Source organism: Rhodoferax sp. (genome assembly GCF_018063565.1).
In the GTDB taxonomy this organism is placed as follows: domain Bacteria; phylum Pseudomonadota; class Gammaproteobacteria; order Burkholderiales; family Burkholderiaceae_C; genus Rhodoferax.
This window is the reverse complement of the sequence record NZ_JAGPBB010000003.1, coordinates 1-57,671: the sequence shown is the minus strand read 5'-3', so window position 1 is coordinate 57,671 and position 57,671 is coordinate 1. Positions and strand designations below refer to the sequence as shown.

Below are 57,671 nucleotides of genomic sequence, written 5' to 3'. Positions count from 1 at the left end.
GGTGGCTCCGCCCAAGAGCGGCAAAACCGTGATGATGCAACATATTGCCCACGCCATCTCAGCCAACTATCCCAACAGCCACATGATGGTGCTGCTGGTGGATGAGCGACCCGAAGAAGTGACTGAAATGCAGCGCACCGTCAAAGGTGAAGTCATTGCCTCGACGTTTGACGAGCCAGCGGCACGCCACGTGCATGTGGCCGAAATGGTGATCGAGCGTGCCAAGCGCCTGGTGGAGCTGAAAAAAGACGTGGTGATCCTGCTGGACTCCATCACCCGACTGGCGCGCGCCTACAACAATGTGGTGCCATCCAGCGGTAAGGTGCTGACCGGCGGTGTTGACGCGAATGCCTTGCAACGCCCCAAGCGCTTTCTTGGCGCGGCACGCAACGTGGAGGAAGGTGGCTCACTCACCATCATCGCCACCGCCCTGGTGGACACCGGCAGTCGCATGGATGAAGTGATTTTTGAAGAGTTCAAAGGCACCGGCAACTCCGAGATTCACCTGGACCGACGTTTGTACGAGAAACGCGTGTTCCCGTCGATCCAGCTCAACCGCAGCGGCACCCGCCGTGAAGAGCTGCTGTTGCAGCCCGAAATCTTGCAGAAAACCCGCATCCTGCGCCAGTTCCTCTACAACATGGACGAGATCGAATCCATGGAGATGGTGTTGAAACAAATGAAAGCCACCAAAACCAACAGCGAGTTCTTCGAGCTGATGCGTCGCGGCGGTTAATCTATAATCTCGCGTTTTTCGCGCTAAGTACGACTGGCTTTGAATTGCACCGGGGTTGGTGCAAGGGCCGACGCGGCTGGCACAACTGAAAGTAATCGAAATGAAAAAAGGCATCCATCCCAACTACCGTGAAATCTGTTTCCAGGACTTGTCCAATGGCTTCAAGTTTGTGACGCGTTCCTGCGCCTCCACCAAGGAGATGATCAAGATGGAAGACGGTCGCGATCTGCCGCTGTACAAGCTCGACACCTCCAGCGAATCGCACCCCTTCTACACCGGTACCCAAAAATCGGTCGACAACATGGGCGGGCGCGTGGAGAAGTTCCGCAACCGTTTCGGCAAGACCGCTGCCAAGTAAACACTGGCCCCAGTCGTCGCCGCACAAGGCAGCCGGGTCATACCGCGCTGCCTTTTTCTTTGTCACCGACGCGCGTTGCCCCACCCCATCGTGAACCAGCCCACCCCTGCCATCGTTGCCCAAGGCGCCGTCATGCGTTTGCCAAGGCTGGCCTTGTGGCTGTTTTGCCTGGCTTATGTGCTGCCGGGTTTTGTCGGCCGGGGGCCCTGGAAGAACGCCGACATCAGCAGTTTTGGCTACATGCTGGCCCTGGCTCAGGGTACCACCGACTGGTGGCAACCAGTGATGGGTGGGTTGTTGCCCGAGGTTTCGGCACTTTTGCCCTATTGGCTGGGCGCCTGGGCCATCATGCTGGCACCCGCTGGCATAGCGCCTGACCTGGCGGCACGGATACCGTTCATGCTGTTGCTGATGCTGGCCTTGATGGCCACCTGGTACGGCACCTATTACCTGGCGCGCAGCCCTTTGGCACAACCGCTTGCGTTTGCTTTTGGTGGCGAGGCGGAACCCACCGACTACGCCCGGGCACTGGCGGATGGTGGCGTGCTGGCCATGATCGCCAGCTTGGGGTTGGCGCAACTGGCGCACGAGACCACTCCCGCGCTGGCGCAGCTTTGTTTTGCCGCCCTGTTGTTCTACGCGGCCGCAGCCCTGCCATACCGGCCCATTGCTCCCGGCCTGGGAGCTGCCGTGGGTCTGATGGGTCTGACCCTCTCCGGCGCACCCACGCTGGCCTTGTTGCTGGGTTTGGGATGCGCGGGCATTTACTGGCTGGAATTGGGTCCCAACGACGCCTTGCGACAACATCGCCAGCTGCGGGCAAGCGGGGTGCTTGCCATGACACTGGGCTGCGCCCTGCTGGCAACTTACCTGCACCTGTGGCATTGGAGCGTGGCTTGGCCAACGTGGCTGGATTGGCCCCGTTTGGGGCGCTTGTTCCTCTGGTTCACGTGGCCTGCCTGGCCACTGGCGTGCTGGACGGTGTGGCGCTGGCGGCATCAATTGCGTGGGTCCCGGCTCACCAGCCGACACCTTTGGATTCCCCTGTGGTTTGTGGTTGTGGCCAGTGTGGCCACATTGCTGACCACGGCTGCAGATCGCTCCCTGCTGCTGGCCTTGCCGGCGCTGGCTGCCCTGGCGGCCTTCGCCCTGCCCACTCTGAGCCGCAGCGTCGGGGCACTGATTGACTGGTTCACGCTGATCTTTTTCAGTGGTTGCGCCATCATCATCTGGGTCGTTTGGTTGTCCATGCAGACTGGCATACCGGCAAAGCCGGCGCTCAATGTGGCTCGACTGGCCCCGGGGTTCAGCCACAGTTTTGTTTTATCTTCATTTCTAATAGCACTTACGGCTACTGCCGTATGGGCTTGGCTGGTTTTTTGGCGTGCAGGCAGGCACCGTGCCGCGATCTGGAAAAGTGTGGTCTTGCCAGCCGGGGGGGCGGCCCTGTGCTGGCTGTTGCTCATGACCTTGTGGTTGCCGCTGCTGGACTTTGCACGCAGCTACCTGCCCCTGGTGGCACAAACGACCGTTCTGATGCCGCAGAAACCCGCCTGTGTGTCCACGCTGGGCTTGAGCCGCGGCCAGATGGCGGCGTATACCTATCATGGTGGACTGACGCTCAAACCGATCGTCCAGCAAGCGGAGTGCCGTTGGTTGCTGGGTGATTCGGAGGTACTGAATTACCTGGCAGCGTCATCCGAACCATGGGAATTGCGTGGCACCGTCCGGCATCGGGGTGACGCCAGGGAAAAACTGCTCCTCTACGAGCGCCGAGACTAGGCCTCCCTGCCTCAGGACACCACCACGCGTTCGAACGCCGAGTACAACACGTCGCTCCAGGACTCGACCTCAGCCGCATCAATTTGCAAAAACGACATGCAATCAGCACCAAAATGGCGCCATTCGCGCTGATCTGCGACACCTTCATGGCGCGACACAAGGTGGTCGGCAATGGCGGCGACGGCGACCAGTTGACGCACCGGCAGTTCGAATGTGGTGTCAGACAGGACGGCGAAATCGTGATGCAAGCGAACCGCGTGGCCAACAACCGCTGGCAAACGCCAGGTTCTGGCGACGATCGCACCAACCACCGCGTGATCGGTTCGATGGGCTGCGTTCTCAGTCTGGGTAAAGGTACGGTCCTGCCGCGCCATGGCTTCAGCCAGCGTGCCACGATAACCTTTGACCCCTTGCAACATGACGGGTATGCCCACATGCAGAAACAGGCCACAAGTCCTGGCCACCTCAACGTCCACGCCATACATCTGGGCCGCAATATGCGCCATCGCCAACGACCGGCGGTTGGACGACTCCCAAAAGTGCTCAATCAGGGTAGGATCGAGCGCAATCGCATTGCGCAGCAAAAATCCGGTCAACACCGCAGCGGTTGGCCGCACACCCAACATCGAAACCGCCTGCCCGACCGAACTGACCGGCTCGCGGCGCGCATAAAGTGAGCTGTTGCCAATCCGAATCAGTGCCGCGGCCATCGCCACATCACTGCCGGCGATCGCGGCGACCACCAAAGGGTCGGGGTCGGCCTGATTCAATTCCACCTGAAGTTGCGCAAGCAGCTGCGGACAGGGTGGAATCACAATGTCCCTGACCGGCCCGGAATCGCGAGCGGCGTCAAGCTCGCGATTGATCTGTTGGGTTTTCATCCAAATCTCTTTCAGTTCTGTCCGCTGGTCACCGCAAGACCTGCGGGTTTGCAGGCACGAGTATGCCCCAGAAGCAGCGCGAGATCTGGCCGGAAGGCAAGCTTGAGCAGCAAACACCTGGCGTAGAGCCAAGTGCAGTGGCCCTTGCATCAGCCAGGCATGGGCACCAGAAAGTCCCGACTGATACAGGCACCCAGGTCATTGATCCGGTCCAGAAACTGGGTCAGATAGGCGTGCAAACCGGTCGCCAGAATCTCGTCAATGCGTCCGTATTGCAATTCGGCACGCAGTTTGCCGGCCCGGCGGTGGGTCTCAACCGACTGGTCATTGGCCACCATGCGCAGGTTGCTCACCACCTCATTGAGGCTGGCATGCAGGCTGCGTGGCATGTCTGAACGCAATATCAGCAGTTCAGCCACCCGCTCCGGGCGAATCACGTCGCGATAAACCTTGCGATACACCTCAAACCCACTGACGCTGCGCAAGATGGCGCTCCAGTGGTAAAAGTCATACTCCTGATCTTTTTCGTTGGCCGTGCCATAAAAGTCACTCTCAACAGCGTGGAACTTGACATCCACCAGCCGTGCGGTGTTGTCTGCCCGCTCCAGAAAGGTGCCCAAACGCATGAAATGCAAGGCCTCATCCATCAACATGGTGCCCACGGTTACCCCGCGCGACAGATGCGAGCGAAACTTGACCCACTCAAAAAACTGCGCGGGATCCTGCTCAAACTCACCGTTTTTGATCATGCGCTTGACCTCCAGCCAGGTCTGGTTCTGCGTTTCCCAGACTTCGGTGGTCAGCGTGCCCCGCACGGCTCGGGCATTTTCTCGGGCAGCACCCAGACACGACAGGATGGACGATGGATTGCTTTCGTCCTTCACCATGAAGTCCATCACCTCCTTGGCACGGATGTCACCGTGTTTGTCCCGGTAACTGAGCAACAGTTCGCTGATGGAAAGCAGACCCTGCCAGCCAGCAAGCGCCACCGCCTCCGACTGTGGCAAAAGCGAGGTCTGGTAGTTGACATCGAGCAGTCGGGCCGTATTTTCGGCACGCTCGGTGTAACGGTTCATCCAGAAAAGGTGATCGGCGGTTCTTGACAACATACGCGCTTTCAGAAAACAAAATGGGGCAACCGGTGTCGTTTCAGTCAACTGGACTGCTGCTGCGCCTGGCGCGCCGGTACAGCAGCTTCAGTTGGCGCGGCATCGTCTTCGAGAATCCAGGTATCTTTGGTGCCACCGCCCTGTGAGGAGTTGACCACCAGCGAGCCGTCCTTGAGCGCGACCCGGGTCAGCCCTCCGGGCACCATTTGCACCGTTTTGGCCGACAACACATAAGGCCGCAGGTCAATATGGCGTGGCGCAATACCACTTTCGACAAAGGTCGGACAGCTTGACAAACTCAGGGTCGGCTGCGCAATGTAGCCGCTGGGATTGGCCAGCAGTGCCTTGCGGAAATCTTCAATCTCGGCCGCTGTGGCAGCGGGGCCAACCAACATGCCATACCCCCCCGCACCATGCACCTCTTTGACAACCAGATCCTTCAGGTTGGCCAGCGTGTAGGCCAAATCGTCTTTCTTGCGGCACATGAAGGTGGGGACATTGTTGAGAATCGGTTTCTCACCAAGGTAAAACTCAATCATCTGCGGCACATAGGGATAAATGGACTTGTCGTCGGCAATGCCGGTGCCAACCGCGTTGCTGATGGTGACATTACCCGCCCGATACGCGTCCATCAGGCCGGCACAACCCAATGTCGAAGTGGGTCGAAACACCGTCGGGTCGAGAAAATCGTCATCCACGCGCCGGTAAATCACGTCCACCCGTTTCGGCCCGCGGGTTGTTCGCATGTAGACAAAGTTGTCCTTGACCATCAAATCCTGGCCTTCCACCAGTTCCACGCCCATTTGCTGCGCCAAAAAGGCATGCTCGAAATAGGCGCTGTTGTACATTCCGGGTGTCAGCACCACCACCGTCGGTTCGGCGGTGGTGGCCGGGCTGCTGGCCCGCAAAGTCTCCAGCAGCAAGTCGGGGTAATGGGCGATGGGCGCGACCCGATGGGCCGAAAACAGGTCTGGAAACAGCCGCATCATCATCTTGCGGTCTTCCAGCATGTAACTCACGCCGCTGGGCACGCGCAGGTTGTCCTCCAGCACGTAATACTCTCCCTCACCAGCGGCATTGGGTGCCCGCACGATGTCAATCCCTGAAATATTCGAGTAGGTCTGATTGGGAATTGCCACCCCCACCATCTCGGGACGGAACTGCGCGTTGTTTTCGATCTGTTCACGCGGCACGATGCCCGCCTGAATGATCTCCTGCTCATGGTAGATGTCAAAAATAAAGCGGTTCAGCGCCGTCACCCGCTGCTCCAGTCCACGCGCCATGCTGGTCCATTCGTGCGCTGGAATGATGCGCGGGATCAGATCAAACGGAATCAGCCGCTCGGTTCCGGCACCCTCTTCGTCCTTTTCGCCATAAACCGCAAAGGTGATGCCCACCCGCCGAAAGATCATCTCGGCTTCTTCGCGTCGTTTGGCCATCATGTCGCCAGGCTGTCGGGCCAACCACGCATCATAGATTTTGTAATGATCGCGAATTTGCGCACCCTTGCTGAAGAACTCATAGGGCAGGCGGGTGTACATCTCGTCAAATTTCTGCATGAATCGTTTCTCCTGCACCAAGCTTAGCAAGTTTCAGGCCTATCCCGACAACATTAATGCGGGCTTTGACAACAATTCATGACAATGGGTGTTTCGCCCAATCCGGCATGGACCACCCTGGATCAGCCCGATCTGCGGCCAACCTTGGACCAGACTGAAAACGCGCATCCGTCCAGTCGAATGGGCTGGTACGCTATTTTCTTCGCGCGCCTCCTGCCACCGGATGGGACGCACGACGCGACCCAAGCAACGCGATGGCCACAGATCGCGTCGCACATTGGCGCCATCCGGAGGCACCGACTTGGTGCAACGAAAAGGCATGAGAGTCGTCGCACCGTGTGGGTGCATGGCGTGGCTGTTTGTCGCTTAGCAGGGACTACCAGCACAAGGCCAATCAACAATGCCCTAATTCGGGACACGGTGGTGCCAGTACCGGGGTGACTGCTGACGCTGACAGGTCGATAAGGGGTCGGACCCAGAGCGCCACATCACCGCACCGCAATGAGGCGTATCGAGCACCAAAATACCCCGCTCACGGTAACGGGCCAGCACCAGCGGATCAGGATGCCCGAAGCGATTGCGATACCCTGCCTGCACAACTGCCACGCGCGGACTGACCGCATCCAGAAACTGCGCACTGCTCGATGTCTTGCTGCCATGATGGGGAACCACCAGCAGATCGGCCTTGACAAGGTTGGTGGCTGCCAGGCCAGCCTCCTGCGCTACTTCAATATCGCCTGTCAGCAAGGCCGCAGACTCCCCATTTGAAACATGCAGCACACAACTCGCGGCGTTGGTATTGCGCTGCGGCTGGAGCATCTCGGGAGGCGGATGAAGCACCCGAAAGTCGACACCGTCCCAACGCCAATGCTGGCCTGCCCGGCACAAAACTCCGGACTCTGCGGCATCGGCAAATGAGCTCAACAACGTGGTACCGGATTGCATGGCGAGTACAGCTGGCGCGCCACCCACATGGTCGCTGTCGCGATGGCTGAGGAGCAGCGTATCGAGTTGCACACCCAACGCGCGCAGCATGGGTGCCAGCACCCGCTGGCCCGCATCGCTGCCCTCACCGTATCGCGGTCCGGCATCAAACATCAATGCGTGCCCGGATGTTCGTACCAACACGGCACTGCCCTGCCCCACGTCTGCCGCCAACACATCGAATTCACCCCATGCCGGCACCGGCATCTGCCACCACACCACTGGCAACACCATGGGCAAACCCAACACGCGCAGCGACCAGGGCAAGCGCATGGCCATCACAAAACCACCGAGCAATGCCACCACAGCAGCCCACAGCGGTGCTTGTGCCACCGACCACACCGCCCATGGCAGACCCGCCAACCATGCCAGCACCAGCATCATCCAAGACACGGCGATGGCCGTCATTTCCCACAAGCCAGGCAGCAGCACACCCAGCATTGCGGCCGGCGTCACCAGCAGTGTGATCCAAGGGATGGCCAAAGCATTGGCGGGTATACCCACCAAAGACACCTGCCCGAACAACAGCAGCGACAACGGTGTGAGTGCCAGCGTGATCACCCACTGCTCCATAAAAAAAGTATAAAAATGACCTCCAGCCCAATTTTCATGACGTTTCAAAGCTTCGTAATCAGTAGCGAACAGGATGCCAACTGCGACAAAACTGAGCCAGAAACCTGCTTGCAGCATCGCCCACGGATCAAGCACCACCACGGCAGCACACGCCAGCAGCCAAACTGAAGGCCATGGCCAGCGCGTCCCACTGAGCCGCAACAGACCCACGCAGGCCAGCATCAAAATGGTGCGCTGTGCCGGCACACCAAAACCACTGAACAGGGCATAGAACAGGGCCAGCCCGACGCCACCCAGCAGCGCGGCGTGCACAGCCGGCAAGCGCAGGCAGAGCCAGCTTGAGCGTCGCCACAGCCAACCCACCACACGTGCTGCCAGCCAGGCAAACATGGTGATGTGCAAACCTGAAATGCTGACCAGGTGAGCCACCCCGGTCGCACGAAACACAAGCCAGTCATCACGATCGATGGCGCGCTGGTCGCCTACCACCAAGGCCGCTATCAAACCACTGCTTTGCGGATCGGGCAACCGTTCCATGATGCGCTGGCGCACCTGTTCACGCCAGCGCGCCATCGGATAACCAACGCCGGTCGCCAACCGGACAGGGAGTGGGTCGCTGGCACCATTGCGCACGTAGCCAGTGGCTTGCACACCTTGCTCCCACTGCCAAAGCTCATAGTCAAAACCATAAGGGTTGACGCTGCCATGCACCGCCTTGAGCCGCACACTGAACTGCCATCGCTCACCGGCCCGCGGTGCCGCTGGCAGGCGCGGGCTTGCCAGCACCCCCGCGCCAGACTCCTCAGATGAAGGCGCCTGCGAACCGTACCAGGTCAAATCGATCAAGGCAGGCAAGGTGACGGCTTGGCCCGCCCTGATGGCGCTGTCTGGTGCAAATCTGAAGCGCTCACCCAACGCAAACGCCTGTGGCATCGCAGCCACGGTGCCGGTCAACCGCAGGTCAAGTCCCTCCAAGGCAGGTGACAGGGTCCGGCTCTCGAAATGGCTGGCACGCATGCCCGTGGTGGCAAAAGCCAACAGGGCAAACGCAGCCAGCCAACACCAACGGCTCGCGGAGTGGTGCGCCAAGCTATTCAAGTAAATAGCATTGAAACCAAACAAAAGAGGCGCTGATGCCGCGAAAGCCGCATAGATCCAAATCGACCACAAAGCCGTCTGATGCAATTGGACAGCACTGCCCAGCAAAATACCCCACAGCGCCGCTGTCATCCCAGCCGACTGCGAACGGTTCATCGGAGGGTGATGGGGCCAGGGCATACGTGGATGCTAACGGCATGTGACGGCTCATCGCCTTTTTGATGCACATCAAAGCCAGTGACCACGGTTTGATTACGATGAACCTTTTGGTACAAAGCACTGAGGAAATTTCGTCATGTCCAAGACTTTGAACCGTTGGCAACGCATGGGATTGGGCGCCAAGCTGGCGCTCAGCAACCTCTTGCTGGTGGCGACGGTAATGACGCTGGGCGTTCTGTCCATCACCTACGCAGTCTCGCTGACCATGCAACTACGCGCGACACAAGAGGTCTCGGACAAGACCAAAATGCTGGTGGAAATGATCGCCAGCAGCGAGCGTGACCTGCGCAAACGCAGCCAGGACTTGTCAAACGCCTTTCGCACCAGTCTGAACGGTAGGTTTGAGCTGCTACCCGCCCCGATCGACATCAAAGGGCGCCCGACGCCAACACTGCGAATGGATGGCAAAGCCTTGAACCTCGACTTCACACAGGTTGATCGTTTCACGGCGATGACGGGCGCGGTTGCCACGGTGTTTGCCAGGACGGGAGACGACTTTGTTCGCATCACCACCTCCCTGAAAAACGATCAGGGTGAACGTGCCATTGGAACCCTGCTCGAGCGGACCCATCCGGGCTATCAGGCAACGCTGGCGGGACACGGTTTTGTCGGCCTGGCGACCCTCTTTGGCCGACAGTACATGACCCAGTATGAACCCATCCGTGACACCTTGGGCCATGTGGTGGGGCTGAGCTTCATTGGGCTGGATTTCTCTGATTACCTGAGCGCGCTGAAAGCCACACTTCGTCAATTGAAAGTCGGCCAGACCGGTTTCTTCTACATCGTGGACGCGCGTCCCGGTGAAACACTGGGACAGTTGCTGGTGCATCCGACTGCCGAGGGCAGCAATCTGCTGGCCACCCAGGACGCCAATGGACGCGAGTTTGTACGCGACATGCTTCAGCAGAAGGAAGGCAGTCTGCGCTACCCCTGGGTGGATCCCGGCAACGCGCCAGGAACCGCGCGCGACAAGGTGCTGGCGTTTGCCCACCTGAAAACCTGGGATTGGGTACTCGCAGGTGGGACCTATCTGGACGAATACACCACCGAAGTGCCGTTATTGCGCAACACCTTTGCGATGGCGGCGCTGATCACGGTGCTGCTGATCAGCGGTGCCTGGTTGCTGATGATCCGCAACATGGTCGTGCGCCCGTTGAGCCAGGTGAGCGCGGCGGCCGACAAGATCGCTGCGGGTGATCTGAGCACTGCACTGCAAGCGAAACAACTGGATGAAATTGGGCACCTGACGATGGCCATGGGCAATATGCAGGATGTGCTGTGCCGATTCCAGCAAGCCCAGACCGATATGGCAGCGGCACACGATGCTGGCACCATCGACCATCGCATGCCTGCCAGTCAGTTGCCTGGCGTCTATGGCACCATGGCACAGAGCATCAATGCACTGGTTCATTCCCACATTGAACTGAAAAATCGCATTGTCGACGTGGTCACCGGATACGCGGAGGGCCAGCTCGATGTTGCCATCGAACGTTTGCCCGGTCAAAAGGCGCGTATCAGCGAAGCGGTTGACAAAGTCCAGCAGACGCTGCGGCACGCCAGTACGGCCGCCCGGTACAACGCCCGTGTCAAGGCAGCGCTGGACAACGTCAGCTTGCCCGTCCGGATTGCCAATGACGAGGGCACTGTCATCTACGCCAACTACGCATTGCAAACCGTGCTACGACAGAACGCAGCAGGTTTTCGGGCCACCATACCTGGTTTTGACCCGGAACGGGTGGTGGGTGCGAGCATCGGTATGTTTTATGCCGATCCACAGGCTGCGGTGACAAGGCTGCACCAACTCACTGCTGTAGCGCATACCCGCATGAAACTCGGAGGAAGGATCTACGACGTCACCACAACTCCCGTCATCACGCCTGAAGGCGCACGATTGGGTACGGTTGGGCAATGGCAGGACGTCACTGAACAGCTCGCGGCAGAAGACGAGATTGGTGTGGTGGTGCACGCGGCAGCGCAAGGCGACCTCAGTCCGCGCTTGAGTTTGCAGGGCAAGAGTGGTTTTTTTGCCACCTTGTCAGCGGGCATGAACAAACTGCTCGACACCAGTGAAGACGCGATCGGCGATGTGGCGCAGGCGCTAGCCACCTTTGCCAGGGGCAACCTGAGCTATCGCATCACCCATGCCTACGACGGAATATTCGGCAAGGTCCGTGAGAGTACCAACCTCACCGCAGAAAACCTGACACGGGTGATTGACGAGGTGCGTGATGCCGCCAACGCCCTCAGCGATGCCGCTCTTCAGGTCAGTACAACGGCACAGACGCTTTCAATCGCCGCCAGTGAGCAAGCGCAAAGCGTTGAGCAATCAACCGCCCGCATCAACCTGATGTCCACCAGCATCAGCCAGAACAGCGAAAACGCCCATGTCACTGACGGCATGGCCACCAAAACCAGCAAAGAAGCAGCAGATGGGGGCAGCGCCGTCAGCCAGACGGTCTCGGCAATGAAACAAATCGCCGCCAAGATCGGAATCGTGGACGACATCGCCTATCAAACCAACCTTCTGGCACTCAACGCCGCGATTGAAGCAGCCCGCGCCGGCGAACATGGCAAGGGTTTTGCCGTGGTGGCGGCGGAAGTGCGAAAACTTGCCGAGCGTAGCCAGGAGGCCGCGAAAGAAATTGGTGAACTTGCGGCCAGCAGTGTCAACACAGCCGAACGTGCCGGGCATCTGCTCGACCAGATCGTGCCCAGCATTCAGAAAACATCCATGCTGGTTCAGGAGATCGCCACTACATCCAGTGAACAGAGCCAGTCCATCACACAGATCGGGGCCTCCATGGGCCAGCTTTCACGTGCCACCCAACAGAACGCTTCCGCGTCCGAGGAGTTGGCGGCGACCAGCGAGGAGCTGTCCGCCCAGGCCGAACAACTCCAGCAATCGGTTGCCTTTTTCAACACCGGTGGTTCAACGCCCGTGCAAGCGGATGCCCGCAGGCCGATGCTACGGTAGCAGACTCTCGAGCTGCCGCATCAATTCGTCGCGCATTTGGCGCAACTGCGGCAGTTGCTGCAAAGCGGCATGGGACTGATGATGCTGGTGCATGGCGCACAGATGCTTGCCAAAGTCGTGAATTGACTCGTGCTGCAGGATCAGCCGCCGCAACGCCAGTGGGTCGGCGCCTTGTTGCATCGCCTTGCCACCAAGCCATTGACCGACATGACATTGCGCGCTGTCCATTTGCGCCTGGTTTTCACCGTTGCCTTGAAGATAAGCCTCCAGCGCCTGTACCCAAGCCCGGTGTTCAGCACCGGCAAATAGCAACGGCATGTCCTGCCGAGACACCACTGCCACATCGCGCCAGAGCGGATCCGCTTGCCAAAGGCCTGCCCAACCCGGCAGGTCCTGGGCTGGCATGGGTCGAGCAATGCCATAGCCCTGCGCCAGCTCGCAACCAAGGCGCAGCAGCATCAAGCCATGCTGAGCGGTCTCCACACCTTCTGCGATCACCTGGCGATGGAACGATGCCGACATATCCAGCACCCCCACCAGGATCGACAAATCGTCCGGATCATCGAGCATGTCGCGCACAAAACTGCGGTCAATCTTGAGTTGCGACACGGGCAGGCGTTTGAGGTAGGTCAGGGACGAGTAACCGGTGCCAAAATCGTCGAGCGAATAATTCACCCCGATAGCCCGACTCTGGAGCATGACGCTGGTCACCCGCGCCATATCTTCGAGCGCACTGGTCTCCAGTACCTCGATCATCAGGTCGGAAGGTGCCACTTGCGGATGGCGGGCCAAGCTGGCGCGCAGGTCGTCAACAAAGCCCGCCTGCTGCAACTGCCGTGCTCCCACGTTGACACTCACTGGCATGGCCAGCCCCCCCGCCTTCCACGCACTGACTTGCGCCAGTGCGGTGTCAATCACCCAGCGGCCAACATCGACCGCAAGAGGCTGGTCCTCCATCAGCGGCAGAAACTCGGCGGGTGCCAGCAGGCCACGGTCAGGGTGTTGCCAGCGGATCAGCGCCTCAACCCCCACCACGGCACCGGTGCGCATGTTGACCTTGGGCTGGTAATACAGCACGAACTCGCCGCGATCAAGGGCCTGGCGCATGCGCTGCAAGCTTTCGAACTGGCCGCGCAAACTGTGGTCGTGCTCGGCGTCAAAAAAATGAAAACGATTCTTGCCGGCCTGCTTGGCCTGGTACATGGCCTGGTCTGCCTGTCGCAACAGTTGCTCGGCATCCACATCCTGGCTCTGCGGGTAGGTGGCAACCCCGATGCTGACCGAAATGCGCAACTCTCGACCCAGCAAGGTGACCGGGCTGTCCACCGCGGCCAGCAGCCGCCGCAACAGCGTCACCCCGTCGGGCGGCCCCTGGGCGCCAAGCAAAACCGCGACAAACTCGTCCCCCCCCAGGCGCGCCAGCGTATCACCCTCACGCAAGGCCTGTTTCATGCGTGCTGCCAGTACCAGCAACAACTGATCACCCACTTCATGGCCATAACTGTCGTTGACAAACTTGAAACCATCCAGATCCAGGTAAGCCACCGCCAGTTGCTCCCCGCGGCGGCTGACTTGCAACATACCCTGACGCAAGCGGTCTGCAAACAAGACCCGGTTGGGGAGTCCGGTCAAGGCATCAAAATGGGCCAACCGTTCCAGTTGCTCCTGATGCTGCCGTTCCGAGGTCACGTCCAGGTAGAGCATCACAAAACCACCCAGTGGCAAGGGTGTACCCAGCACCTCAACCGTTTGGCCATTGGCCAGCACCCGCTCAAACCGGTGCGGAACCGGCAGACGCACCTGTTGCAAACGGTCTTGTACCGTCTGTTCAACGTCGCCCACACCAAAGTCACCGCGCTGCGCGATGTAGTGCAGCACATCTTCGAACTTCAAGCCGTCAGAGTTGAGCAGGTTGTCGGGCAAGGCCATCATGTTCTGGTAACGCGCATTGAATGCAGTGATCCGCATTGCGGCATCCACCACCAGAACGCCGCCAGGAAAGTTCTCCAGAATGGCCGACAGTTGGTCATTCTGGCTGTGCAGGCGGGACTCGACGCTGCGCAGCGCAGCCACTTGCTGATTCAGTTCCTGAGCACGTGCAGCGAGCTCTTGCTGATTGCCGCGCAAGGTATTGCGCATACCGGCCTGACTGCACGCCAATTCAGCAATCTCCAGCACCGGGCTGTCGGTATCGACCGTGTCCTGAAAGTCCAGTTGTCCCATTCGCCGGCTCGCACTGGCCAGCGCTTCCAGAGGCTTGGACAGGCGCAAAGTGCCCACACGGATCATCCACAGTGTCAACACCATCACCAACAACAGCGCCAGACCCAAAGCCAGTACGACCGGCTGCCAGGCGGGCACAAAATCGGCACGCGGCGCAAGCACCATCACCCAAAGGCGCTGCTCACCGAGCAAGTGAGGCCGGACGCTGAGCAGCCAGGGTGCCCCTCCGGTGCTATAGGACAACACCTCGCCCAGCGGCCGGTTTTGCCCACGCCAGTGAGCCAGACCATCGGTCACGGCCGCCACGCCCAGTTCTGGCACCGGTTTGAGCACACCTTTGAGCCAGTCTGCATGATCGACCGGATGCGGCGGTGCCGGCAGTGCCAGCACTCTTTCGTCGTCGGTGAACACCAAGGCCAGCCCGTTGACGCCCACACTGGCACCCACTGTGACCTTGGAGAGGTCGCGCAGCTTCAGATCAAATCCCAGCACAAAATCCTGACCATCGTGCAAACGCAATCGCCGCGACGCAGTGATGCCGGCGTCACCGGTGGTGAAGAACGTGTAGGGTGCCGTCCAAAAGACACTGTTCTGTCCCGACTGCGCCATGGCCCCCTTGAACCAGGGCCGCTGCCGCGGATCGTAGGCTTGCTCTGACCAACTGCGCTGCATCGTACCGTCGGCACCCTGCTCCATCAGCCAATGCTTGCTCAAACCCCAACGCGGAATGTCGGTCATGCGGTTACGCCACTGATTGCGGTCCTGCTTCAACAGCAGCCAGCCCTGACCATCAGAGCTACCCGCAACTACCGATGTCAGTTGCCCGATCTCCTGCAAAATCGGTTTGAACTGTGCGTTGAACGCTTCGGGCGAGTTCAGGTCCGGCGCGCGCCCGGCGATCCAGGCTTCGCTCATCATCAGCATGCGCGCCGGGGGCTGGAAGGTCGAGCTCAGTCCGCTGTCGACCTGCACGATGGCACTGTCAAATTGTGCCCGGGCAATCTGACTGGCCATGGGCAGCATACCAAACAGTGTGAAACAGGATGACACCAGCAGCGCGGTCACCAGCGTCAGTGCCAGCGCATGGCGCTCGAGCAGCAGTCGCAGTGGTTGCAGCGGTTTGCCCTGGTTTTGCATGGTCAACTCACTGCATCCAGCAGGGGGCGCCCCGGCACTTGGGCCGACCAGTCGATCGGGTCCTGTTGCAGCACCATGTCGATATCGAGCCCCAGCACTTCCGCGACCGCCCCCGGAAACGTCACCGTCATCATGTTCTGCGTGAAGCCGGCCTGACGCGCCCTCGAGCGCCAGGCGGCCAAATGCACCACACCGGCCAAGGGCTCATAAATGTCGTTGTCAAATGGCGCCGTCAAGTACTGCAGGGCATCCACAATCACCTGCGGGAAATGCCACTGACGCACCAGCCAGGCACTGGCCTGGCTATAGCAGAAACCAAAGGCCTGGCGTTCCAGACGCTCGCGTTTGAGCTCCAGCGCCCCCACTTCGGCGTCAAGCGCCACCACCTGTGGCATCGCGGTGCGCATGGCCAGCGTGCCGACGGCGTGGACCAATCCGGCGGTAAACGCAGCCTGCTGATTCTGCCGCACCAGTCCCGCCAGAGATCGGGCCATTTTGGCGCAATCGCGGCTATAGGCCCAGAACTGCGCCATCGCCAAACCGGAAACCAGGCGAGGCGAGGTGAAGCCCGCAGCCGAGGTCACCATCGCCTGCACCTGACCGAGACGCAGCACCGCCAACGCCTCACTGACACCATGGACTTGGCCACTCAGGCTGAAAAAACCTGCATTGGCCGCCTGCAGCACCCGGGTGGTCAGCGCCGGATCAGTGCTGATAAATTGCACGACACGCCGCAAATCCGGTTGTGGACGCGCCAATTCGGCCAGCAACAGCGCCAACACGCGCGGTGCGCTGGGGATGACAAAACGAGGCGACAGGACTTCGGCAAGTTCCATGCTTACGATCCGAGTCCCTTCAATTTGGCAAATGCACTCGACATGGCTGTCGATTGTGGCGCAAGTCCACCCGCCCTGCCGACGCCGTGCGCACGATCGGCATGACGTTGCGCGGCCGATGCCCCCTGAAAGTGGTTTTCGCCCACACGATCGGGCCGGCTGGACGAGCCGAGCCTCATGGTCAGCGCGATGCGCTTGCGTGCCGCATCGACCTCAAGCACCTGTACTTTGACGATATCGCCGGTCTTGACCACTTCACGCGCATCGCTGACAAACTTGTGTGCCAACTGGCTGACGTGGATCAGGCCATCCTGGTGCACGCCCAGATCGACAAAGGCACCAAACGCCGCCACATTGCTGACTGTCCCCTCCAGCACCATGCCCTGCTGCAGGTCACGGATGTCGTCCACGCCTTCATTGAATCGCGCCACCCGGAAATCGGGGCGCGGATCACGTCCCGGTTTTTCCAGTTCTCCCAGAATATCCCTGACCGTCATCACACCAAACTGTTCACTGACGTAGGTCTCGGGTCGAAGCGTTTTCAGCCAATCGGCGCGACCCATCAGTTCGGCCACCGATTTGCCTGTTTGGCTCATGATGGCCTGCACCACCGGGTAAGTCTCGGGGTGCACAGCCGTCATGTCGAGCGGATTGTCACCCCCGCGAATGCGCAGAAAACCGGCACATTGCTCAAAAGTCTTGGCACCCAGCCCGCTCACCTGGAGCAGTTGGGCACGGTTGGCAAACGCACCGTGGCACTCGCGCCAGCGCACCACCGAACGTGCCACCATGCCAGACATGCCTGACACCCGTGACAACAAGGGCACGCTGGCTGTGTTCAAGTCGACACCCACCGCATTCACACAGTCCTCAACCACAGCGTCCAGTGTTCTGGCCAGATCAGACTGATTGACATCGTGCTGGTACTGGCCGACACCAATCGATTTGGGGTCGATCTTGACCAGTTCGGCCAGCGGGTCTTGCAGCCGCCGGGCAATGCTGGCCGCACCGCGCAGACTGACATCCACCTCGGGCATTTCCTGGCTGGCGTACTCACTGGCCGAATACACCGACGCTCCAGCCTCGCTGACAACCACCTTTTCAATAGCTTTAAATCCTTTGCTGCTATGCGCTTCAGGGTGATTTGACATCAACTTAATGAGATCAGCGGCGAGCCGGTCGGTGTCGCGGCTCCCGGTACCGTTGCCTATGGCAATCAACGTCACACCATGGCGCTGGCACAGTTGCCGCATTTGTTGCAGCGCACCATCCCAATCCCGGCGGGGCTCGTACGGGTACACCGTTGTCGTCTCGACCAGCTTGCCGGTGGCATCCACCACCGCCACTTTGACGCCGGTGCGGATGCCAGGGTCCAGCCCCAGCACCACCCTGGGACCGGCGGGGGCTGCCAGCAACAGGTCACGCAGGTTGTCGGCAAACACCTTCACCGCTACCGCCTCGGCAGCTTCACGCAAACGGGTGAACAAGTCACGCTCGGTCGACAGGCTCAGCTTGACGCGCCAGGTCCAGGCCACACATCTGCGGATCAGTTCGTCGCCAGCCCGACCCTGATGCTGCCAACCTAAATGCAGCGCAATGCGCCCTTCAGCCAGCGATACCGTGGGTTGCACTTTCTTGGGTCCAGTGCCTGCATCCTGTGATTCTTGCGATGAAGTCGAATTTGTCGTCAACGGTCGGGGGGCCATGGTGGTCGATACGGGCTCCGGCAACACCAGGCGCGCCTCCAGTATCTCCAGCCCACGGCCGCGAAAGACCGCCAGCGCCCGATGGGAGGGTACACGACCTATGGGCTCCTCATAGTCAAAATAGTCTCGAAACTTGGCAACCTCAGGCTGGTTCGGATCCCTCCCTTCCATCAGCCGGCTCCTGAAGAGGCCGTCCGTCCACAGCCACTGGCGCATCTCTCTCAGCAGTGAGGCGTCTTCGGCCCAGCGCTCACTCAGGATATCGCGCACCCCGTCCAGTACTGCTAGCACTGTGGTGAAGTCGTCACCTGCTTGAGTCTTGTCGAGCTTGACAAACGCCCGCGCAGTCACCGCCGGATCCTGCGCTGGATCCGCCAGCAGGGCATCGGCCAGTGGTTCAAGACCCGCCTCACGCGCAATCTGCCCTTTGGTGCGCCGTTTTGTTTTGAACGGCAGGTACAGGTCTTCCAGTTCCTGCTTGGTCGATGCGGCCAGCAAAGCCGCCAGCAGAGCAGGGTTCATCTTGCCCTGCTCTTCAATACTCCTGATGACACTGGTCTGGCGGTCCCGCAGTTCTCGCAGATAAGCCAGTCGCGCTTCAAGCCCACGCAACTGGATATCGTCAAGCCCGCCAGTGGCTTCTTTGCGGTAACGTGCGATGAATGGCACCGTGGCCCCACCATCCAGGAGTTCGACCGCGACGGCAACCTGCCTGGCATGGACCGAGAGTTCGTGTGCAATTTGTTCGATGATTTTGAGCATGGATCAGCAACAGACCAGCCGCAAGGCCGGTGCTTGAAAAAGCAAAGCCGCCGAGTGTGCCACAGGCGACAGGGAGCGCAGTGCTGATTCTGGCGTCCTTGACGGACCCGTCAAACGCGTCAATACTCGCCGTCGATTCTTGTGATATTGATAGCACATTTCTTATATACAGCATGAAAACTCCTACATAGGGCGTACTTGTTTTTGCTATGTTTTTTAAAAAAAAGAGTCCTTGATGCGTTGCTTTGCTGTTATATTGAGAAAGTTGGAGCCTATGTGCCGGAACACCGCTGCACGTGGCAATAAGGAACGTCATCAAAGAAGCCAGATCAGAGCCGCTTGTGAATTCACTTCAACCTGAAGACATTCGAAACCGTTTGCTGGTGGCGCGGTTGCCTGCCATGCCGCAGGTGCTGCTCAAGCTGATGGAGTTGTGCCAGGCTGACGAGGCCGGTATGGCCGAACTGGCAGCGCTGATCAGTGGTGATGCAGCCCTGACTGACCGCATCATGCGGGTCGCCAATAGCGCTGCCTATCACCGCAGTGGCCGCAAGGTTGACCTGCTGCAAGCCCTCAATGTACTGGGTGCCGATTTGGTGAAGACGCTGGTGATCAGCGAGTCGGTTTTCCAGACGTTCAACGGTTTCAGCCACGCCGCCAGCGCAGACCTGCGCAGCTTTTGGAAACACTCACTCACCGCAGCGATGGTGGCCCGCGACGCCGCCAAGGCAATCAAGTACGCTCAGCTCGAAGAGGCCTATCTGGCGGGTCTACTGCATGACGTTGGACGACTGGCCCTGCTGGCGGCTGCGCCAGAGATGTACCACTTCAACTTCCACACACCGGATGGTGACAATCTTTGTACTTTGGAACAACGAACACTGCAGATATCCCATGCCGAGGCCGGTGCCTGGCTGATCGAGCGTTGGCAAATGGACTCTTTCATCGCCGATGCCGTGCTGTATCACCATGAAAGTGCGGCACGTCTGGAATCGGCTCACCCACTAATCCGGCTGGTGCAGATCGCGCATGTGCTGAGTGACCAGCCCGCCGGTGTACCGCTGGCACCAGGTCTGGGTGTTTTGTGCAATCTTCCTGATGCGCAGATCCAGGCCATCTACGACCGCGCCGAGTCCCTGGTCATGACCACAGCGGAGCAAATGGGGATTGACCTGAGAGGTGTCGAAGTACTGGCTTCACCGACGGCGGTTCCACCACCCCTCCCAAGTCTCGGTGGGGCACAGCAACGCTTGAATGAAGAGATTCGCAACCGCAGCTTGATGGCCGAACTGGCGCAATTGCTGGCGCGCCAAAAGGGCGACGCCCAAATGCTGGAATGCATACGACAGCAAGCCGGTGTACTGCTCGACCTGAATGACGCCGTGGTTTTTCTGATACACGGTGGTGGCAAGTCCTTGATCGGTGTGGCCGCAGGGCAACAGCGACAGCGACTGATCGACTTCACACTGGCACTGGGTGGCGGCGGCATGGCGGAGGCCGTACTACAGCGCAAACCGGTGGTACTGCAAAAGCAGCGTGGTGCCCTGAGCCTGGTCGAAGACCAGTTGCTGCGCGCCTTCGGCTCGGACAGCCTGATGTGTATCCCTTTGCTGGCAGGTAACCGTTGTCTGGGTATGCTGGTGGCGGGGATCGAGGGCTGGCGCGAGCCCGAACTCAAACGCCAGGAAAAGTATCTGCTCTCCTTTGGCAATCAGGCCGGCCAGGCCATGGACATGGCGGCGCGCGAGCGTGGCGAGTTGGACCGCCGCATCGGCCGGTTGCGCGAGGAGCATTTGCAAAACTCGCGCAAGGTAGCACACGAAGCCAATAACCCGCTGACCATCATCAAAAGCTACCTCGGCGTAGTGGACGAAAAACTGGCACGCCAGGAACCGGTGACGGGTGAGTTGACGATCCTCAACGAGGAAATTGATCGGGTGGGCACCATCATCAAGGAGTTTGCCGGTGTCACCGCCCCTGCGCCCAGCACCGCCGTCGACCTGAACCGCGTTGTCAACGACATCGTGCGGCTGTTTCGGGAGAGCCGGTTTCTACCCGCTTCGGTGCAGATTGCCGCCCGTATCAATGAGCAGGGCTGCGAAATCAGCGGCAACGTCGACACCCTCAAGCAAATTCTTGTCAACTTGATCAAAAATGCGGTTGAAGCACTGCCCAAAGGGGGGCGCATCGAGGTCGTCAACCTGGGCAGAAAATCTCGAGATAACCAGGAGTTTTTTGAGTTGCACATCAAGGACAACGGTCCCGGGTTGCCCGACGAGGTGTTGGCCAGGCTGTTTTCGCCGGTGCGCAGCAGCAAGGCCGGCGAGAACCGCGGCCTGGGCTTGAGCATTGTGCATGGCCTGGTCAAAAAACTGGGCGGGCAGATCAGTTGTAACAGTTCACCCCTTGGCACCAGCTTCGAAATCCAGTTGCCCGTGCGGGCCAGCGCCAGATGACCCCACTGGATCCATTGCACGACCTGGCACCGGAGGGACCCCGCAAGTCGGCGACGGCGCTGCCGCCTGTGCCGCCGCAACTGTTACTGGTCGACGATGAGCCGCGTATTCTGGGCAGCCTTTGTGAACTGCTGAAAAACCGCGGTTTCATTCTGACAACTGCGGCGACCGGCCATGAGGCCTTGCGCAAGCTCAGTCAGGAGCGGTTTGATCTGGTGATTCTTGACCTGCGTTTGCCAGACATCAGTGGCCATGAAATCATGGATTTCATGATTGCCCGTGAAATCGACGCCAACGTCATCGTGACCAGCGGCGACGCCGGGATCGACGCGGCCATCGGCGCGCTCAAACGTGGTGCCTACGACTACCTGCGTAAGCCCTATTCGCGCGAAGAACTGCTCAAGGCGGTCCACAACGCCCTGCAACAGCGTCGCCTGGAATCCGAAAACCGGCAATTCGCCGCCCAGCTGGAGTTTTCCGAACGACATTACCGCTATCTGGTTGACAGCTCACCCGACATCATTTTCACGCTCAGTGCCAACGGCCAGATCACGTTTGTCAACCACCGGGTCGAACCGCTGCTTGGCTTCAAAAGCCGGGACCTGATGGGCCGTCATTACAGTGAGCTGGTGCATGAATCAGACATGGAACGCGCCAACTTTGTTTTTGGCGACAACAAACGCGACCACCGCTGGTCACGAAATATAGAACTTCGTCTCAAATCCCACCATCTCGAGGATGAGCCGCGCAGCTTCATCGTCGAGCTGATGAGCATTTCTGCGCATGAGCGCCAGCGCACCAGTACCGTGCCTGTTGACAAGGCCGAATCGCGTGGTGTCTATGGCATCGCGCGCGACATCACCGACAGCAAGCGTGCCGATGAACTGATTGCTTACCAAGCGTATCACGACATTCTCACCAATCTGCCTAACCGCCTGTTGTTCAAGGATCGGCTCAATCTCGCGTTGTTGCAGGCAAAACGCAAGAAGGGCACGCTGGCGGTGCTGTTCGTCGATCTGGATCGCTTCAAGATGATCAACGACTCGCTGGGGCACCAGATTGGTGATGAATTGCTGCAACAAGCGGCCGCTCGGTTGCGGGCGTGTTTGCGCCAAAGCGATACCTTGTCACGTTTCGGCGGTGATGAGTTCACCGTCGGGCTGCCCGAACTTGAGCAAGCGGACGACGCCAGCCGTATGGCGCAGAAGCTATTGCAAAGCCTGCGTCAACCCTTTGTGCTGGGTGGCCACGCACTGCATATTTCTGCCAGTATCGGTGTGGCGGTGTTTCCGGGTGACGGCGACTGCATCGATGAACTGATCCGCAAGGCGGACCTGGCCATGCACAGCATCAAAGCCAAGGGACGCAACGGGCACGCCTTTTTTGACGCGCAGATGCAGGATGTCTCATCAGAGCGGATCACGCTGGAGCACGACTTGCATCTGGCCCTGAGCCATGGCGAGCTGGAGATGTACTACCAGCCGCAGGTCGATGTGGTTTCTGGCAAAGTCATCGGGGTTGAAGCGCTGATGCGCTGGAATCACCCTCGCCGCGGCTTTCTGGGGGCTGCGGCTTTTCTGCCGTTCGCCGAAGACAATGGCTTGATCATTCAGCTCAGCGACTGGATGCTGGAGGCGACCTGCCGGGATCTGCTGGCCTGGAACACCTTGGGGGGCGAGCCGATTTACCTGTCCATCAATCTGTCACCACAGTACCTTGAGCGTGGTGATTTTTTCGACAAACTCAAGAGCACACTCGACCGTTACCGGATTTCGGCCGGGCAAATCGAGGTTGAGGTGACTGAGAATATCTGTATCCGCAATCCGATCACCGCGATTGAGCAACTCAACAAACTCTGTCAGCTTGGCGTTCGGGTCGCCATTGACGACTTTGGTACCGGCTACTCCTCTTTGTCCTACCTGCACCGCTTTCCCATCCATGTTCTGAAAATCGACCGCTCTTTTGTAATTCCGATCGAGGACGACGGCCTGCAGTTCCCGGTGGTGTTGGCCATCATCTCGATCGCCAAAGGTTTGGGCCTGAAGCTGGTGGCTGAAGGCGTGGAAACCGAGGTACAAAAGCGCTATCTGGAACAGGCCGGATGCGCCACCTTTCAGGGCTATTACTTTCATCGTCCGATGTCACACACGGCGTTGATGGCCCTGCTGCAGACAGAAAAACGCGCCTGAGATCAGCCTGTACCCAGGCATGGCGGTAGCGCTCAGGCCGGGCGAAGCATCTCCAGATGCTCAATGCCATCTTCCAGATAAGGTTGGCCGGCGTCTTCAAAGCCATGTTGGGCATAAAAGTCCGCCAACTGCATCTGGGCACCGATGCGAATCGCTTGCGGACCCCACAACTGGCTGATCGCCGTGATCGCCTGGTCGATCAGCTGATGCCCCAAACCCGTGCCACGAACCGTCTGGCGTGTCAGCACCCGGCCGAAGCTGGCCTCAGGGAACTTGACCCCTGCAGCAAAGCAGCGTGCGTAGGCACGCAACTCTCCCTGTTGTACACCGAGCAGATGCATGGCTTGCGCGTCCGAGCCATCCATGTCATGAAAGATGCAATGCTGCTCCACCACAAACACTTCACTGCGCAGACGCAACACCTCGTACAGCTCAGACACCCGCAGATCCTCAAACGCCAGCAATCGCCAGACCAGCGCATCCGAGCTGCGTGCGCCGCTGCCAATGCTCCACAAATGAAAAGTCATATCGCTTGCTCCCATTGCGGGCTCCACTATACCCCGCATTGGTCCAGAAAATAGCTTCAATTGTTATAGCTATAAAGCCATACCAAATATGCGCTAAAGGTCGAAAATATCGAAGAGTTCAGTCCGTTGGCAGCTGCTGCAGGTCGTTGACGCTGCGCGGTCCGGTGGCGAGTCGTCGTACAAACTTGAAAGTACCGGTGGCATGGGCACAGGCCCGGCCAGAGGCGTCCCACACGGTGGCCTCGGTAAATGCCAAGGTGGCCGTACGGTGCATCAAATGACCTTTGGCAACCAATGGGCCACGCGCGGGCTGCATGAAGCTGGTCTTCATCTCGATGGTGACCATGCCCATGTCCTTTTGCACACTGCGCGCCGCGGTGGCCATGGCGATGTCGAGCAGTGTCATCAAGGCTCCCCCATGGGTCACGTTGAACGAATTCAGATGCTCCGGCCGCGCCGTGTAATGCACTTCGGAATGGCCGTCGTCAAACACTTCCAGCGTAAATCCCATGTGCCGCGTGAAGGGCACGACAACACCAAAATCCATGCCCATCATTGATCCATCAAAGTCAGGCGTGCTCAGGCCTGGGTTGGCTGTGTGGCCAGATCGACTTGCTGCATCGTCCCCACCTGACCGGTCTCATAGAGGAAAACGCCGGTACCCCGTACCAGCCCCAAGGTCTGGTTGGTCGCGGTGTTCAGCGAAAACGGGCTGGCAACCTGCCCCAAATGCAGCGCGCCGACGCCTGCCTGCGCCAGCGTACGCAAGCTGTCCTGCCCCTGAGCATTCTTCTGCCAGACCTGCAACTGGCGGTAAACCGCGTCGTTTTCGTCGATCCATTGGTTGCCGTCCAGATCGTATTGCGCCAGTTCGGCGAATCCGTCGCCACTGCGCGCACCGAAAAGTTCTGAGCCATCATTCACTTTGCCATCCTGATTCCGGTCCAACACCAGAAAACCGCTGCCACCGGTGACAAAGGGCATGCGCTCCGGCTGACCATCCACATCCAGGTCAAAGGCGAACTGCAGGTCTGCCAGTTGTGCACCATCGCCACTGAAGTTGATCACCAACGGGTCCTTCAACACCGCATCCCCGGCGCGCAGTGAGAAACGGCTTTCTTCGACATACGAGCGGCTCATCGCCAGTTGCAATGAGAAGTCGATGCGCTGCCCATCGGCGGTTTGCACGATGCCCTGGGCGTTGACGGTGGTGGTTTGCCTCTCTTCGATCATCTCATGGTGCTGCAACTCCATGCCCCAGCCGGCACCTCGCGCAGGCGCACGCTCCGAAGATGCGGCTGCCAGAGCCGGCGCGCTGACATGGTCTGGCTGCAGTTCCCGCGCATCGAACACCTGAACCACCCGACCCGTCATCGCTTGCACCATCTCGACCAACAGGCTCAGACGGGGGTCGTTCAGCACGGCGTCCGACGCTTGCCTCACCCCATCAACCGGAGCTGCCGCATCCTGCTGCAGGCGGCGCGCCGCCAGATGGGCGCGAGCCGCCCCCGAAAGTGACAAGTTGACTCCGCTGATCAGGCGTTGCGCATTCTGTCGGCCCTCAAAGTCCGGTCGTCGCTCGCCGACCCAGGCTCTCATCGTGGTTTCGGAGCTGCGAAGCTGGGCACTGAGGTGCTGGCTTTGCAGGGCGACGGTGGATTGGCTGATCTTCATGCATGGTTATTCGACCAAACTGACGCGGAATTCAGCCTCTTTTCAAGCTTTATTTTTGGTCGTTGCTGCCGAGCCCCATGGATCCGGTCAGGCAACCCCATGTGTCTTGAACCATGCCAATGCACGGGCAAAACCGTCCGCCGCCGGCTCCTTGCGGTAGCTGGGTCGGTAATCAGCATGGAAAGCGTGCGGTGCATCCTTGTAGACCACAAATTCCGAAGCTTTGGCCGCTGCATTGCCCTTGGCACCAGCCTCGGCCAGGGCGTCCTTCATCTGATTGACCGTGGTCAGCGGAATACCACCGTCCTGACCACCATAAAGACCCAGCACAGGTGCCTTCAGTTGCGCGGCCTGATCCAGCGGGTGTTTGGGTGTCAGAGCTGAGGCCGTGCCCACCAGCCTGCCATACCACGCCACGCCAGCTTTGACGTTCTTGCTGTGCTGGGCATATAGCCAGGTGATGCGTCCACCCCAGCAGAACCCGGTGATGCCGACTTTCTTGATGTTGCCACCGTTTTCACCGGCCCATTGGACGGCGGCATCCAGATCACCCATGACCTGTGCATCCGGCACCTTGGACACCACCTCGGCCATCAGCTTGGCCATTTCCGAATAGCTCGACGGGTCGCCCTGACGTGCGTACAACTCGGGCGCAATGGCCAGATAGCCGGCCTTGGCAAAGCGCCGGCAAGTATCGGCAATGTACTCATGGACGCCAAAAATTTCCTGGATCACCAATACCACCGGCAGATTTTTCTTGCCCTGCGGCATGGCAAAGAAAAACGGCACCGAGAAACCCGCCACGTCGTAAATTGCCTCACCCGTGCGCAGGCCGTCGGACGACGTCTTGATGGCGGTTTGCGCCATGATCGGCATGGCGGTCGCGGCATAACCCACACCCAGAGCCATTTTCAGCGCCGTGCGCCGACTGGCACCGGCTTCGGTGGACGTACCGGGCAACAGTGCGGAAAAATCCTGGGTCTGATCTTTGTTGAGCATGCGGGTCTCCTTTGATAAAAGTCAAGAGCTTAACGACAGGCGGTTCCCGACTAGTCCATGGGGATATGTGGGACGCATGAAATCCGCTATGCTCTGCGCCGCAGGCCATGCCAGCGGCGACCCCGACTGTGCAGACTGCAGGGTCCGACCTGGTGCCAGCCTACCCGTGCTGAAGACAGGCGGTGCTTGTTTTAAAGCAGGACACAAACCTGCCAGGAGACTTTTTCATGCCACAGCGTCAAACGCTTCATCTGCATGTGCCAGAACCCACTGGGCGGCCCGGGCACGACACCGACTTTTCCTATCTTCCCCTTTCTGCCGCCGGAGCCAAACGCCGTCCGCCGGTCGACGTGGCCGCCGCACAGACCAATGATCTGGCGTTTGCGCTGATCCGTGTGCTTGACGATCAGGGTCAGGCGCTGGGACCCTGGGCGCCCAAAGTGGATATGGCACTGTTACGACGAGGTCTGCGCGCCATGATGCTGACACGCGCCTTTGACGCGCGGATGCAAATTGCCCAAAGGCAGAAGAAAATGTCGTTTTACATGCAGTGTCTGGGCGAAGAGGCCATTGCCTGCGCACACGCGTTGGCCCTGAGTGATGGCGACATGTGTTTCCCCACCTACCGCCAGCAGGGTTTGTTGCTCACCCGTGAAGACAATCACATGGTCGACATGATCTGCCAGTTGTACAGCAACAGCCGCGACCCGATGAAGGGGCGCCAGTTGCCGGTCATGTATTCAAGCAAAAAACAGGGGTTTTTCTCTATTTCAGGCAATCTTGCCACCCAGGTCATCCAGGCCGTCGGGTGGGCGATGGCCAGTGCCATCCGGGGTGACACCAAAGTGGCGTCGAGCTGGATCGGTGATGGTGCCACGGCGGAAGCCGACTTTCATACCGGGCTGACCTTTGCCCATGTCTATCGCGCGCCGGTGATTCTGAATGTGGTCAACAACCAGTGGGCAATTTCAACCTTTCAGGCCATCGCGGGCGGTGAAGGCACCACCTTCGCGGCGCGTGGTGTCGGCAGTGGCATTGCCTCGCTTCGGGTCGATGGCAATGATTTTCTGGCCGTATATGCCGCCTCCCAATGGGCGCTGGAGCGTGCGCGTGGCAACTTTGGCCCCACCCTGATCGAGTGGGTCACCTACCGGGCGGGGCCACACTCCACCTCTGACGACCCCAGCAAATACCGCCCTGCCAACGATGTGGCGCGTTTTCCGCTGGGCGACCCGATTGCCCGGCTGAAGCAACATTTGCTGGCACTGGATGCCTGGAGCGAGGCCGAACACGAAGCCACACAAAAGGCGGTCGAGGCCGAGGTGTCTGCGGCGCAGAAGGAAGCCGAAAAGTATGGCACGCTGGCCGACGCGCACACCCCCGGTATCAGCAGCATGTTTGAAGATGTGTACAAGGACATGCCTGCACACCTGAAGCGGCAACAACAGGAACTCGGAGCCGGAGCATGAACCACCTTGTGAAAACCCCCATGACCATGATCCAGGCGCTGCGATCAGCGGTGGATGTGATGCTGGAGCGCGACCCCACGGTGGTGGTGTACGGCCAGGATGTCGGCTACTTTGGTGGCGTGTTCCGCTGCACCGAGGGGCTGCAAAAGAAGTATGGCAACCAGCGTGTGTTTGATGCGCCCATTTCCGAAGGCGGCATTGTCGGCACCGCCGTCGGCATGGGTGCCTATGGGCTGCGTCCGGTGGTCGAAATCCAGTTTGCCGACTATGTGTACCCGGCGACCGACCAGATCGTCTCGGAAGCGGCGCGGCTTCGCTACCGTTCGGCCGGCGACTTTACCGCGCCCATCACCATTCGTATGCCTTGCGGTGGCGGCATCTATGGCGGCCAGACCCACAGCCAGAGCCCGGAAGCGGTATTCACCCAGGTCTGTGGCCTGCGCACGGTGATGCCGTCCAACCCGTATGACGCCAAGGGTCTGCTGATCTCGGCCATTGAAAACGATGATCCGGTAATTTTTCTGGAGCCCAAGCGTTTGTACAACGGCCCGTTTGACGGTCACCATGAGCGCCCGGTGGTGCCTTGGTCCAAGCATCCAATGGGTGATGTACCGGAGGGGTACTACACCGTACCACTGGACAGTGCCGCTATTCCCCGCGCCGGCAGCGATGTGACTGTTCTGGCGTATGGCGCCATGGTCCATGTGGCGCAAGCCGCCGCCCTGGAGAGTGGCGTTGACGCTGAAGTGATCGACTTGCGCAGCCTGTGGCCACTCGATCTCGACACACTGGTGACGTCGGTCAAGAAGACCGGCCGTTGTGTCATCGTGCATGAAGCAACACGGACCAGTGGTTTTGGTGCCGAGCTTTCGGCACTGATCCAGGAGCACTGTTTCTACCACCTGGAAGCACCTATTGAGCGCGTCACCGGTTGGGACACTCCCTACCCCCATGCGCAGGAGTGGTCGTATTTCCCGGGACCGGCGCGCGTGGCGGCGGCGTTCCAACGCGTCATGGAGGCTTGAACCATGGGCATTCAAATTATCAAGATGCCAGATATTGGCGAAGGTATCGCCGAAGTGGAACTGGTGGCCTGGCGTGTGAACGTGGGCGACCGGGTGATGGAGGACCAGATCCTCGCCGATGTCATGACTGACAAGGCGACGGTCGAGATTCCATCCCACGTCAACGGCGTGGTGCTGGCGCTCGGTGGCGCTGTCGGACAGGTGATGGCGGTGGGCTCCGAGATCATTCACATTCAGACTGAAGCCGACGAAAGTCCGGCGGGTCCGGATACTGCTCCTGCTCCTGCTCCTGCTCCTGCTCCTGCTCCTGCTCCTGCTCAGGCTCTGGCTGCGATTGAGGTGGCCACGCCGATCACACCTGAGTTACCACCGCCAGCCCTGCAGATAACTGCCCGACCGACTTCCAGCACGCCTGCCGCACACGTGCTGGCCGCGCCGGCGGTGCGCCGACGTGCGCGCGACTTGGGCATCGACTTGGCCGCGCTTGCCGCAAACAACCCGGCGGCGCCTGTGACCCACGCGGACCTGGACGCACACCTGCAATCCTCGGGTCGTCGCCCGCTTGGATACAAACCTCTTCTGAGCAGCTCAGAAGGCGACGAACAGATTCCGGTGATTGGCCTGCGGCGCAAGATCGCGCAAAAGATGCAGGAGTCCAAACGCCACATCCCGCATTTCACTTACGTCGAAGAAATAGACGTCACCGAACTCGAAGCCTTTCGAACCGAGCTCAATACCGAGCATGGTGCAACACGCGGACGCCTCACATTGCTGCCCTTTCTGGTGCGTGCGATGGTACTGGCGGTGCGCCAGCACCCTGAAGTGAACGCCCGTTACGACGACGATGCGGCCATGGTGACCCGTTTCAAGGCCGTCCACCTGGGCCTGGCCACCCAGACTTCGGGCGGTTTGATGGTGCCGGTGATGCGCAACGCCGATGCGCTGGATCTGTGGGCCTGTGCCGCTGAGGTGCTGCGCCTGGCCGAAGCAGCCCGTAGCGGCAAAGCCGGCCGGGAAGAACTGAGCGGCTCAACCCTCACCCTGACCAGCCTCGGCGCCCTGGGCGGCATTGTCAGCACGCCGGTCATCAACCATCCCGAGGTGGCGATCGTCGGCATCAACCGCATGGTGGAGCGTCCCGTCGTTTTGGGGGGTGCCGTGGTGGTGCGCAAAATGATGAACCTGTCTTCGTCGTTTGATCACCGCGTGGTCGATGGCATGAACGCGGCCCTGTTCATCCAGCGCATACGCCGGCTGCTGGAACACCCGGCATTGCTGTTTGTACCCTGAACCGCATCGTTATCGAAAGTTCAGCACCACCATGGGTAGTGCCCTGACACCTGCCTGGCGGGACAAAAAGTCCCGCAGGGCGTCGACCACCTTGGCTTTACACAGCGCCCGCACAGCGTCCTCTCGGGCAACGGCCTGCCCTTGGGTTTGGGCGACCAAGCTGAATTTCTGGCTGATGTCGGCGAACAAGGCGCGCTCGTCTGTAACCACCCCAGCCTGCGACAACTCATGCGACGCCGACCGCACCAGAGGAGCCGATGTCAAAGTCGGCAGACCGGTCTTGAGGCTGATACCGTTACCCTCCTGGAGCAGCTCAAACCCTTCGGGTTTGAGGTCGATCGCCAGCACGAATTCAACCTGATACCTGCTCACCAGCAGGACCTCTGCCTTGATTCGTTCTTTGTCGGGTGTCAAACGCGACAGTTGCACCACTTCGCGCACCACGCTGACAGCAAGCGACTTGGCCTGGTCCGCCAAATGCTGTTTGGCCGGCACCAGGTAGTCAGCAAACTTGGTGTATCCCAGCAACTTTGCTTTCACCGATTCCAGGTCGGCGCTCGCCTTCAGAAGTTGATCGGCCGCCTTCTGCCGCTCTTCATATCGTTGAAACTGCATGAAGATGAATACCGCTGCAGCGCTGACCACGCAAGCTGCCAGCGCCAGAACCGTCATGTTTTCCACCGCAAAAACCTCCACATTGCCAAAACCCGATCCAAGCTTAACCCAAACACTTCGGGCGCCAGACCGTCAGAGCCTTCAATGCGCCTGGTCCCAATTGGCACCAAAACCCACCTCGGCCAACAGCGGCACCTTCAGATGTGCCACCCCGGCCATCAACCGTGGCACCTCGTGACGCACCCAGTCCAACTCAGCCTCGGGCACTTCGAACACCAGTTCGTCATGCACCTGCATGATCATGCGAGTGGCACGCCGCTCGGCGTCGATCACCTGCTGCACTTTCACCATGCTGAGCTTGATCAGGTCTGCGGCCGTCCCCTGCATCGGTGCGTTGATGGCGGCACGCTCGGCACCGGCGCGACGCGGGCCGTTGGGCGAATTGATCTCGGGCAGATAAAGTCGCCGCCCGAACACCGTCTCCACATAACCCTGCGCCTTGGCCAGGCTACGGGTGTGGTCCATGTAGTGTTTGACACCCGGATACCGTTCAAAGTACCGTGCGATGTAGTTTTTGGCCGCCGTATTGTCGATGTTCAAGGCCCGCGCCAGCCCGTACGCACTCATTCCGTAAATCAGACCAAAATTGATCACCTTGGCGTAGCGGCGCTGCTCGGTTGAGATCTGCGCTGTTTCCAGGCCAAAAATTTCGGCTGCGGTGGCGCGGTGCACGTCCATGCCATCATGGAAAGCCAACAGCAAAGCAGCGTCGCCGCTCAGATGCGCCATGATGCGCAGCTCAATCTGACTGTAGTCGGCACTGGCAATCAGGTGTCCCGCAGGCGCCACAAAGGCCTCGCGCACGCGCCGACCCTCAGGGGTGCGGATCGGGATGTTCTGCAGATTGGGGTCGTTGCTGGACAGTCGGCCCGTCACCGCCACCGCTTGCGCGTAGTGGGTGTGGACGCGCCCGCTGGCCGGCAGCGCCAGCGCGGCGAGTTTGTCGGTGTAAGTACCCTTGAGTTTGGCCAGACCCCGATGCTCCAGGATCTTGGCCGGCAAGGGGTAATCTTCGGCCAGTTTCTCCAGTACCTCTTCGTCCGTGCTGGGGGCACCGGTCGCCGTCTTTTTTACGACCGGCAACCCCAACTGGGTGAAAAAAATCTCGCCAATCTGCTTCGGACTGCTCAAATTGAAGGGCTGCCCAGCCAGCTCGTGCGCTTCCTTTTCCAGTTGCAAGATGCGTTGGCCCAGACTGTGACTTTGCGCCGCCAGGGTCGGCGCGTCGATCAGCACGCCATTGCGTTCGATACGGTAAAGCACTTCACTGCTGGCGATTTCAAGCTCATAGATGAAGCGCAACTTGGGGTCGTCGCGCAATCGCGGCCAGAGCACCCGATGAAGGTCCAAGGTCAAATCCGAGTCTTCACAGGCATACTGTACAGCGCGGGCCACGTCGACCTGATCAAAACAGATCTGGTTGACGCCCTTGCCACACAAGTCCTCAAAGCTGAGCCCGACGCGCCCGAGGTGGCGCAGCGCCAGACTCGCCAGCCCATGTGGCTTGTGGACTTCCAGCACATAGCTTTCCAACATGGTGTCGTGCACGTAGCCTTGCACCTCGATGCCATGGTTGGCGAACACATGACGGTCGTATTTGATATGTTGACCCAGCTTGGCACGGGTGGCATCTTCCAGCCAGGGACGCAGTTTGGCCAGCACTTCAAGCAACGGCAGTTGTTCCGGTGCATCAGGGTAGGCGTGAGCCAGCGGCACATACGCCGCCTCACCGGGCTGCACACTGAAACTGATGCCCACGATTTGCGCGCGCATCTCGTCGAGCGAAGTGGTTTCGGTATCGATGGCCACCAGATCGGCGGCCATGATGCGTGCCATCCAGTCATCAAAACGGTCCCAGCTCAGGAGGGTGTCATAGCGGAGCGACGTGGCGGGCGGGCCAGACAGTGCGGCACCGGCTGTCGCAACCGGGTCCGGCAGGTCAAACAGGTCACGCTCCCTGGCGGCCTGCGGCACGACTGCTGCTTGTGCGCTGGGCAGCGTCGCGGGCGTTACGTCGCCCGGCTGGATTGCTGCGGTTGCCGCCAGTGCCCGCGCCAGGCCCTTGAACCCGTTTCTCTCATAAAAACCAGCCAAAGCGCTTGTATCCATTGCTCCAACAGCTATATCTGACATAGCAGGAAGACGTGGAAGCCAGTCGCTCAGATCACAGTCGGTCTTGATGGTGACCAGGGAACGACCGGTGGGCAGCCAGTCCAGCGTCTGGCGCAAGCTATCACCCACCGCGCCCTTGACACTACCCGCCTGAGCGACCAGCGCTTCCAGCGAACCAAACTCGTTCAACCACTTGGCGGCGGTCTTGGGCCCCACCTTGGGCACACCAGGCACGTTGTCGACCGTGTCCCCGACCAGCGTCTGGTAGTCACGCATCAAGTGTGGGGGCACGCCAAACTCGGCGGTCACCCCGGCCACGTCACGCCGTTTGCCGTTCATGGTGTCAATGATGGTAATGTGCGCGTTGACCAGTTGTGCCAGGTCTTTGTCGCCACTGCTGATGATCACCTCCATCCCCCGCTGGGCACCCAGAGCGGCCAGTGTGCCAATCACGTCGTCGGCTTCCACGCCGGGCACATTGAGCACCTTCCAGCCCATCAGCCGCACCACCTCATGAATGGGCTCGATCTGACTGCGCAAATCATCGGGCATGGGCGCACGGTTGGCTTTGTAGTCCGGGTAGATCAGATCACGAAACGTGGGTCCCTTGGCGTCAAACACACAGGCGGCAAACTGCGCCGGCACCTCCTTGCGCAGACTTTGCAGCATGTTGATCATGCCGCGTATGGCACCTGTCGGTGCACTGCCGGGGTCACCTGGCACCACCCGCAAATCCGGCATGGCGTGAAAGGCGCGATACAAATAGCTGGAGCCGTCAACCAGCAGCAGAGTGGGTTTGGGGGCATTGTTCATCATGGCATTTTGCCTGTGCTATGGCAGCGTGCGGATGTTTCTCTACAATCTGACGATGCAATTCTGCCTCCTGTCCGCTACACACCTTGCAGGCTTTTCGGTCGCACCCGCGCCCGGGATTGACTCGGCCCTGGCCGCTGCGGCTGCACGTTGATCCATGGCGGTGTATACCGAGGTCTCGGAAAGAGAGGCGCGCGCACTGGTGCGTTCGCTCAATCTGGGCGAGCTCAGCAGCCTACAGGCCTGCACCGGCGGCATCGAAAACACCAATTATTTTGTCAGCACCCAACAGGACGGACAGACACATGAATATGTCCTGACCTTGTTTGAACGGCTGAGCGCCCAGCAGCTGCCGTTCTACCTGCAGCTGATGAAACATCTGGCCGAACGCGGTATCGCCGTGCCCGAGCCCCGGCCCAATGCCAAAGGCAATCTGGTGTTGGAAGTCAAAGGCAAACCGGCGGCGGTCGTCAATCGACTGCGCGGGCACAGTGTGCAACAGCCGCGCGCCGCACATTGTGCCCAGGTGGGTGCGGCGCTGGCGCATATGCATCTGGCGGCGCTTGACTTTGCGCCACAACAACCCCATCTGCGAGGTCTGTCATGGTGGAACGAAACCGTGCCGATCGTTTTGCCGTATCTGGACGCCGACCAGGCCTCGCTGATCCGGTCCGAGCTGGCGTTGCAGAATCATGTGGCGGCATCCAGCCGGTACACCGCACTGCCACGCGGCGTGATTCACGCGGATCTGTTCCTGGACAATGTGTTGTTCACCGGGATGGATGACGCGCCAACTCTGGGCGGTTTCTTCGATTTCTATTTTGCCGGAGTCGACACCTGGCTGTTTGATCTGTGCGTTTGCCTGAATATTTGGTGTATTGACCCCATAGCCCATTGCCATCAATCCATGTTAGCTAATCATTTTATAGCATCTTATGCCGCTGTCAGACCCCTTCAGCCAGCCGAGCGCGCTTTGCTGCCCGTCATACTGCGGGCTGCGGCGCTGCGCTTCTGGATCTCGCGACTATGGGACTTTCACCTGCCGCGCCAGGCCAGTGTGCTGGCGGCGCACGACCCCACCCATTTTGAACAAGTGCTGCGAATGCGGAGCACAGCACCGATGGATTACAACGCGCTGATGGGGCAGCCATGAAGCTGCAGCTCGTTCCGGCGCGCCAGGGTGCCACATGGGTCAAACTTGGCGTACGCACCTTTTTCAAGCAGCCCCTGGCGCTGGCCGGGCTGTTTTTTATGTTCATGGCGCTGATGTCGGTGGCGGGCATGCTGCCAATCGTCGGCCTGCCCATCGCCATGACGCTGCTGCCCGCCTGCACCCTGGGACTGATGGCAGCCTCCCGCGAGGCGACGCAGGGGCGGTTTCCGATGCCATGGGTGTTGCTCACCGCCTTTCGCTCGGGCGCTCCGATCCTGCGCGCCATGCTAACCCTGGGCGCCTGGTATGCGCTGGGTTTTGTGGCGGTAATGGGGTTGTCGTACCTGGTGGATGGCGGTGGATTTGCCAGCATGTACCTGGCTGGGCAGGCGCCAACCAGTGAAATGCTGGGTTCGGGCGAGTTCCAGGCCGCCATGTGGGTGTTTATCAGTCTGCATTTGCCGCTGTCTCTGTTGTTCTGGCACGCACCGGCACTGGTATTCTGGCAAACGTTGTCGCCAGCAAAAAGTATGTTCTTCAGCATTGTGGCGTGTCTGCGCAACTTTTGGGCCTACACCATCTTTGCAGCCCTCTGGATGAGCATCATGGTCATCACCGTGCTGCTGGTCACCGCGCTGTCCAGCCTGCTCGGCAGTCCGGGTCTGGCGGCGTCGCTGCTGTTGCCCGCCCTGCTGCTGGTGGCATCGATGTTCTTTTGCTCGCTGTTTTTCACATACCGCGACAGTTTTGAATCCGACACCGACGACGACTCAACAGCTCTCAAATGAGCGAATTTGTGTTGCCAATCCCGCGACGTCCACTTGGTATGTAGCGAAAAAACCAGCCAAAGCCCGGTATTGAACTTGTTATGAACGCGCAGAACCGTTGATAATGAGAGCATCGGTGGCTCTGAGGGCAGCCGTTTCAGACTTCTCAACCATGTACAAGGGGGCTATCTTGATTCCCAGATCCATGCGGATGTTGCTACTCGGCGTCAGTGCCGCGCTGCTGTCGGCCTGCGCCACTTCTCCAATACCTGTATCAGAAAATTTCCCACTCACGGTTCAACCCAAGGTGCGCTCGGCAGGTCACTGGAACCTGTTGTCGCGTGATGTGGTGGCCCAAACGCTTGATACCTTGAGCAAAGTAGGGACCACCTCTCATCTTTATGTCGCTTTGCCACCCAACGCAAGCGAGTTCGACCGTGCGTTTCGCGAGTTTCTGATCACTGAACTGGTCAAGTCCGGCCGCATCGTCATGCAAAAGCCAGACAACGCCATCGAAGTCAGTTACCAGACCCAGGTGGTTCGGCACCAGAGTTATCGGCAGCACTTTGTGCCAGGCGGCTTTACCATGCTGACCGCGGGTTTGTATGCGATGTATGGCCTGCGCCTTGAGCACGTGGACGCCAAACTGGTGGGTGGTTTGGGGCTGGCAGCCGTGGCTGACACCGTGGCGAGCATCAATTCAGGCGGGCCGACCCACACCGAGCTGATTCTGACCACGACCGTGGCCACCGGCGGGCGCTACCTGACGCGCAAAACCGACATTTATTACGTTGAGGAAGAGGACGTCACCCTGTTTGCGGCCCTGCAACCGGTGAAAACACCCCGTCTCGTCAAGGTGGTAGGCCCATGAAGTCAAAGATCATTCTCAGCGCCATCGCATTGGCTTTGCTGGGTGCTTGCAGCAGCACCACCGTGCAGCGCACCGAAACCACTTACGAAGAAGCTGCGGCGAACAAGTTTGTGGTCGCCAACCGTGATGCCATCAACCGGCTGGTCGCCGGTTTTGATCTGGCACCGCTGGGCGACACGCCAGTGCTGGTAGCCACCATTGTCAACGTCAACGATATGCGCCGTTCGGCGCCGCTTGGGCGCACCCTGTCGGAGCAATACGCCACCCACATGGTCAACGCCGGCTTCAATGTCAAGGAAATGAAGCTGCGCGGTGACGTCTTTGTCAAAGAAGAAACCGGCGAGTTGCTGTTGTCGCGCGAGATCAAGGAAATTGCCCAGAGCCACCATGCCAGCTACGTGCTGGTGGGTACTTATTCAGTTGCCGCCAATGTGACTTACGTCAGTTTGAAGTTTGTGCGAACCGAGGACAGCCGCATCGTGCGCGGCTACGACTATGCCTTGCCTAACGACAAGGACATCAATAAACTGCTGCAGGTGATGCAGGTCAAATAACACCACCCGACTCGGCGCCAGTCAAATAGCCTGATCGCGTTGAGCGCTGTCAGGCTTTTTTTTCGGCCCATGCAAATTGCACAACCACTTCATCATCGTCATCAGTCCATTCGAATCAAATCAAATCACATTTTTCTGGCATCATTTGCTGTTTTTGGAAGCGTTCCACGCTTATTTCATATGGCCTGTCGCCAATAATCTTCATTGACCATGAATGCCGCCTCCTCCCCTTTCTGGCAACAGTTCAACGGCAATTTCAAGGGCATGTTGCGTTGGTCCCAACTTGATGACCTTTGGCGGCAGTTGCGGGCGCAGCCACATGGCTGGTTTGTGACCCAGTTGGGGCAAGAACGGCCTGAGGCGCCCTTGGACGAAGCCGGTTTATTGCGATTCATCGACGAAGCAGACGCGCTGCTGCGTCGCGAACATCAGCACGATTACTGCGGAATCGTGTTTGCCGATGCGCCAGCACAACCGCAGTTCATCAAGATATTTGACCCGCACAATCTGGGGTCGTCTTGCAGCCACAGCAATACACCGATCTTGCCACTGTGGGTGTTGTCACGCACGCCACCAGAACGTCTTGACCCACCAACGCCCCAACCCAGTTCGCGCAGCAACTGGTGGACCCGATTGTTTGACCAACGCTCCTGAGCGCCGTCGTCGAATCTGCTCCGCCACCTGTGACCTGACAACATCAGTCGATGGCAGAACCAAAAGCAGGCGTGGCAGTTGCAGTCAGCGCGCCGGCCAAGCTCGCGATAAACCCAGTCACCCGGCAACAAAGCGTTGAACATCAAGCGGCATACTTGATCCTTGCTTCCTGAAAATAGGCCTGGGCTTTCGATCGTACTATGATGGCTCTTAATGCAACCACAGAGAACAACAGGGATGAAATTCGCCAATAGGCCTGGCGCGATCGTAGCCATATCTGGCGCGGGCTTGCTTTGGGCGTCAGTTCGCTGGCGCGCGTTTTATGCCCCGACTCTGTTTGTTGTCGCTGCCTGCCTCGTCGCCCTGCTCTTCATTTTGTTCGCGGTCTGGCTGCGTAACCGTCGGCGGCGCCAACTCATGGATATGCGCGACTCTGCGCTTTGGTAGCAGATGTGATTCAAGTGCTACCAAAACCCCAACAGTATTCAAGAGAGCAAGATGAACATCCGAATTGAAATGTCCGCCCCAAGTGGTGACGAACTCAAATCAGTGCGCGTCAAGGCAGGTTTGAGCCAGGTCGAAGCGGCGACATTGATGGGTTACCCGGTACAGTCAGGAAGTCGAGGTGGTCAACAATCGCGCACTTGGCAAGCGCTTGAAAGCACAACGGATCCGCGCACTATGCCTGGACCCGTCTTTGCCATGTTCCAGTTGCTTACGGGTAGTCATCCAAGATTTTCATTGCGCATCAAAGAACCATCCAGCGATTGACGTCATGGGCCTTAAGGCACTGACTTTCTGGGATCCGCTCCACACTTCGGATCGAGAAATGGCTTGGCTGGCGTTGACGGTATCGCGGTACTCATGACTTGGACAATCCGGCGAGTTCATACTTGAGAAGTGATTCAGTGGTGTTCTATTTGACGGTCGGGGCACCGTGCCAGCGCTTGAGAATCTTTTGTCGTGCCGATGGCTGCATATTGATCTTGCTCAGGTCACCCTCGTAGTGCTTTACAACCCTGTGGTCCATCAAGGCAAACCACAGGCGTGGAAAGTAGGCTGCCGTGACCATCGTGGCATAGCCTGCTGGCAGTTGAGGTGCCGCATCAAAGTGCCGCAGGGCTTGGTAGCGCCGCGCGGGGTGGGCGTGATGATCAGAATGCCGTTGCAAGTGGTACAACAGAATGTTGCCGACAACGTGATTGCTGTTCCAGGAGTGCTCGGGCTCGCATCGCACGTACCGGTTGGATGCGTCTTTTTCACGCAGTAACCCGTAATGCTCAACGTAGTTCACCACCTCCAGCATGGATGCCCCGTACAGCGCCTGCAGCACCAGAAACGTCAATACCGGCCAACCCAACCACACCACCAAAGCAACGAAAAAGACAAGGGTTAGAGCCCAGGCCTGAAGGTTGTCGTTGGCAATGCTCCATACGCTTTGCCCCTTTCTATTCAGCCGATCACGTTCAATTTCCCAGGCGGAGCGCAGACTGCCCACAACCGTACGCGGCAGGAACGACCAAAAGCTCTCACCCATGCGAGCACTTGCCGGGTCTTCTGGCGTGGCAACCCGCTTATGGTGGCCCCGGTTGTGTTCAACATAGAAGTGTCCGTACATGGTTGGCGCCAAGGCGAGCTTTGCCAACCAGCGGTCGAGTGTTTCCTTCTTGTGCCCCAGCTCATGAGCCGTGGCAATGCCGATGCCGTTAAATGAACCCACTGTCAACACCAATCCAGCAAATGCATACCACGACAAGGGCTGAGTTGCCGCGAGCCATGCCCCAAACACTGTTCCCGCCATCTGGAATGGCACATAGGCCCAGACCAGCGCTCGGTAGAAAACATCCTGTTCAAGCTGTGCCACCGCAGACTCCGGTGGGTTGCTAAAGTCTTCCCCCAATAGCAGGTCCAGCAAGGGGATGACCAAGTGGATGAATGCAGGGGCGAACAGAAGACACCACCATTGACCGCTCCATGCAAAGCCAAGCAATGACCCGGTAAAGGTCACCGGTATGGCTGGACTGAGAAGCCATAGCCAGCGCTTGTCACGCCAATCTTTCGTGGGTTGTATCGTCAGGGTGCTCATCGGTTGACTCCTGAAAGCTGGACCGGATCGTCCGGATGAATTGGGCTTAACAATCACGCTTGTATCCAACGAAGTGGCACGACACCCAAGGCCTTTGGCGCAGTGGCATGGCTTTGTCGACAAGAAAGACACCCACTCACACGTCAAAGTTTTTTGTTATGGTCGATGCCGACAGTGAACACCGCCAGATCTGTGCGTGTTCTCGGGCGACCGGCCTCTCCTGGGTTCATTATGGCTCTATCAAGCGGGATCAAGTCTGGCGCAATCAGAGATCTGGTTGGCCAACTGCGGTTGCCCAGGGGTGGCTCATCAAACAATGCACCCGTGTTGATAAAAGGGAATCAAAAGTTTGTGGCAACCCAATCCTGGGATGCTGGCAAAAAACGCTTTATGCCACCAATCGAGCATGCAGCATTTACGGCAGGCTTATTGGATCGTTTCAGCGGTCACATCAACTGACGAGGGAACGACAGGAACTGAGCACTGGAGCCTGACTTTGAACTTCCGAAACATACCAGTTGCGCTCGGACAAATTGCCGAAGTACTTCAGCCAAATCGGCCATTCGGGACGGCAACAGAAGGTCAGCATGTTACGTTGATTTCGATGATCGCGTCAGCGCCATCGACCAGTAGCTCGGTTCATGGGTGGCGGTTTTCGGGCCACAGAACAATCTCAACGCTGGCATCAGTCGAAACGGCAGACCCGCTGTGCCCTATCGCCAGCCCTGAGTTCAGCAGAGCCGCAATCGCCAGCAGAACCAGCAGTGCAACGACAACGGCATAAGCCTGGTAGCTGGCATCAGTGGGCAGTACAGGCACGACGGACGGCCAGAAGTTGACCGCCGTATGCAGCAGCAGTGCTCCCACCACGCTACCGGCGGTGCGATTGAGCAGCCACGCGAAAACGACCGACAGGGCCACGACGCTCAGCAAGAAGAGGACTGGCGGAACGTGGGCTTGCGCCGTGCCTGCGATCAAGAACAGCGGCAAGTGCCACAGTCCCCACACCAGTCCCAGATAGAGGCCAGCACGCCGCCATCCGAAGCGAACTTGCAGAATAGGCAGTGCAAAGCCGCGCCAGCCAAACTCTTCGCCCATGGGTCCACCCAGCAGCAAAATCAGTGGCAGATTCACGACTGTCATCAGCAGGTGTCCGGATGCGGGCGAGGTGGCGATGCTGCCACCCAATGCGATGTGCAGACCCGCCGCCATGAGCATAACTGCCAGCGGCAGAAGAAAAGCAAGAATCCACCATCCCCAACCGATGCGCCACCTCAGGCATCGCGACAACCAGGCACGCAGGCAACCCGCCTTGCGGTTGCTCGCCACCACAGCGATCGCGGCCAGGCTTGGCCCGAAGCTGCCGGCAAACATCAGGAGCGTCGCCAGCCCGGGCAGTTGAGGTTTGATGGCGGACGACAGCGCCCAGCAAGCCCAGGACCAAGCGAACGTCAGAACAAAGTAGCCGAACAGCGGCGCGCGCTGAAGCCACGCCCGGGGCGTCATGACAGGAACTCGTAGCCGAGCTTCTTGATGTGCCCGACGAAGTAGACCTTGCGGCCATCGGGCCGGACCCAAGCCGCTTCACCGGTCATTGGAATCAGCATGCCGCCTTGCTGCTGGTAGTCCGACAAACGGCAGTCCCATGGGAACATCACCATGACTCCATCCTTGCCCACACCGGCGCCCCGCGAATCGGCCCGCACCGAGGTGATCAAGCCCGCGTCGTTGAACCGGAACAACAAGGTCAAATTGATCGGGCCATCAACGATGGTGGCGTTGGCGCAAGCGTCGTCCACAGCCTCCCAGCGCACGCCATGGCTGGGCAGCAAAGCGGTGGGATACCAAGGGCTTTCGGCAAAGTAGCGCATGAACTCGCCTCGAGCGATCTCACCTTCCCCGTAAGAGTCGGCCACGGTGAACAGCCCGAACAACTTTGCGATCAACCTACCGTGGCCAGCGATGTAGCTGTCCTCCACATGTGCGGGCACACCAGGAAACATTTCCACCCGGGCATCCCACAGAAAGCCTGGCTTGCGGGTGACGACCCGCTGCCGCGAGGTGAACGGCTTCCATTGCTCGGTAGTGGCCGACAGGTTCATGGTGCCTGTCATCTCGATGGTTGCCGCAGAAATGATCGGCTGTCCGTCTGCCAGCACTGCACGAAAGTAGCGTTGCACCGGTGCGGGCAGGCCCTCGAGTTCATGTGCATCAAAGCGGGCGGGTGACGGTAGCCGGCACCTGGCCTCAACGCTACCCGACTCGAGCAGACTGGTGTGGGTGCGAACAAGCGCCCCCCATCGGGCGGTACCGACTGCGCGCAATCCGATCAAACTGAAGACCAGCGCACCCAGCGCAATTCCCAGCCACAGCAGCCCTGTCATCAAGGCTTCCCTGGTTTGGGCCTATCAATCACACCCGCATGGCCTCAAAAGGCGGCCGCAACGAGCGCGGCAATACGGGGCAGTGACCGAATCGCACAACGAGATCGTGCTGCGGGTCGCTCAGGCCTAGCGCGACGGGAAGGCGCGCGTACTTGTCGTTCTCACCCCTCGCGCTCAGGAGCCAGCGAAACGCCAGATCACCTATCCACGGCAGGCGGCTCGGGTTACCTAACGACACGCTGGCCAGGGCAACCAAGAACCACTGCGCGGGCCAAACGGCCGAGTTGCCACCACGGAAAACACCGTAGGAATGTTCGACCACGAATCCAAGCACCATGATTGGTTAGCGTAGATGCCAAGGCAGCAGCAGTCGGTGCGCCATCCAACATAACGCAACTGACCAGCAACAAGCGACAGACTCTGGCGCCAACATCAGCGCTTGTCGCCAAGCTGCATCCAAAGGTAGGCAAACTCAAGCCCCATCCACAGGGCTCGCTGCTCATTGTCAGCCGCGCCCCCATGACCGCCCTCGGTGTTTTCGAAATACAGCACGTCGTGCCCCTGCTCTTGCATGCGCGCCACCATCTTTCTGGCGTGGGCTGGGTGAACCCTGTCGTCCATAGTGCTTGTGTCGAAGAACACGCGCGGGTATTTCACACCTGACTTCACATTTTGGTAGGGGCTGTAACGACTGATGTAGTCCCATTGCTCTGGGGTGTCCGGATTGCCGTACTCGGCCATCCAACTGTTGCCAGCCAGTAGCTGGTGATACCGTTTCATGTCAAGCAGAGGAACCTGGCACACCACGGCATTGAAGAGATCCGGGCGTTGCACGAATGTCGCCCCCACCAGCAGTCCGCCGTTGCTGCCGCCCATGATGCCCAAGTGCCTGGAGGACGTTATTTTGCGGTCGATCAGGTCTTGGGCCACTGCAACAAAGTCGTCAAAGCTGTTTTGCTTTTTCTCCAAGATGGCACTCTTATGCCATTCAGGTCCAAACTCACCACCGCCACGAATGTTGGCAACCACAAAGACACCACCTTTTGCAAGCCAGTTGCTGCCCCAGGAGCCGCTGTACCAGGGTTGCAGGCTGACTTCGAAGCCGCCATAGCCATAGAGCAGCGTTGGATTCGTCCCATCCGATTTCATGCCTCGGGGTGACACAACGAAATAGGGAATCGCCGTTCCATCTTGGCTCTTGGCAAATAGCTGCTGAACTGACATGCCAGTGGCGTCAAACCGTTGTGGCAACTGTTTGAGAACTTCACGGGTGTCGCTCCCGGCTTGTCCTTGCATCAAGGAGTCCGGCGTCAGGAAGTCTCGGTAGCTGATGATGTAGTCGTCGCCAAGTGGATCCTGGTCCAATGACGAGTCATACAGGGCATCAACACTGAGTTCACCGTTTTGTGGCAGCGTGACCACTCGACTGCTCCACTTGCCATCGATTGGACGCCATTCGAAGAGGCGGCTTTTGACGCTGTCCATCGTATTGACCAGAACAAAGTTCTTGGTAAAGCCAAACCCCGACAGGGAAGTGGTCGGCGTCGGCTCAAACAGGACGGCAAACTCCCGCTTTCCGGCCATATAGTCCGCAAATCGGGTCACCAACAGGGAACCCGCTTTGTACACGGTGCTGCCAATCTGCCAGTCACTGCGCAACTGGATCGCAGCCCACTGTTCGTGGCGCTCGAAGCTTGCATCGGTGGGTTTGTCTATTTTGACAACGTGGGCACCCTCCAGAAAGAAGGACTCCTCGTTGTAGAAATCAATGCCGCGTCCGACCATGACCCAACCATTTCCCTTTGCATGGCTGCTGGCAGCATAGGCGCGCACGTCGCCTTCGTGTGCCTCATAGACGGTGATTGCACTGTCCAATGGCGTCCCTCGCTTCCATTGTCTGATGATTCGCGGGTAGCCCGATTTCGTCATGCTGCCCACTCCGAAGTCAGTTCCGACCAGTAGCGTGTCGAGGTCTATCCAGGTTGTTTGTGATTTTGCTTGTGGCAGCGTAAACCCGTCGGCGACAAACTGTTTGGCGACCAAGTCAAATTCACGCACGACTTCGGCATCGGTGCCACCACGTGATAACGAGACCAGGCAACGCTGATAACGCGGTCCGAGGCAATCTGCGCCACCCCAAACCCAGCTTTCATTCTCGGCTTTGCCCAGTGCGTCAATGTCCAGCACCATCTCCCACCTGGGACTGGCGTTCTTGAAATCTGTCAATGTGGTTCTGCGCCATAAACCTCGTTGATTCTTCTCGTCGGTCCAGAAGTTGTAGACATGGTCACCCATGCGGCTGATGTAGGGAACCTTGTCTTTGCTGTTGAGTATTTCCAGCACTTTGGCGCGAGCAGGTTCGAACTCAGGTCGAGCTTTGAGTTCGGCAGTCGACGCTGTATTGCGCTGGGCCACCCATGCCAATGACTTTTCGCCAAGAACGTCTTCCAGCCAAAGGTGGGGGTCATTGTCAGGGGCGTTTGAGTGGACTTTCATGGCGGTCGACGTTGTCGAAGTGGTGGCAGGTGATATGGATACGGGCGCTGCTACGGTCGAACTGGATACCAATGGTGCGTTCGAACACGCAGCAAGCATCCACATGATGGCTGATGCCGCACAAAGCGATTGCCTGGAACTGGTTTTTCTGTGACTCATGGTCGCGCGAGCATAACTTGCATGCCACTGGGCACGATCGGGCACACGACACAGGCCGGAGCGGCAACAATGCGCATGCGATCAACCAAGACCTGGGGCTTCATCGTTGGTGAAGGATCCAATCCGTCGAAATGATCCAATCCTTGTTTCAAATCAAAGTCCCGTGAACATTCTCCTTTTTAGAATGACTCAAATGGAGGATTGCCGCGACATTAGCCCGATCAGGTAGTTTTCGATGAACTTGTCGACGCTTTGATATATGCCATGATGATCATGTGAGTCGCAGTTGGTGGTGCCCGGGCATTCAAAGTTTTTAACAATAGGAAGATTGGATGATGCTTGATTCGAAATAGGTCAAGCGAACTCGCAACAAATGGCACCCAAAGATCACCTCATTGAAGATCCTATTGCACAGCGGATTGTGACTGTGGGGTCGGCTCTTTTGTGCTTCGCAGGGTTTGCACTCGCAGTCGCACTATTGGGGGACCACTCCCTAACATCCCCACGGGTTTTTCTTCATATTTTTCTTGGAGCGGGCGGAGCCCTCGGACTGTGGTTTGCGATTCACCAGGAGTTCCGTAAGGCGGCTTTTCTGTTGATAGGAACCTATTGGATTGGCGTTGCATGTGTAACGGTGATCAATGGCGGATTGCGGGGCCCCAATTTGGTCAACTTTCCCCTTATCCTTGTGATTTCAAGTTGGGTACTGGGTGTACGTCCAACGATATCGCTGGCGATCCTTTCAGAAATATTCTTGGTCGGTCTTTTGATTGTTGATGACTTTGGATTCAAAACAGAAGCAGATTACTCCAACAAGCTCGCGTATTTCATATTTTTGACAGCCGTCATTTCAATGACGGCACTGGCGTCCGTTCTGGCTCGAAATGGTTACCTCAAAAAGGTGAAAGAGTACCAGGAGATTGTTTCAGAACTTGCTGACAGCGAAATCCAGCTCAAACAAAACCTGGCTCAACTTGAGAGTCTGGTGAAGATACGCACAACTGAACTTGCACTTGCAAAGGACAATCTTTGGGCAATGAACGAAGCCCAACTGATCGGGCGGGTTGGCACCTATGTAACCGATATCAAAACCGGTCACTGGCAGGGCTCGGAGGTGCTGGATGACATTTTTGGCATTGACGCTACTTTCGAAAGAACCATTCCCAACTGGAACGGCCTGATTGCGCCGGAGTTCCGACAAGAGTTGCTTGACTATTATTATGAAGTCATAGCCACCCAGGGCAATTTCCACAAGGAGTATCAAGTTGTACGTCCAGTCGATGGGAGAACCTGCTGGGTTGAGGCATTGGGAGAATTCTCGTTTGACGACTTGGGCAAGCCGGCGTTTTTGCGCGGCACGATTCTGGACATCAGTGACAGGAAAGCTGCGCAACTTGAGCTGCAAACCTACCAAAATCACCTAGAAGAATTGGTCCAGCAAAAGACACTTGAGATCCAACAACAGCAAGAACTGCTACGTGACCAAGAGCTTCGCTTTACCCTTGCTGTTGAAGGCGCCGACGAGGGTATTTGGGACCTGAACCTGATTACCCAGGAACTCTATCACTCGCCACGCATGACCACTATGCTGGGTTATACCCCAGATGAACTGCCACCGGCACGTGAAGTTTGGCAAACATTGACCCACCCCGACGACTATCCTCAATACCACCAGAAGCTACTGGCTCACATCGAAGATGCCGATGTGCCTTTTGAGACAGTCATTCGGCTACGTCACAAGGATGGTACCTGGCGCTGGATCTTGAGTCGTGGCCGCGCCACCCGTAACGTTAGTGGCCATGCCATACGAATCAGTGGCACCAATAGTGACATCACTGAGCGCATGCGTGTTGAGGAGCTTCTTCGTATCAGCGAAGAAAAGCACCGCATTCTGCTCGACGAATCCAGCGACCCAATATTTAGCTTTGAGCGAGGGGGCCGCTATACCTATGTGAATTCTGCATTTGCTATCGGGGTAGGCAAGACTCAGACAGAGATTGTCGGCAGAACCCTTTGGGATGTATTCCCCAAGGAGGATGCAGATAGGCGACACCACTTCTTGCAGAGTATTTTTCAAGATGGGAAAGAGGCGAACCTCAATGTCCGGCTTCCGTCGCCAACAGGCGATCGCTTTCTGATTACGACCGCAAAGCCAATCTTCAATGCTGATCGGCAAGTCATCTCGGTGATCTGTGTTTCGAAAGATGTGACTTCAATCGTTGAAGCAGAAGAAGCAGCACGGGCTGCAAACCTGACAAAGTCCGAGTTCCTGGCCAACATGAGCCACGAAATCCGCACGCCCATGAATGGCGTGATAGGAATGGTGGACATTCTTCAGCAAACCGCGCTCACATCCGAACAGCAGCGCATGCTCAGCACCATTGCCAACTCGTCGCAAACCCTGCTTGAAATCCTCAACGATATCCTCGACTATTCAAAGATCGAGGCTGGCAAACTGAGTGTTGAGCACATCCCCACACCCCTTAAAGAGGTGGCCGAAAGCGTGCTGCAACTGATGCACGGCACGGCCAATGCCAAAGACATCGCGCTGCAACTTACCCTTGCCCCCGGTTTGCCAATGGCCATCTATGCCGACCCAACGCGACTGCGCCAGGTGCTACTCAACCTGATTGGCAATGCCATTAAATTCACGCATGCCGAGGTTGACTCTACTGCCCAGGTAACGCTGACCCTAGAGACGGGCAGGCTCGCCGATGGTCACGCGGCGGTGCTTTTGCACGTGCGTGACTGCGGTATCGGAATGAGCGCCGAGGTGGTGGCCAAGCTGTTTGTTCCTTTTACTCAAGCAGATGCCAGCACTGCACGCCAGTTTGGCGGCACTGGCCTGGGCCTGTCAATCACCGACCGACTAGTGAGGCTGATGGGTGGTCAAATCACCGTGAAAAGCACCTTGGGTGAGGGCACTGAATTCACTGTTGCGCTACCCCTGCAGGAGGCGCCATTGACAGCCGTCGTGTCACAACCAGCCGACAGTCGTCTCAGATTGCGTGGCAACGCACCCACTTTCGATGAGGCCGCTGCCAGTGGGCAACTGATCCTATTGGCCGAAGACAACGAAACTAACCGGGATGTGTTGCGTGAACAACTGCGTTTGCTGGGTTATTGCGCTGACACTGCCGAAGATGGTCAAGTGGCATTGGAGAAATGGCGCAGTGGTCTCTATGCTTTGCTTTTGACCGACTGTCACATGCCGCACATGGATGGCTTCGCCTTGGCACGAGCGATCCGCACCGAAGAAATTCGGGGTTCGCGCCTTCCCATCATTGCCATCACCGCCAATGCGATGCAAGGTGAGGATCAACGTTGTCTGCAAGCCGGTATGGATGATTACCTGAGCAAGCCACTGCGTTTGCATGAACTCGCCCCGATGTTGGAGAAGTGGCTGCCGTTGCCGAGCAGGCCTGAAGAGCCTCAAATCGATCCTGAGTTGTCAGCGCAATCAATTACTGGCGACGTCGCGGCGATAGAAGCTGAAAGCACTTTTGAAAGCTGGAACTGCAACACTTTGAGTCAAATGGTCGGCGACAACCGCGAAATGCATGAGCGATTGCTGAAGAAGTTTCTGGCCAACGCCGAGAGGCAAGTGCCTGGCATTTGCGAAGCCCTCAGTGTCTGCGAATTCAAGAAGGCGGTTGCACTTGCCCATACCCTCAAGTCTGCTGCACGCAGCGTGGGCGCATTGGCGTTGGGTGAACTATGCCAACACATTGAAACAGCGGGAAACGCGGGTGATTCACCCGCTTGCGCGACGCTGGCAGCGGACTTGCCGGTGACATTTGCCGTGGCCATGCAGGCCATTCGTGAACATCTGGCACCCTAGCGAGCTCCTGTCAAGGGCACGCAGGCTAGTCAAGCCTTCATTGACGAACGTCGAAGGTCCAGAAGCGATAAAACCCTTGCCAGAATAGGCAAGAATCCATAGCGCGACTCAATGCTGAGCCACTTCCCGGCCCAGTGTTCGGCTCGAATGAATGGCCAGTATCAACCTTAAGCCAGCCGTCCATCCCGAAAATCGCTGATGGCCAGACGAATCTCATCTTCCGAGTTCATCACGAATGGGCCGTACTGGACAATAGGTTCACCCAAAGGCTTGCCTGAAATCAGGAGCAACCTGGATGCAACATTGGTTTCGATCACCACACCGTCGGCTTGTGCATCGTTCGTCAGAATAGCCATTCTTTGAATAGGTACGACCTGCCCCGCAATGCTCGCCTCGCCGCGGTAAACGTAGACAAAGGCATTGTGATCGGCTGGGAGATGCTGTTCGAAACGCACGCCTGCTGGCATGTCAAGGTCAAGATAGTGCGGCTGAGTCATGTCGCGCCTCACTGCACCAATCACTCCGTGGCTTTGTCCGGCGATCACCGTCACGGCCACACCCTCATCAGTTGCAAACTGTGGCAGATCCGAGTTCTTGAAGTCACGATACCAAGGCGCGATCATCTTGTCGCGTTTGGGCAGGTTCAGCCAAAGCTGAAAGCCCTCCATTAAGCCTGCTTCCTGTTGCGGAATTTCGGAATGGATCACGCCTTTTCCGGCCGTCATCCATTGCACGCCGCCGTTTTCAAGCAGTCCCTCGTGGCCAGCGCTGTCCCGATGCAACATGCGCCCTGCAATCATGTAAGTCACGGTCTCAAATCCTCGGTGCGGATGGTCAGGAAAACCGGCGATGTAATCGTCCGGCTGATCACTACCAAAGGCATCGAGCATCAGAAAAGGATCCAAGCGATGTTGCAGATTCTGGGTCAACACCCGGGTGAGCTTGACGCCAGCTCCGTCTGACGTGGCGTGACCTGCGACGAGTCGCTCCACGCCGCGCGTTCTGTGCACGGTCTGATGGTTCAAAGGTACGTTCATGGCGCTTCTTTCGACAAACTGCTTGTGAGGTTCAGGATTCACTCAGTACGGATTGATCCAAGGAAATCACTCGCCGCCAAGACAAGTGAGGGTCAGTCTGATAGTCGGCGATTACCCAACTGCGTGTCGCGTGATCTGACATGTCACTGAGGAATTCACGCAGCACCTTGATCGACGCCGCATCCAGTGCCGCATAAGGTTGATCCAGACAGGTCACCGTCGCACCGCAGGCGAGCAATCCCACCAAGGCAATCTTGCGTCGACTGCCAGTGGAGAGCATGTACAGTTTCTTTTCCAGATGTGGATTCAAGTTCATAGCCTCGACAAGATCATGTTGCAGTTCAGCGTTCCATCGCGGACAACCCTCCCTTAGCTCAGCCCATACCTGGTGCGGCATTTGTTCACGATGTGCCATCAAATCCAGGTCGAGCCACCGCGCATCTGGCAGCACCGCTTCTCCGGGTCCAGCAGCAAGATCGCCACTTAGAACACGCAACAGTCTGGTTTTGCCAGTTCCCTCCCCACCGGTCACGGCTATGAGGCCAGTTGGAAATCGGTCAAGAGTGAACACACCCAGGCTCATGTCACAGTCGTGCGTTGATGAAATCTGGCTTGATCCCAGAATCTGTTGCTCAGGATGTCCTTCAAAATCATCACGGCATTCCAAACATCGGCAAACCGGGTGTACAAGGGCGCGAAACCAAAGCGCATGATGCGCGGCTCACGGTAATCAGGGATGACACCGCGTTCAATCAGTGCCTGAACTACGGCAAAACCGTGCGGGTGTTCGTAGCTGACCTGACTACCGCGTTGCGCCGGGTCGGTCGGTGTAATCAGCGACATCGGAAAATCGCTGCACTCCTGCTCCACCAGGCTCATGAACAGCGTTGTCAAGGCCAATGATTTCTTGCGCAACTCGTCCATGCTGGTGTGTTCAAAAACATCCAGTCCACACTCGACCATGGCCAACGAGACGATGGGTTGCGTGCCGCACAGATAGCGGGAAATGCCATTGCTGGGCTGATATTCCGGCTCCATGGCGAATGGTCGCATGTGCCCCCACCAGCCTGCCAACGGTTGCCAAAACCTGTCTTGATGGCGGGCATTGACCCAGAGAAACGCGGGGGCGCCAGGTCCACCATTCAAATATTTGTAGGTGCAGCCCACCGCAAAGTCGGCGTTGGCAGCGTTCAGATCCACCACAACGGCACCGGCAGAGTGCGCCAAGTCCCATACGCTGAGTGCGCCGTGACGATGTGCCAGGGCGGTAGCAGTCTCCATGTCGTGCATGTAACCGGTCTGGTAATTCACGTGCGTGAGCATGACCACTGCCACCTGATCGTCCAGGGTATTGCCGAATTCCTCGGGCGAATCAATGAGCCGCAGCTCGTAGGCTGGTGCACCATGGGCATGCAATTGCTCTGTCAGTCCTCGGACAATGTAGAGATCGGTGGGGAAATTGCGCCGCTCCGATACGATAACCCTCTTGTGTGGAGCTCGTTCTTGCTGAACACGCAGTGCAGCCGCCAAAACCTTGAACAGGTTGATCGAGGTGGTGTCGGTCACCACCACCTCACCGGACTGCGCCCCCACCAGCTTGGCCAGTTTGTTTCCCAGGCGCTGCGGCAGGTCAAACCATCCGGCAGCGTTCCAACTGCGAATCAGCCCTTGTCCCCAATCCTTCGAGATCACCTCCTGAGACTTTGCCAACGCTGCTTTGGGCAATGCACCCAAAGAATTGCCGTCAAGATAAATGATCCCGTCTGGCAAGACAAATAGCCCTCGCAAGGGCGATAGCGAATCTCGCTGATCATGGATTTGACAATCGCCGCGTTTGATGGACATGGCTCAGTTCTTGGATGGTGGGTCAGACGGCCTCGCCACCATCTCCCACTGGAGCAGCCCCGACAATGGGCGTTGCCTCAACCGGCTCAGCGGTTTGTGCGCCTTCGACGGCGCTCTGCTTTTTGGCAGGCGTCAATTGAAACAACTTGGAGCCATCACGCGTTCCTGCTTCCATCAGGATGCCTTTCTTGACTGCAGCATAAACCCAGGTTTTGGCACGGGCTGACATCACATTTTTGGCGGAATCATCCAGGCTGAGCTTTATCAACGCCGCATCCGCTATTTGAGACACTGTCGTTCTTTTGCGACCCATGCACTTGAGCCAAAGTTCAGCGCCGGTAGTGGGCAACTTGACTGTCCCGACGGCTACCGGAGCTGACTCGGCTGCCCTGGATTTGCCAACTTTGTCTTTGGCTGCTTTAGTCTTGGCAATCTTGGGCTCCTTTGGTTGTCCCTGAACCACTGCCTTGGGCTTGCGCTTCCTCTTGTCAGTTGCTTCTGCGTTCACAACCGACAGATCTTCAACCGGTTGCACTGGCTCGGACATAGCGAACGTCAAAGTGGCTGTTGCAGCATCCACGGTGATCAGTGGCTTGAGTCCTTCTAGCGCTTGCTCCAGATTAGACAAATGCTGACGGGTGCGCGCTATTTCTTGCGCAATGTGACTGGCAGCTTCAACTAGTGTTTGCATGTTTGATTCCTTTGTTGCGGTTCCAGGTTCCCAACGACTTGGGAAGCATTCGATGATATTGCAGGACGCATGATCTTCGTGTTTGCTGGCGAACAGAATCGAGTGTCTGCTATCTGAAAAAGAGGGCATTGAGTCCTGCACAGGCAATGGCAAACCTTTTGAGAGAAAATACCGGTACTCCTTGGCAATCCGAGTTTCTGCTCAATCAGTCCTTCAGACCAAGTGTCACCAGAGAATGCCCGTCTTGCATTCGTCTGTCTGAGCTCAGTACAAGCTCAACCCCCAACGTATTGACCAACTATCGGCCTTAGCGCTGTGCTCAAGCTTTTCGCGGGCATGGTCTTTGCAATGCGTTGGACGACAACATTGAAACAGACCAAAGGCAAATCCATCAACAGAAAACCAAATTAAAGGGTGTTCATAAAATGTCTGCAACCACTTACCGAGTCGAAAGCTCACACCCCATCGTCGGGCCACTTTGGCCGGGCTACAAATCGTCCAAGCTCTTTACCTTTGTGGACCGCGCGTTGGCAGTGGTCATGGCGGCAAAAAGCATGACCGCACCGGCCGGGCACGAAATCAGGGTGGTACATGTTCCTACTGGTGAGGTTGTCTTCCGAAAGACCGCGACTTGAATCCCGATGGCGACCACCCGGTGGTGGCGTGATTGGTCTTGGCTATGACCAACTCATCAACTCAATCAATCGGCGGATGACCCAGTCTGCCTCGGGTTTGGTCACCACCGCTTGCTCGCCGACCAAACCCAGTCGGCATCGCTCGATCACATCTTGCTCACTGATACCCAGACTGAACATCATATTGTTGGCGGTTTCGCTAAGCATACTGGCCAGGTCTTCACACAATTCATACCGGGCCGCAGTTTCATCGTGGGAGGCGTTCAGCTTGGATCGCCCTGGATCCACAAACAGCGCCATGAAAGACGGCGGGATGTTGATTTGGTTGTCGTCGTACACAAGACATCCAGATTCAGTTGAAACCGTCTGGTCAGAACGGAATGTCGTCTGGTTGCATGAAGTCAGATCCAGACGGATCGGATTTGCCAAAACCAAGCTCTTTAGCACCACCGCCGATTGCCGCTTTGATGGACTTGTCACCGAGGGCGTGTTCCAGTGCTTTCTCAACGGCATCAATGCGCTCCTGGCAGACTTTGTAAGCGTCAACCGACTGCGTGACGATGGTCAACAGTTCGTCGATGTTGGGTTCCTGCTGGTCACGCAATTTTTGTGCGTTCTTCTGCAGCACGCCATAAGCGTCTTTGAATGATTTGGTCGCCATGCTGATTCCTTTGTCTATCTCGCTATCTCTGTTCGCCAGCGGTGGCCACAAGCTTGCCATCGCTGAATTGAATTTCCAGGGTTGAACCTTCAGACACGTCGGCTGCCCGGGTGATCGGTCGACCCTTGGGTGTTCTTACCAGGGCGAAACCGCGCCCAAGCGTACTGGCAGGTCCCTGCCCGGAGATTTCACGCATCAAAGCCTGCGACTGCGCTGAAGCTTGGCTGAGCTGGGCCCGGGCTGAGGAACTGATCACACCGATGGATTGATCTGCCACGGTCCTGGTCTGCACGACATCACGCCCTGCACGATCAATGACAGCGCTCACCAGCACGTTCGTATCAAGCCGACGCGAGCGGATGGCATGCCTGGTGCCGGATGCAATGTCGCCAACCCATGCCGAAGTGTCGCGCCTTGCCTGGGTCATCTGCGCGGCTGCGCCCATTTTGATGGACTGATAGGTTTCACGTGATTGTTCAGAGGCGGATCGCATCGAACCCATTGCCTCGACTCGAATGTCTGAAACCAGCGCTGCCGATATTTGCCTCGCCGCAGCCAGGCTTCGAGCAGCTTGTGCCCTTATGTCTTTATCCAGTGAAACCACATCCGCCTTGGTAGTCTGCAGTCCTTGTGATGCGTACTTTGCGATCTGCTCAAAATAGGCTTTGGCGTCAGAGACCCGTTTGACGATTTGCTGCTCGATCCCCGCAATCACTTTGCTGGGGGTGTCAAACTTGAGATTGGCCACTTCGTCGAGCACAGTGCTGTCACGTTCATGGCCAATACCGGTCAGAACTGGGATGGGCAGGTCGCAGATCAGGCGTGTCAAACCATAGTCGTTGAGCCAGGCCATGTCGTTGACGGCACCACCACCGCGAATGATGACTACGGCGTCGGGTTGATTAGAGACAGTTTTTTTCCAGTTCAGCAGGGCATGGCGCAGTGCATCGCCTATCTCGTTGGCAGCGCCCTCCCCTTGAAATCGGCTGAAGACGTAAGTGAATCTACAAACGCCAAATTTTTCCAGGCGATTGGCCTCGACCTGAAAGTCACCCAGCCCAGCGCCACCCGCGGGTGCGACCACCAAAACCGCATTGAAATCCCATGGCGAAGGCCGTTCCCTATTGGCCGCAAAGACACCTTCTGCCTGCAGCCGCTCCCGGATTTCACGTTTTTGAGCCTCCAGGTCACCCAGGGTGTACTCGGGATCAATGGCGTCAATCTCGATGCTAAAGCCGTACTGGGGTTTGAACACGGGTCTGGCTCTGACCAACAGCTTGATGCCTGCGGCCAATTGCGCACCGGTTGCACGCTCGAACTCGGGCAGAATCGTACTGGCGGTGGACTGCCAGATGACCGCACTGGTCTTGGCCAGGACCGCGCCTTGCGCATCTCGTTCTGATACACCCAAAAAGACATGCCCGCCAGTAGCACGAAGTTCAACGACCTCGACCAAGGTCCAGATCCCCGCTTTGTAGGCCTGTGCCACCGCTTGCGACACACCAGCAAGCAGGGTTGAAAGTGAAATTCCTTTTCTTGGCGCGCTCGCAGCCAAATCGGCGGGAGAGACTGGAGTCAGTTCCAGTGCACTTGTGTTGGCAACACTGGCCACGCCAGGGGGCAACCAGGCTGCAAACGGTGTCAGTTCACGACCATCGGGAACAAACCACTGCCTCTGTGCGCCGTCCCACCGTGCGCCCAGGGCCTTGGCGGCATCTTTGTCTTTAAAGGGGACGGTGAGATAGGTGTTGGCCATGGTGGGGATTGTGCAGGAACGGTTGCGCCTTTCAACTCGCGGTTTCTTTCGCGGCCGGGTTTTGGCCAGCGCCTGCAAGGAGTCGGTTGGACTGACTCGGACGCGGTTGCATTTGGAGCATGTCGTTTCCGGCGGATTGGCAAATCACCCATTTTTCTCCTGATTTTATAGCAACTTACACAATAAGAACATGGGCTATAACCCGATTTTTCATATATTCACAGGATATCGTTCGATCCAGTCAACCTCACGCCCGGTTGCGCGCCAGACGCAAGCGATGCATCCCCCAGGCAATGCATCTCAACCACCAAGTTCCAGTACGATGCTCATTGGCGCAGTATTGGTGTGGCTCGCCGCGGCGGCACGCGCCTGGATTCATAGGCATCAATCCAACCAGTTGGGACAGGGCCGGTGATGCGTCAAACGCCGCCAACCTATAGCCTCACAGTAAAAATGCTTTGGCATCGGCGGCGATGGCCCGTGCGTTCAAATGGTACTTGTGGGTGCCCAGGTCACGTATGGACGTGATGATCATCACTACTCAAGTTGTTACGGGTGTCGTCACTATGGGTTGGTTGACACGTCAGGCGAGTCGTCCAGTTTGAAACCCATTTGAACGCCGTCCCATTCGGTCGCACGTCGCGGTGTCGCTTTGGCCAACTCCATCCAGACTGGAAATGGCAACGCACTGATTGTCCTTTTGGGTGCCATGCGGGCGACATCGAACTGGTTGTTCTGAAACACCATCACACCACACTCAATCGGAATTTCATTGGGCTGGGCAATGGGGTGTCCAGATCGTTCACAACCCAGCACGTACCAGCATTGCCCACCCAAGTCCAAGTAGGCCGCACGTTTGTCTGGTCGTTTCAAGTCACCCAGTAAATCGGCGCGGCTAACCTTGATTTCGTGGACGATAGGCTCCAGGCAGTCCTGGCGGGAGCTGTTGCGAATCGAAAACACGTCAGGCTGGCACATTTTCCAGCGATGCTGGGTCTCCAGCTCACCCACCAGTTTGGCTCGCAGACTCAAGTTCGTCCAGACCAGTCGACCGTCTCGCAGCATGGCTTGGGCCACTTTATCCACCAAAGCCTCATGCGCTGAGCGCGCCTGTCGGTTGCCATGGCTTGCTTTGGCCAGGTGTTGAATGCCAGCATCCGTGACCCGAACCAAAAGGTGGCCAGTGGCACTGACGACCCGCTCCAGCAGACCCGCCCCCAACAGGTCGATCTCGATGACATCCTGGTACGGCCAACCCGCAGAACGGAATACCTCACGCAGTCTTTGCGCGTGACTCCGCTTGAGAATAGTCGTTTGGTTGTCCATCGAACGGGCCCTCACCAACGCCAGACCGTCCCAGTCCGTGGTGTAACCGGGAGTGCGATGGGTTGGTCCTGGGAGATGGTGGGCGGGCTCATAAAATACTGTATTTATATACAGTATATACCAAGACCTCGCCTACCTGCATCGTAACTGCCCAGCTTTTAGGCACCCATTCCAGAGCTATGACTGGCATCGCTTTGAGCACTTATTCCGCTTGTTATCCACAGCTTTGGGCACGGTTTGTGGGGACAAGGATGAGGCTACGATCTGACCATGTGTTCACATTACCAAGCCGTTAAGGAGCGCGAGCGTTACATCAGGCACTTCGGTGTCGAGCCGCCTTCCGACCGCGGAAAGTACGACGTTTGGCCTTGCTATCCCGCAACGTTCATTCGGAGACCCAAGCATGTGGATGTTGGTGATGAGTCGGTGCCAGAACGCGAAGCCCTGCCCGGCCTGTTTGGCATGATTCCGCACTGGGCAACCGATGCCAGTATCGGCCGTCAAACCTACAACGCGCGCACAGAGACGGTTGCCACCAAGCCAAGTTTTCGGGATGCCTGGAAAAACGCCCAGCACTGCGTCATCCCGG

General features: G+C 58.2%; 45 protein-coding genes (1 of these 45 running past the window's edge). 19 read left to right on the top strand and 26 right to left on the bottom strand.

The window, feature by feature from the left end; all coding sequences use genetic code 11:
- The 3 genes from rho to KBF66_RS01445 form a co-directional block, all read left to right on the top strand.
- Positions 1-736, top strand: partial view of a transcription termination factor Rho gene (gene rho, locus KBF66_RS01455; protein ID WP_296650974.1) — the 3' portion only. It extends 527 nt beyond the left edge of the window; only the last 736 of its 1,263 coding nucleotides appear in the window; its start codon lies beyond the left edge, outside the window; it ends in the stop codon at positions 734-736.
- A 100-nt stretch (positions 737-836) separates the two neighbouring features.
- A complete protein-coding gene (locus tag KBF66_RS01450) occupies positions 837-1,094 on the top strand; it encodes a type B 50S ribosomal protein L31 (RefSeq protein ID WP_296650972.1) in 258 nt (85 codons plus the stop codon).
- 90 nt (positions 1,095-1,184) lie between these two features.
- Positions 1,185-2,876, top strand: coding sequence for a hypothetical protein (locus KBF66_RS01445; RefSeq protein ID WP_296650968.1), 1,692 nt, complete (start codon positions 1,185-1,187; stop codon positions 2,874-2,876).
- Positions 2,877-2,887: 11 nt separating this feature from the next.
- Here the strand turns inward: KBF66_RS01445 and KBF66_RS01440 are convergent, their stop codons facing one another.
- The 4 genes from KBF66_RS01440 to KBF66_RS01425 form a co-directional block, all read right to left on the bottom strand.
- Positions 2,888-3,757, bottom strand: coding sequence for an HDOD domain-containing protein (locus KBF66_RS01440; RefSeq protein WP_296650965.1), 870 nt, complete (start codon positions 3,755-3,757; stop codon positions 2,888-2,890).
- A 149-nt stretch (positions 3,758-3,906) separates the two neighbouring features.
- Entirely contained in the window at positions 3,907-4,866 is a 960-nt protein-coding gene (locus tag KBF66_RS01435) for an alpha-E domain-containing protein (RefSeq protein WP_296650961.1), read from the bottom strand.
- 44 nt (positions 4,867-4,910) lie between these two features.
- The gene (locus KBF66_RS01430; protein WP_296650957.1) at positions 4,911-6,425 is read right to left on the bottom strand and encodes a circularly permuted type 2 ATP-grasp protein; all 1,515 of its coding nucleotides are present in this window, start codon (positions 6,423-6,425) and stop codon (positions 4,911-4,913) included.
- Between the two features lie 405 nt (positions 6,426-6,830).
- A complete protein-coding gene (locus KBF66_RS01425) occupies positions 6,831-9,212 on the bottom strand; it encodes a DNA internalization-related competence protein ComEC/Rec2 (RefSeq protein WP_296651171.1) in 2,382 nt (793 codons plus the stop codon).
- Positions 9,213-9,375: 163 nt separating this feature from the next.
- Here KBF66_RS01425 and KBF66_RS01420 point away from each other — a divergent pair, with 163 nt between their 5' ends.
- Entirely contained in the window at positions 9,376-12,273 is a 2,898-nt protein-coding gene (locus KBF66_RS01420; protein ID WP_296650954.1) for a Cache 3/Cache 2 fusion domain-containing protein, read from the top strand.
- Here the strand turns inward: KBF66_RS01420 and KBF66_RS01415 are convergent.
- Genes KBF66_RS01415 through KBF66_RS01405 form a run of 3 tightly spaced genes read right to left on the bottom strand, consistent with a single transcriptional unit; the run spans position 12,265 to position 18,937 of the window.
- Positions 12,265-15,633 carry an EAL domain-containing protein gene (locus KBF66_RS01415; RefSeq protein ID WP_296650952.1) on the bottom strand — a complete coding sequence of 1,123 codons (3,369 nt, stop codon included), beginning with the start codon at positions 15,631-15,633 and terminating at the stop codon, positions 12,265-12,267. The genes KBF66_RS01420 and KBF66_RS01415 overlap by 9 nt on opposite strands.
- 2 nt (positions 15,634-15,635) lie before the next feature.
- Positions 15,636-16,469, bottom strand: coding sequence for an HDOD domain-containing protein (locus KBF66_RS01410; RefSeq protein ID WP_296650950.1), 834 nt, complete (start codon positions 16,467-16,469; stop codon positions 15,636-15,638).
- A 2-nt stretch (positions 16,470-16,471) separates the two neighbouring features.
- Positions 16,472-18,937: a Tex family protein gene (locus tag KBF66_RS01405; protein WP_296650948.1), complete on the bottom strand. Its 2,466-nt coding sequence runs from the start codon at positions 18,935-18,937 to the stop codon at positions 16,472-16,474.
- A gap of 341 nt (positions 18,938-19,278) precedes the next feature.
- On the opposite strand from KBF66_RS01405, the gene KBF66_RS01400 reads away from it, so the two are divergent.
- Together KBF66_RS01400 and KBF66_RS01395 are read left to right on the top strand one after the other, a co-directional pair.
- Positions 19,279-21,393: an HDOD domain-containing protein gene (locus tag KBF66_RS01400; RefSeq protein ID WP_296650945.1), complete on the top strand. Its 2,115-nt coding sequence runs from the start codon at positions 19,279-19,281 to the stop codon at positions 21,391-21,393.
- Entirely contained in the window at positions 21,390-23,582 is a 2,193-nt protein-coding gene (locus tag KBF66_RS01395; protein WP_296650942.1) for an EAL domain-containing protein, read from the top strand. The genes KBF66_RS01400 and KBF66_RS01395 overlap by 4 nt, the downstream gene beginning before the upstream one ends.
- Before the next feature lie 32 nt (positions 23,583-23,614).
- On the opposite strand, the gene KBF66_RS01390 is transcribed toward KBF66_RS01395, so the two are convergent.
- From KBF66_RS01390 to KBF66_RS01375, 4 genes are all read right to left on the bottom strand, one after another.
- Positions 23,615-24,109, bottom strand: a complete 495-nt coding sequence (locus KBF66_RS01390) for a GNAT family N-acetyltransferase (protein ID WP_296650938.1) — start codon at positions 24,107-24,109, stop codon at positions 23,615-23,617.
- 118 nt (positions 24,110-24,227) lie between these two features.
- Positions 24,228-24,656, bottom strand: a complete 429-nt coding sequence (locus KBF66_RS01385; RefSeq protein ID WP_296651168.1) for a PaaI family thioesterase — start codon at positions 24,654-24,656, stop codon at positions 24,228-24,230.
- Positions 24,657-24,688: 32 nt separating this feature from the next.
- A complete protein-coding gene (locus KBF66_RS01380) occupies positions 24,689-25,783 on the bottom strand; it encodes a hypothetical protein (protein ID WP_296650936.1) in 1,095 nt (364 codons plus the stop codon).
- An 87-nt stretch (positions 25,784-25,870) separates the two neighbouring features.
- Positions 25,871-26,782: a dienelactone hydrolase family protein gene (locus KBF66_RS01375; protein WP_296650932.1), complete on the bottom strand. Its 912-nt coding sequence runs from the start codon at positions 26,780-26,782 to the stop codon at positions 25,871-25,873.
- Between the two features lie 227 nt (positions 26,783-27,009).
- On the opposite strand from KBF66_RS01375, the gene KBF66_RS01370 reads away from it, so the two are divergent.
- From KBF66_RS01370 to KBF66_RS01360, 3 genes are read left to right on the top strand one after another with little or no spacing between them, the layout of a single operon-like run.
- Positions 27,010-28,251: a 3-methyl-2-oxobutanoate dehydrogenase (2-methylpropanoyl-transferring) subunit alpha gene (locus tag KBF66_RS01370; protein WP_296650929.1), complete on the top strand. Its 1,242-nt coding sequence runs from the start codon at positions 27,010-27,012 to the stop codon at positions 28,249-28,251.
- Positions 28,248-29,276 (top strand): alpha-ketoacid dehydrogenase subunit beta, encoded by a 1,029-nt coding sequence (locus tag KBF66_RS01365; RefSeq protein ID WP_296650923.1) that lies wholly within the window; start codon positions 28,248-28,250, stop codon positions 29,274-29,276. Before KBF66_RS01370 ends, KBF66_RS01365 begins: the two co-directional genes overlap by 4 nt.
- 3 nt (positions 29,277-29,279) lie before the next feature.
- On the top strand, positions 29,280-30,566 hold the full coding sequence (locus KBF66_RS01360) for a dihydrolipoamide acetyltransferase family protein (protein ID WP_296650917.1): 1,287 nt from the start codon (positions 29,280-29,282) through the stop codon (positions 30,564-30,566).
- Between the two features lie 9 nt (positions 30,567-30,575).
- Here KBF66_RS01360 and KBF66_RS01355 read toward each other — a convergent pair whose 3' ends face one another.
- Together KBF66_RS01355 and polA are read right to left on the bottom strand one after the other, a co-directional pair.
- Positions 30,576-31,247, bottom strand: a complete 672-nt coding sequence (locus KBF66_RS01355; protein WP_296650913.1) for a hypothetical protein — start codon at positions 31,245-31,247, stop codon at positions 30,576-30,578.
- A 75-nt stretch (positions 31,248-31,322) separates the two neighbouring features.
- The gene (gene polA / locus KBF66_RS01350) at positions 31,323-34,166 is read right to left on the bottom strand and encodes a DNA polymerase I (RefSeq protein WP_296651165.1); all 2,844 of its coding nucleotides are present in this window, start codon (positions 34,164-34,166) and stop codon (positions 31,323-31,325) included.
- 157 nt (positions 34,167-34,323) lie between these two features.
- Between polA and KBF66_RS01345 the strand changes: the two genes are divergently transcribed.
- The 6 genes from KBF66_RS01345 (at position 34,324) to KBF66_RS01320 (ending at position 38,936) form a co-directional block, all read left to right on the top strand.
- Positions 34,324-35,319, top strand: a complete 996-nt coding sequence (locus tag KBF66_RS01345; RefSeq protein WP_296650910.1) for a homoserine kinase — start codon at positions 34,324-34,326, stop codon at positions 35,317-35,319.
- The gene (locus KBF66_RS01340) at positions 35,316-36,107 is read left to right on the top strand and encodes a BPSS1780 family membrane protein (RefSeq protein ID WP_296650907.1); all 792 of its coding nucleotides are present in this window, start codon (positions 35,316-35,318) and stop codon (positions 36,105-36,107) included. The genes KBF66_RS01345 and KBF66_RS01340 overlap by 4 nt, the downstream gene beginning before the upstream one ends.
- 184 nt (positions 36,108-36,291) lie before the next feature.
- Positions 36,292-36,957, top strand: a complete 666-nt coding sequence (locus tag KBF66_RS01335; RefSeq protein ID WP_296650903.1) for a hypothetical protein — start codon at positions 36,292-36,294, stop codon at positions 36,955-36,957.
- On the top strand, positions 36,954-37,511 hold the full coding sequence (locus tag KBF66_RS01330) for a FlgO family outer membrane protein (RefSeq protein WP_296650900.1): 558 nt from the start codon (positions 36,954-36,956) through the stop codon (positions 37,509-37,511). Before KBF66_RS01335 ends, KBF66_RS01330 begins: the two co-directional genes overlap by 4 nt.
- 210 nt (positions 37,512-37,721) lie before the next feature.
- Positions 37,722-38,165 carry a hypothetical protein gene (locus KBF66_RS01325; RefSeq protein ID WP_296650898.1) on the top strand — a complete coding sequence of 148 codons (444 nt, stop codon included), beginning with the start codon at positions 37,722-37,724 and terminating at the stop codon, positions 38,163-38,165.
- A 498-nt stretch (positions 38,166-38,663) separates the two neighbouring features.
- Positions 38,664-38,936: an XRE family transcriptional regulator gene (locus KBF66_RS01320; protein WP_296650896.1), complete on the top strand. Its 273-nt coding sequence runs from the start codon at positions 38,664-38,666 to the stop codon at positions 38,934-38,936.
- Positions 38,937-39,081: 145 nt separating this feature from the next.
- On the opposite strand, the gene KBF66_RS01315 is transcribed toward KBF66_RS01320, so the two are convergent.
- From KBF66_RS01315 to KBF66_RS01295, 5 genes are all read right to left on the bottom strand, one after another.
- A complete protein-coding gene (locus KBF66_RS01315) occupies positions 39,082-40,251 on the bottom strand; it encodes an alkane 1-monooxygenase (RefSeq protein WP_296650893.1) in 1,170 nt (389 codons plus the stop codon).
- Positions 40,252-40,890: 639 nt separating this feature from the next.
- The gene (locus KBF66_RS01310) at positions 40,891-41,757 is read right to left on the bottom strand and encodes a type II CAAX endopeptidase family protein (RefSeq protein ID WP_296650891.1); all 867 of its coding nucleotides are present in this window, start codon (positions 41,755-41,757) and stop codon (positions 40,891-40,893) included.
- Positions 41,754-42,635 carry a DUF6544 family protein gene (locus KBF66_RS01305; RefSeq protein WP_296650888.1) on the bottom strand — a complete coding sequence of 294 codons (882 nt, stop codon included), beginning with the start codon at positions 42,633-42,635 and terminating at the stop codon, positions 41,754-41,756. The genes KBF66_RS01310 and KBF66_RS01305 overlap by 4 nt, the downstream gene beginning before the upstream one ends.
- 28 nt (positions 42,636-42,663) lie before the next feature.
- The gene (locus KBF66_RS01300) at positions 42,664-42,957 is read right to left on the bottom strand and encodes a hypothetical protein (RefSeq protein WP_296650885.1); all 294 of its coding nucleotides are present in this window, start codon (positions 42,955-42,957) and stop codon (positions 42,664-42,666) included.
- 110 nt (positions 42,958-43,067) lie between these two features.
- Entirely contained in the window at positions 43,068-45,131 is a 2,064-nt protein-coding gene (locus tag KBF66_RS01295; RefSeq protein ID WP_296650881.1) for a prolyl oligopeptidase family serine peptidase, read from the bottom strand.
- On the opposite strand from KBF66_RS01295, the gene KBF66_RS01290 reads away from it, so the two are divergent.
- Both KBF66_RS01290 and KBF66_RS01285 read left to right on the top strand, forming a co-directional pair.
- Positions 45,130-45,285 (top strand): hypothetical protein, encoded by a 156-nt coding sequence (locus KBF66_RS01290; protein WP_296650876.1) that lies wholly within the window; start codon positions 45,130-45,132, stop codon positions 45,283-45,285. The two genes, KBF66_RS01295 and KBF66_RS01290, sit on opposite strands and share 2 nt — an antisense overlap.
- Positions 45,286-45,663: 378 nt before the next feature.
- On the top strand, positions 45,664-49,131 hold the full coding sequence (locus KBF66_RS01285) for a PAS domain S-box protein (protein WP_296650873.1): 3,468 nt from the start codon (positions 45,664-45,666) through the stop codon (positions 49,129-49,131).
- 167 nt (positions 49,132-49,298) lie between these two features.
- Here the strand turns inward: KBF66_RS01285 and KBF66_RS01280 are convergent, their stop codons facing one another.
- The 4 genes from KBF66_RS01280 to KBF66_RS01265 are packed head-to-tail and all read right to left on the bottom strand — an operon-like array spanning position 49,299 to position 52,833.
- Positions 49,299-50,168 (bottom strand): pirin family protein, encoded by an 870-nt coding sequence (locus KBF66_RS01280; protein ID WP_296650871.1) that lies wholly within the window; start codon positions 50,166-50,168, stop codon positions 49,299-49,301.
- 31 nt (positions 50,169-50,199) lie between these two features.
- On the bottom strand, positions 50,200-50,751 hold the full coding sequence (locus KBF66_RS01275) for an ATP-binding cassette domain-containing protein (RefSeq protein ID WP_296650867.1): 552 nt from the start codon (positions 50,749-50,751) through the stop codon (positions 50,200-50,202).
- Positions 50,748-52,013: a kynureninase gene (gene kynU, locus KBF66_RS01270; protein ID WP_296650864.1), complete on the bottom strand. Its 1,266-nt coding sequence runs from the start codon at positions 52,011-52,013 to the stop codon at positions 50,748-50,750. The genes KBF66_RS01275 and kynU overlap by 4 nt, the downstream gene beginning before the upstream one ends.
- Positions 52,014-52,035: 22 nt before the next feature.
- Positions 52,036-52,833, bottom strand: a complete 798-nt coding sequence (locus tag KBF66_RS01265; protein WP_296650861.1) for a hypothetical protein — start codon at positions 52,831-52,833, stop codon at positions 52,036-52,038.
- Between the two features lie 224 nt (positions 52,834-53,057).
- Here KBF66_RS01265 and KBF66_RS01260 point away from each other — a divergent pair, with 224 nt between their 5' ends.
- Entirely contained in the window at positions 53,058-53,339 is a 282-nt protein-coding gene (locus KBF66_RS01260) for a hypothetical protein (protein WP_296650858.1), read from the top strand.
- Positions 53,340-53,381: 42 nt separating this feature from the next.
- Here the strand turns inward: KBF66_RS01260 and KBF66_RS01255 are convergent, their stop codons facing one another.
- The 4 genes from KBF66_RS01255 to KBF66_RS01240 form a co-directional block, all read right to left on the bottom strand.
- A complete protein-coding gene (locus tag KBF66_RS01255; RefSeq protein ID WP_296650853.1) occupies positions 53,382-53,678 on the bottom strand; it encodes an ATPase with chaperone activity in 297 nt (98 codons plus the stop codon).
- A 31-nt stretch (positions 53,679-53,709) separates the two neighbouring features.
- The gene (gene xseB / locus KBF66_RS01250; RefSeq protein ID WP_296650849.1) at positions 53,710-54,000 is read right to left on the bottom strand and encodes an exodeoxyribonuclease VII small subunit; all 291 of its coding nucleotides are present in this window, start codon (positions 53,998-54,000) and stop codon (positions 53,710-53,712) included.
- Positions 54,001-54,022: 22 nt separating this feature from the next.
- Positions 54,023-55,756 carry an exodeoxyribonuclease VII large subunit gene (gene xseA, locus KBF66_RS01245; protein WP_296650847.1) on the bottom strand — a complete coding sequence of 578 codons (1,734 nt, stop codon included), beginning with the start codon at positions 55,754-55,756 and terminating at the stop codon, positions 54,023-54,025.
- A gap of 564 nt (positions 55,757-56,320) precedes the next feature.
- Positions 56,321-57,082, bottom strand: a complete 762-nt coding sequence (locus KBF66_RS01240) for a hypothetical protein (RefSeq protein WP_296650844.1) — start codon at positions 57,080-57,082, stop codon at positions 56,321-56,323.
- A 270-nt stretch (positions 57,083-57,352) separates the two neighbouring features.
- On the opposite strand from KBF66_RS01240, the gene KBF66_RS01235 reads away from it, so the two are divergent.
- Positions 57,353-57,671 (top strand): SOS response-associated peptidase family protein (locus tag KBF66_RS01235; RefSeq protein WP_296650841.1); only part of this gene is annotated, 319 nt, incomplete at its 3' end.

What these genes read in the sequence shown, in the direction of transcription:
- KBF66_RS01275 (WP_296650867.1), bottom strand. Translation starts at nt 50,751, where the DNA reads ATGAGCCTGGGTGTGTTCACTCTTGACCGATTTCCAACTGGCCTCATA.
- KBF66_RS01435 (WP_296650961.1), bottom strand. Translation starts at nt 4,866, where the DNA reads ATGTTGTCAAGAACCGCCGATCACCTTTTCTGGATGAACCGTTACACC.
- KBF66_RS01390 (WP_296650938.1), bottom strand. Translation starts at nt 24,109, where the DNA reads ATGACTTTTCATTTGTGGAGCATTGGCAGCGGCGCACGCAGCTCGGAT.
- KBF66_RS01380 (WP_296650936.1), bottom strand. Translation starts at nt 25,783, where the DNA reads ATGAAGATCAGCCAATCCACCGTCGCCCTGCAAAGCCAGCACCTCAGT.
- KBF66_RS01415 (WP_296650952.1), bottom strand. Translation starts at nt 15,633, where the DNA reads ATGCAAAACCAGGGCAAACCGCTGCAACCACTGCGACTGCTGCTCGAG.
- kynU (WP_296650864.1), bottom strand. Translation starts at nt 52,013, where the DNA reads ATGTCCATCAAACGCGGCGATTGTCAAATCCATGATCAGCGAGATTCG.
- KBF66_RS01280 (WP_296650871.1), bottom strand. Translation starts at nt 50,168, where the DNA reads ATGAACGTACCTTTGAACCATCAGACCGTGCACAGAACGCGCGGCGTG.
- KBF66_RS01425 (WP_296651171.1), bottom strand. Translation starts at nt 9,212, where the DNA reads ATGACAGCGGCGCTGTGGGGTATTTTGCTGGGCAGTGCTGTCCAATTG.
- KBF66_RS01310 (WP_296650891.1), bottom strand. Translation starts at nt 41,757, where the DNA reads ATGACGCCCCGGGCGTGGCTTCAGCGCGCGCCGCTGTTCGGCTACTTT.
- KBF66_RS01365 (WP_296650923.1), top strand. Translation starts at nt 28,248, where the DNA reads ATGAACCACCTTGTGAAAACCCCCATGACCATGATCCAGGCGCTGCGA.
- KBF66_RS01370 (WP_296650929.1), top strand. Translation starts at nt 27,010, where the DNA reads ATGCCACAGCGTCAAACGCTTCATCTGCATGTGCCAGAACCCACTGGG.
- KBF66_RS01440 (WP_296650965.1), bottom strand. Translation starts at nt 3,757, where the DNA reads ATGAAAACCCAACAGATCAATCGCGAGCTTGACGCCGCTCGCGATTCC.
- KBF66_RS01285 (WP_296650873.1), top strand. Translation starts at nt 45,664, where the DNA reads ATGGCACCCAAAGATCACCTCATTGAAGATCCTATTGCACAGCGGATT.
- xseA (WP_296650847.1), bottom strand. Translation starts at nt 55,756, where the DNA reads ATGGCCAACACCTATCTCACCGTCCCCTTTAAAGACAAAGATGCCGCC.
- KBF66_RS01405 (WP_296650948.1), bottom strand. Translation starts at nt 18,937, where the DNA reads ATGCTCAAAATCATCGAACAAATTGCACACGAACTCTCGGTCCATGCC.
- KBF66_RS01360 (WP_296650917.1), top strand. Translation starts at nt 29,280, where the DNA reads ATGGGCATTCAAATTATCAAGATGCCAGATATTGGCGAAGGTATCGCC.
- KBF66_RS01305 (WP_296650888.1), bottom strand. Translation starts at nt 42,635, where the DNA reads ATGACAGGGCTGCTGTGGCTGGGAATTGCGCTGGGTGCGCTGGTCTTC.
- KBF66_RS01295 (WP_296650881.1), bottom strand. Translation starts at nt 45,131, where the DNA reads ATGAAAGTCCACTCAAACGCCCCTGACAATGACCCCCACCTTTGGCTG.
- KBF66_RS01320 (WP_296650896.1), top strand. Translation starts at nt 38,664, where the DNA reads ATGAACATCCGAATTGAAATGTCCGCCCCAAGTGGTGACGAACTCAAA.
- KBF66_RS01315 (WP_296650893.1), bottom strand. Translation starts at nt 40,251, where the DNA reads ATGAGCACCCTGACGATACAACCCACGAAAGATTGGCGTGACAAGCGC.
- xseB (WP_296650849.1), bottom strand. Translation starts at nt 54,000, where the DNA reads ATGGCGACCAAATCATTCAAAGACGCTTATGGCGTGCTGCAGAAGAAC.
- KBF66_RS01240 (WP_296650844.1), bottom strand. Translation starts at nt 57,082, where the DNA reads ATGGACAACCAAACGACTATTCTCAAGCGGAGTCACGCGCAAAGACTG.
- KBF66_RS01265 (WP_296650861.1), bottom strand. Translation starts at nt 52,833, where the DNA reads ATGCCCTCTTTTTCAGATAGCAGACACTCGATTCTGTTCGCCAGCAAA.
- KBF66_RS01340 (WP_296650907.1), top strand. Translation starts at nt 35,316, where the DNA reads ATGAAGCTGCAGCTCGTTCCGGCGCGCCAGGGTGCCACATGGGTCAAA.
- KBF66_RS01330 (WP_296650900.1), top strand. Translation starts at nt 36,954, where the DNA reads ATGAAGTCAAAGATCATTCTCAGCGCCATCGCATTGGCTTTGCTGGGT.
- KBF66_RS01395 (WP_296650942.1), top strand. Translation starts at nt 21,390, where the DNA reads ATGACCCCACTGGATCCATTGCACGACCTGGCACCGGAGGGACCCCGC.
- KBF66_RS01375 (WP_296650932.1), bottom strand. Translation starts at nt 26,782, where the DNA reads ATGCTCAACAAAGATCAGACCCAGGATTTTTCCGCACTGTTGCCCGGT.
- KBF66_RS01290 (WP_296650876.1), top strand. Translation starts at nt 45,130, where the DNA reads ATGGCGGTCGACGTTGTCGAAGTGGTGGCAGGTGATATGGATACGGGC.
- KBF66_RS01430 (WP_296650957.1), bottom strand. Translation starts at nt 6,425, where the DNA reads ATGCAGAAATTTGACGAGATGTACACCCGCCTGCCCTATGAGTTCTTC.
- polA (WP_296651165.1), bottom strand. Translation starts at nt 34,166, where the DNA reads ATGAACAATGCCCCCAAACCCACTCTGCTGCTGGTTGACGGCTCCAGC.
- KBF66_RS01420 (WP_296650954.1), top strand. Translation starts at nt 9,376, where the DNA reads ATGTCCAAGACTTTGAACCGTTGGCAACGCATGGGATTGGGCGCCAAG.
- KBF66_RS01385 (WP_296651168.1), bottom strand. Translation starts at nt 24,656, where the DNA reads ATGGATTTTGGTGTTGTCGTGCCCTTCACGCGGCACATGGGATTTACG.
- KBF66_RS01410 (WP_296650950.1), bottom strand. Translation starts at nt 16,469, where the DNA reads ATGGAACTTGCCGAAGTCCTGTCGCCTCGTTTTGTCATCCCCAGCGCA.
- KBF66_RS01325 (WP_296650898.1), top strand. Translation starts at nt 37,722, where the DNA reads ATGAATGCCGCCTCCTCCCCTTTCTGGCAACAGTTCAACGGCAATTTC.
- KBF66_RS01335 (WP_296650903.1), top strand. Translation starts at nt 36,292, where the DNA reads ATGCGGATGTTGCTACTCGGCGTCAGTGCCGCGCTGCTGTCGGCCTGC.
- KBF66_RS01345 (WP_296650910.1), top strand. Translation starts at nt 34,324, where the DNA reads ATGGCGGTGTATACCGAGGTCTCGGAAAGAGAGGCGCGCGCACTGGTG.
- KBF66_RS01450 (WP_296650972.1), top strand. Translation starts at nt 837, where the DNA reads ATGAAAAAAGGCATCCATCCCAACTACCGTGAAATCTGTTTCCAGGAC.